Below are 46,961 nucleotides of genomic sequence, written 5' to 3'. Positions count from 1 at the left end.
CGCCATCGTTCGTTGCCGTTCCAATGACGATACCCAGTTCGTTGTAGATGTTTACTGTTGCTCCCGCTGGTACATCTTTTACAACTACTTTATCTGTTGTCGAGTTTGCTATGACTACAACAGGTGGCGCGCTTACTTCTGCCACTGCTGTCGCTGGCGTCTTCGTGCTTTCCAGCTTATTCGGCTCGGTGATCGTCGCATCGATCTCTTGGCCTTCGTTCAGGCCAGTTGGGATGTTTACGGTCACATCGCCCGTACTGCCGCCTTCGTTCGTTGCCGTTCCAATGACGATACCCTGTTCGTTGTAAATGTTTACTGTTGCTCCCGCTGGTACATCTTTTACAACTACTTTATCTGTTGTCGAGTTTGCTATGACTACAACAGGTGGTGCACTTACTTCTGCCACTGCTGTCGCTGGTGTCTTCGTGCTTTCCAGCTTGTTCGTCTCGGTGATCGTCGCATCGATCTCTTGGCCAACTGTCAGACCGCCGCCGCCGATGTTTACCATCACGTCAGCTGTGCTGCCGCCGCTGTTCGTTGCTGTACCAATAACGGTACCCAGTTCGTTATAGATTTTTACCGTTGCACCTGCTGGCACGTCTTCAACAACCACTTGATCTGTTGTCGAATTCGCCGTTATTACTACAGGTGGCGCACTTGCGTCTGCTTGGGCAATAAATTCAACCTTGTCACTCTCCAGCTTCGAAACCTCTGTAATCGTGACGTCAATCGCTTGTGTATGCGTCAGGCCACCGGCAATCGTCACTGGAACAGCCGCTGCACTTGCACCGCTGTTAGTGGCAGTTCCGATTACAGCCCCCAGCTTGTCATACACCTTAACTGTTGCCCCTGCTGGAACATTAGGCACATTGACCACATCGGTCGTTGCATTTGCAACCACATTCGCGGGTGGCGCGCTTTTCGCTGGCGGCTTGGGAATCGTAATATCCAAAGTCGTATAGATACCGCCTGGCCCTACGGCCTTAACCGTCGTCGTTATTTCGTTCTCAGTCGGATTAATAACGGTAACGAAAGCTTCACCGTTAGCGTCCGTAATAACCGTTCCCGGCTGTACGATAGCACCATTCGTTGCCGTTACCGTAATCGGAATACCGCTTTGAACCGTTCCGTTTACAGCTGTCAACGTTACCTTAACGGTTCCATCCGGCTGCAATTGGCTAGCTATCAAATAATCCGTAGGAGCCTGTCCATAGTTGTTGTTCACAACATCAATCGGACCATACTCATTATTGAAATACCAGGATTCAATATTATGAGTTTGATATGCGCCGCCAGTAGCAGCCGTAAACCCAACATAAACCTCGTCCTTGCCCAAAGTGTTTCTCAAATTCAGGCCTGTTACTTCCAATTCTGCACTTGCAGGTCGTACATTCGTCGAGCTGAGACGCACCTGAATCGTTCCTGTCGTGCCGTTGTAATCAACCCATGCATGTACAGGAGCACCGTTGTCAGGGTTGAAATCCGGTGATGCGACACTTTTGACATGACTGGCATTAGAATGATAGTTATCACCATTTACTACCAGTGCAATGTGATTGTTATTGGGATCGTTTTTGCTCGTTGCATTATCTTCGGGCGGGGAGTTCTTCCATGTATCAAACTCGATCCCCACACTTGGCGTAATGCCCGCGAAGCCGAGCCCGGAGCCGCTTGATCCCGCACTGCTGGATTGTGTCTGAACAACGAACACAAATCCGTCAGCACCTTTATCGTTACCGCCGCTTCCTTGGAAACCGCCTTTATTAGGCATGCTAAAAGTAAAATAAGTACTGAAGGAGCTGTTGTTCTTCAATGATACTTGCTTATTGTTGAACGCAGATCCTCCTTGATTCGCAGAAGCAGGCGTCAGCTGCAGCTTATTGCCAGTAATTGACGCCGAACCGTTCATCTTTAATCTTCCATCGTTTACGAATTGAGTATAGTAGAACGATATATAATTCGTTCCTGAAGCCTTTACTTCCGGCATCGGCGTCAAACCACTAAACAACAGCGTGAAAATAGCCAATAAACACCAAAACCGTCGCGCTCTCAGATTGTTCATATCTTCGACTCCTTTACTTTCGAGCTGGCAGACGACCATTCCCGATCGTTTTCCCGATCGTTGCCCCGCCCGTTTCTTCGTTGATCTTCTTAACGATAATAAGTCCGAATTTTCCCCTCAATAATAACCTTTTCTTCTTGCCCTGCAGTAATAGTCGTATCGTTCTCTCTCTCTAATCTAGCAGCCTGTTACAGCCATCTTCGAACTATCCTACTTACGAACTACATCTCTCTATCCCCCTGTCGAATCTTGTTGAGAACATTTTACAGGACAGCGCTCACCAAATACTGACCAACTCACTGCTGCGATGAAAATAACACATCTTGCTTCAATTGCTTCGTGATGGCCACTTGCTATATATTTAAAGGCGGCTTCCCTGCTAGGAAAGCCGCCTCGCTTTACATTGGATTACTATTGGCCAACTGCCACCGCTGATACCACTCTACTGTTTCTTTACCTGGACTAACATCGGCTTCCCGCTTCAGAACCCCTACCATATGCCTATATTGTAGTTCCACAGAATCATAATCCTTCAACCGGTCATAGATACTCATCAGAGCCAGATGCCCCTCCTCCAAAAGCGGCTCGTGCTGAACTGCCCGATGATAAATCGCCAATGCCTCATGATCCTTGCCGTTGCGGTCATAATATTGACCGAGACTTCCAGCCAGCTCCAGCCACATTCGCTTGAGCCGATTCCGTTCAACCTCAGCCCAGAAGTACTGATCCTCGCCAAAATAATCACCGCGGTATTGATCAAAAACCCGCTGATGCTGGGCAGCATTATACTCTGATATCGGCTCAAGCTGCCGCAATTGCTGATCCCACTCTTCAGCATCGACAATGATCTTCTTCGTTTCCAGTATGTAGCCATAATGAGAAAAGTTGATCATCATAACCTGCTTCAATTCATCACTTTTGCACAAATTCCGAATCCGGTAAATACTGGTCTGCAGGTTAGCTATACCCTTCCGCTCATCCAGGCCAGGCCAGAGCAGCTCCAGCAGAGTATCCTTGCTTACCGTCTGATTCCGATGATGCAGCAGATAAGCAAACAATTCTTTGACCTTCGTTGTGCGCCACTTGATTGTCTCCGGTTCGTTGTCCGCAATTTGCAGTTGCAGTCTGCCCATGCAATGGAACCGCACTGTTGATTGGGCAGCAGGACGAAGCTGGGATTGAATTCGTTTACGCAGCCGCCTCACCGTCTCCAGCAAACGCTCCTCGGTAACGGGCTTCAGCATGTAGTCGAGCGCTTCCAGACCGAACGCATCGAACGCATATTTTCGATAGGCCGACACAAAGACAATTTCTGTACTGGGGGTGATCTCACGAATTAGAGCAGCGGCTTCTATGCCATCCATACCGGGCATTTGGATGTCGAGAAAGACAATATCAGGCCGGGCTAAGGCAATCTCTTCAATCGCCCTCTCTACGTTCAGGAACGCGCCGATCACATCGCAATCCTCTATGGCGCTCACCATCTTCTCCAGCCGGGTCAATGCCAGCCGTTCATCATCCACTAGAATCACTCTCATCACATGCACCACCTCAGTCAACCGTTATATGTCAGAATAACAGCAATCCAGCAAATGAAGCACTTACAAACAAATATATCCAACGCGCAAGATACCTATTATATATGAAAGAAAATAATCTATCTACCTTACATATTAATGTAACCTATACTAATTTTCAATTTTCAATTGAAAGAATACATAATAAAAAAAACGCTAGTGCACATTCTAAACACAAAGAATGGATTCTCCGCAACTATCCGAAGAATCCATCCTACGTTCATACGATCAATGTATCGTACTGCCGCTCATTTTTTGCTGCTCTAATTCACTTTGCAAATCGACGAGCGCCTTCCTCTGCTCCTGTTCTATCTTCCCCAATCCGTCCAATACGAGTTGAAGACTCGCCTGTATTCCTTCAGGCCGTTCATTCATTGTGTCAAAGCTGCCGAGCAGCCGATCCAAATGCTCACCTAAATACTGAATCGAGTCTTCTACGCTTTCAGTTAATGCTGCAAGCGAGGACAGGTTCAAGAACGGTGCTGCGTCTACCAAGAAGTCTCTGAAGAAAAGGTAGGTGTATTTCCACTTTCTTATCCGGTAAATAACAAAGTTGTACAGCTCCACATGATACTCCTCTTGCTCAAATGCATCCTCAAGCACTTCGCGGAAAGGCTGGAAAGACGCAATGCCGCTATAGAACACTCTTTCCTTGTTCACATGCTCGAATGGCTCAGAAGAAATGTAGTACTGTACATGCTGCTCCAGAAGCTCCAGTGCCAGCTGCTGCAGCGGAATAGGCTGGAATCGCTCATAGCTTATATCCATGGCGATGTTTTGCGCATTCGCATGTTTGAGCGGAAAACGTTTCAAAAATTCCAAACTGCCGGGTCCCGCAACCGAGCGCTGTATGGCGACTTCAGGAATCATTCCAAAGAAGTTATAGGTGCTGTCATAAACCTTGTAGCCGCGATCCGTGTGATCAACCAGCAAAAACATGTGCGAGTGATGAATGTCGATTTCACTGCCAGACATAATATGAAGCTCGCCATCCATTAAATTTCTTCCAAATTGATCCTCATCCATCAAATAATCATGTGTATAGGTCAAATAATACGTTGTGCCGACGCCAATCGGCAATTTGCCTTCACGCATCCGTTCCTCGCACCAAGCCAGAACCTCCTCGGGCGAATCAAAGAATATCGGCCTGCCTTCAATACCGAGCCTGCTGGTCAGGTCAAATTCCGGAGTATCCTCAACGGCAAGCGGCAGTCGATCTTCCATTCGCCTAGACAGCGGAACGCTGAACGTGATCGTACCTAATCCTCTTCCAGCGGGCAGGAAGCCTCTAGGAATGAGATAATCCGTCTCATGATGCAATTTTGTGTATAGCGCTCCCAGCAAGCATGGATAGTAATAAGGGATATCTTCCACATTGTCATCGAATTGGACGTTATATCTTCTTGTATTCTCAGTGGAAGTCTCCATCGCGCACGCTGCTTCGGATTCAGCGGCAACCTCGGTTCCCGCTGCGGCATCGCTCTGGAGCTGGCCTCCACCGGCTTGCACAATTTCACGGATCGTTCTGAATTGCAGCATATCTCTCAATCCGATCGCAACTTTGTACTCGCTGGCTTTTGCCACGACCTGAACGGCCTTAAGCGAATCTCCGCCCAATTCGTAAAAATCATCCGCTACGCCAATCCGCTCCAAGCCCAGCACTTCCTGCCAAATCTGCGCCAATCTCTCCTCTTGCGTATTCGTCGGCGCTTCATAGGAATCGCTCATTCCGATATGGTCCTGCGGACCGGGCAATGCGCTGCGGTTGATCTTCCCGTTCGCCGTTATCGGCATCGCCGACAGCGGGACGAAATAGGATGGAATCATATAGTCCGGAAGCACGCTGGCCAGATAGCCCTTCAACTCTCCGTAAGGCAAATCACCGATCGAAGTATAATAGGCGCACAATGCCTTGCTTCCGCTTGCATCCGTCCAATCTGTAACGAGCACTTCGCGAACGCGCGGATGCTTCAATAGCTGCGCTTGGATATCTCCCAGCTCGATCCGGTATCCGCGAATTTTGACTTGATGGTCGCTGCGTCCAAGAAATTCCATGACGCCGTCTGGCATCCATCTAGCCAAGTCTCCCGTTCTGTACATCTTTGCACCGGCGGCCTCCCCCTCCCGATAGGGATCAGCAATAAACCGCTCCTCTGTTATCCGTTGATCCGTATATCCCGACGCCAGACATTCTCCCCCGATAAACAAATCTCCAGGAACAAACGGAGGACAAGGCTGAAGATTAGAATCCAGCACATAGTACCTGGCATTTTGGATCGGCGTTCCGTACGGAATACTGACCCAATGCTCCTCTACCTTGCGAATCGGATAATAATTCGACCAGACTGTCGCTTCTGTCGCTCCGCCAAGAGCCACAACTTGCACGTTCGGAAAATGCTTCGCCAGAACATCAGGCAATGTCAGAGGAATCCAGTCGCCGCTCAGGAATACAAGGCGAAGATTGAGATTCGGCGGCATGCCGTCACTGTTGATCTCCATTAATGTAGCAAGTTGCTGCAGAGCTGCCGGAGCAGAATCCCAGAACGTAATCGGCTCTTGGCGAACAATTTCCAGCAGACGTTCGCGATGGGCAAGCTCAACCTCTGAAGCAATTCGAATCGAACCGCCTGAAGCCAGCGTGCCAAAAATATCATAGACCGAGAGATCGAAGCAAAGCGAGGTGACAAACAGCAGCCGATCCTGCGCACCGACGCCGAAAGTCCGATTCACCCATTCGATAAGATTGATGACTGGACGATGGCGAACAACTACGCCCTTAGGCGTTCCGGTTGTACCCGAAGTAAAAATGACATAGGCCTCATGCTCCGAGGTCAGCTCAGTGCGAGGTGCCTGATTGGAATGCCGGTCGATATGAGCCAGTGTCCAGCTTCTTTTGCGAGAGCGCGCGATCCGCTCTTCTTCAGTAATGGAAGCTTCTCCCTGTCCGATATCCGTCCCCTTGCGCACGATTACATCATAGCGGTACGCCAGCTCATTCTTAAAGCCTTCCACTCTGTGCATAATGTCTGTATGCCCGATATCCGGAATACGGCACTGCAAATCACCGAAGAAGTCTTCATCGCAATACAAGTCCTGGTCGGACTGCGCTCCGGTGTATGCCGCCATCCCTTGCTGCTTTCTATATTCCAGGAGACTATCTCGAAACATCTCTTTCCGGCGCAAATCCATGACGTCAGCGATAATCAGCGCTCCGCCAGGCTTGAGACAGCGAATCGCTTCCCGAACAACCTCCTCGAAATAAAAGTATCCCGGGAAAAATTGCGCCGTGCTTGCAATCATAATGAGATCAAAGCTGTTAGCATCCAGCTCGCCTATTCCAAGAGCGTACCCCTCCAGCCATTCCGAATTCGCGAGCCCAAGCTCTGCCGATCTCGTACGATTCAGCTCCAGCATCCGCCGTGATGGATCCATTCCAACAAACCGCTTCACCATTGGTGCGATACTAGAAGCAATCAGCCCGGAACCGCAGCCGATCTCAAGCACGCTAGACTGGCTGGAAATATGGGGTTTGGCCAATTCCACGACACGGTCGCGATATTCGTCCACCTCCGCTTCGGAAAAGGGCAAGCCGCTGTAGCTGCTAATAAACCCGCCCGCCGTAACACGATCGACGGACTCCTCAGCGACGCGATCCCACAAATTTCCGAACCTCTCCACGTCCACTTGTTCCGCAGGCGGCTGAAGTGACATTACGTCCATGTAGACAATATCCTGCAAATGCTCGATTTTCCAAATCAACTCTTGAAAAGGCTGCATGACCGCGGCTTTGGTGACCATGGATCGAATAGGAAGACTTCTTAGAATCGTTTCGATTCTGGCTTTCGGGAATCCTGGTTCGATTGGCACATATGCGGCGCCTGCTTTTAGAATCCCTAACACGCCAATGATGATCTCTACGGATCGATCCAGCAGGACTGCAGTATATGAGCCTGGACCGATACCTTGATTGATAAGCAGACCGGCAAGCCGGTTCGCTCTCTCATTCAATTCCCCGTATGTCATCTCTACGCCTTCCGAGCAAACCGCAATATGATGAGGAGCAAGCAGCGCTTGTCTTTCGATTAGCGCAGGAATAGTCAGCTCGCTTGAATAGGCTGCATCGGTATCATTGAACGCACGGATCAGCCTCTCCCCCTCCTCCTTCGGAAGGAGGAGCGCATCGCCTATAGGTTTGTCAGGAGAGGCTAGATATTGCTCCAACGAGAGCATGAAGCTTCGGGCGTAGATCTCCATCGCTTCTGGAGCAAACAATCGTCCATTATAGTGAAACTTCACAATCATGCCATCAGACAGGTCCTCTGCTACAATAACGACCTCATGCCTTCCTTCGCACAACAAACGAATGTCAGCATCATCATGAAGGCCGGACATTGCAATGGCGAGCGGCGTCGATAACGTCTCATCCTTCTGCAATCCCAACTGCTCGATAATCTCGTGCAATCCGATATATTGATATCTGTACCCGTCGGTTACCGTTTGCTTGACTCGTTCAAGCATTTCCCTGAAAGTCGCTTCTAGCGGAACATCATTCCGAACGATGATCGATCTTCCAAGTACGTCTTCAGCAGAAACCGGAAGCACGGGAATTGTCACCGCAATATCCGATTGTCCTCCATTCAGCTTCGCCAGCCATGCTTGAAATCCGGCGAGCAAAGCCATATAGAGAGCAACCTTTTTTCCTTTGCCGATCTGCTGCAACCGACTCGACAGATGCCGTGGAAACTCATGTGTGTAGACCGCTTGTTCAAAAGCAGCCGATTTCGGATACTGGACCGGCAAACCCGACCGGGGAATTTCACCGGACAAGTGACTCAGCCAGTAGCGCCTCCCTATAAAAATTTGCTCCCTAGTCAACATCACTAACGGATCAACCCCTTCCTCTTCGTTATTGGAATGCTAGGCCCTAAGCCTCAATAAGCAATTCCGCCATGAGCAATACGGCGCTATTAAAACGCTTTCACAAAAACCGTTTTTCACACCATCTTCCAATGGACAGACGTTACTATTTTAATTATATTTTGGTCTAAAAACCTAGTCAATGATCATTTTATTATTGATGCAGGCTAGTTTTTAATAAACCGATGCTATTTTCAAAGAAATAAGAACATTTTCACTTTTGGCATGACTTATTTCGTAATTTAATTACTTTATTTTACATTTATTCTCTTATAGATAAATTCAACCAAGTATTGCAGGAAAACAACGGAACAGAAATGGCAGGAGTTCGCTTATCTGTTTGATCGCTATGTTCGGCATGTTGATGTCGTTCACGCAACACGCCTTTTGCTCCGCATAAGAAAAAGAAGCCTTGCAGCGCAAGACTTCTTGAATGTAATAGATAGGATGCGGTCGAGAGGACTCGAACCTCCACGTCATTGCTGACACTAGAACCTGAATCTAGCGCGTCTGCCAATTCCGCCACGACCGCGTATCCGTTGGGCATTTGCAAAAGTGATCCCCAACACAGTAATTAAGATTATATCGCGTATATTTGCAAATGTCAACGATATTCTTTTGCAAGTATACGACCATCCTCAATCCTAATCTGTTTCTGAGCCAAATCGCCAAGGGCAACAGTTCAAACAATTGAACCCACTCTTCCTGTTTTTTGGAAACCTTTTATTATTAACTATGAATAATGTCATTGGAGTGAAGAGATATTAATTGTGGTTAGAATAACCCAATTTGAGGAGGATACCGAAAAATGAACCAGAGCCTGACCAATCAAATTAACCAGTGTGAACAAATTATCCAGCAATTGATCAACCAAACGAATCAAGCAAGCCAAATGTACCAGCAGCTGCTGCAACAGGAGCAGCAAAATGCTGCCCGCTTAGAAGAACTGGCCCAGCGAGAGCATCAAGCGAGCCAAATCATCCAAAATTCCTTGCATGGCCATCAAGTCGCCATTCAACAAATGCAGCAAGTGTCCCAGATTTGCAAGCAGCTTGAGCAAAGCTCACAGCTCAACAGCTTCAACGCATACCAACAGACGAATACGCCCCTTCATCAGTACAGAAGCTTTCAATAAGAACGATGCAGCCTCCGAGTTTAGCAACTGGAGGCTTTTTCTTAGTGCACGCTTCCGTAACCCTCCGTTCACCATTGCAGCGACCATTCCTGCGAATACGCGAAAATGCAATTTTCTCATGCCCCATGCTGAGGATCAAATGCCTGCCGTACAGCAGGAATTTTTCCCATTCCGCCATACTAAGGAGCGAATGCCTGCCAAAGTGCAGGAATTTCGCCGGATTCTGCCTCCAGCGACCCATTTCGCCTCATATTCCTGCGCTATCGCAGGTATTCTGCCATTTACGATTATTTTGAGCAAAATCCCTGCACTTTCGCAGGCTTCCTTCTCTACCTGCCAAGTTCATCGCTGTTGGTTGTGGGGGTCGCTGGTTTTCGTTTGATACACCGGGCATCCCCATGAATTATGAATGGCCGTAAAGTGTGCCGGATCATCCCACAGTCTGGCATACAGGAGACAATCACCCTTAGTCACACGCCTCTTTTGCAATAATTTGGATGTTTGTCTATCCAGAACAGGTCATAATGTCCACTCTGGTTTTTATGAACAGACATACATTGAACAAATTACAAAGGAGGAATCCAATTGAATTGTTCTCATGCAAAAAAGCAGTGCAAAAAGAAAACGATCCTTGTTTGTCCTTCCAAAAATAAAGCAAAAAGACGTAAAGTCATTAAAAAAATAGTGCGTGTTTCCTGTCCTCCACCAGAAGTTAATGTTACCGCTCCAACAGTGACCGGTCCTCTGGGCCCGCAAGGGCCTCAAGGTATAGCTGGGCCTGCAGGTCCTATAGGGCCGCAGGGGATTCAAGGGCTGCAAGGGGTTCCGGGACCGCAAGGCCCACAAGGGCCTGCTGGCGGAATATCATCTTTTGTTTTCCTTTGCAGCTCGGAAGAACAGAACCTCGATCCGGCACCTGCACCCGGTGGGCAGGGAGAAGCTGTCGCATTTGATATTGCTAACTCCGTTGTTATAGGCTCTGCGTTATCCTTTACAGGACCAACGAATATAAACATTCTACAAACAGGTTTTTACAATATTAGCTGGGAGGTATTCCCTACCCCTGGAGACAATGCATTTGCATTATTTTTTGATCCGGATGCCGCCGGGGCGCTGCCTGCAGCAATCGTTCCTTGCAGCAACTATGGCGCAGGCTCGGGAAATCAACCTTACCAAGGTCAAGTTGTCACTCAACTGACAGCCGGAGGAATTCTAACACTGAATCGAAATGATAATATGGGTAATCTAGTTATTCAGAACACAATTGGCGGAGGAACTCCGACGGTTAGCGCCTCTATCGTGATAGAGAAACTAGCCTAGCCAACAGCCGCTTTATATAGATGGGGCTATCCCATAAAATGCAAAATAAGAACCTTCATAACCACTATTAAAGTGGAGTTGAAGGTTCTTTTCTACCTCTATTACATACGAAGTGAGAGTTGAAATTTCCACAAAAAATTACTTCCGAGACAACGCCTGTACTGCTTTCAGATTATCAGGCAACATACAACTTATTTTATTGATCCTTCCAGCGCTGAACCGTTAAATTAACGGTCTGCGCACCGCCAGACGGAGTAAGTGTCCGGTTGGCAATATCCGTTCCATTGGCATTGACTTCGACATTCGCCCAAGTGCCGCGGGTCAGCTTGTACTGGACGGCCGTGCCGGCTGGGAGATTCAGTGTAATGGAATATACACCGTCCGTTCCTTTCGTCAACTGGTATGCTGTATCCGCTGTTGTCCATCCATTAAACGAGCCCGTCAAATATACCGGTCCATTCACTGGAGTCGAGGCGGGTACCGTTACACGGAATGTCACGCTATCCGTTCCCGGAGTACCGGAGGTTTTATTGCCATTCACCAAGCTGAAAACTCCTGTGGCGAACGTATAATTATTCCCTCCATTATTATCCCAGTTGTTATTTCCATCATTGAATGCAGCTGTTAAGCCTGTTGCACTGCCAAGCTCGATCGTAATCATTTTATATCCCGGATAGGTGGAATTTTGCAGCTGCACGCCTGGCACTGTCGTCCATGTGGAAGAATTATCGAGCTTATAATGAATGTAAGCGTTCGTGAACGACGTGTTTTTATAGTAAATCGTCGTCTGATTGCCAGCTAATGTCGTTACCGCAGCAGGCGGCGAGCTTTGGGCTGACTTGTTGCCAACCGCATCATACGCCTTTACCGTATAGTTATACAGGGTCGATGCAGACAGCCCTGTATTCGTAAAGGATAATGACGCAGTAGTACCAACCAGCGTTCCGTCGCGGAACACTTCATACCCCGTAACACCCACATTATCCGTTGATGCTGTCCAGGTCACGGTTGCTGATGAAGCAGACGAAGCCGTCGCCGCTACGTTCTGAGGAACCGATGGAGCTTGATTATCCGGTCCGCCGGACACAATATTGCCCGTAGGCGTATAGGTCCAAGTTCCCGTTCCGAAGAAGTAGTTTTGCTGATTGTTACTGTCCCAGGTTCCGCTTCCGTTATTAAAGCAAGCTTCAAGCTGGCTTGCGCTGCCAAGATTGATCGTAATCTTGTTATACCCCGCTACTTCCGACTGCGGAATAGGAACTCCAGGAGACGTCGTCCAAGTTCCACCTGCAGGACGATAGTGGATGTACGGGGTTGCAAACCCTCTCTTGTAGTAGATCGTCACATTGTTGCCGGCAGGGGTCGTCGCTTCCGCCGGAGGCGCGCTGAATACCGAGCGGTTGCCTGCTGCATCGAAGGCTTTCAGCGTATAAGAGTAGGCCGTGCCAGAGAGAAGTCCGGTATCCGCGTATGACGTAGTTGTGGATTGGCCTGCCAGTACGCCATTGCGATAGATTTCATATCCCGTAACCGCAACATTGTCGGTTGCCGCCGTCCAGGTGAGGTTGATCGCTGATGAGGATACTGCGGTCGCCGCTACATTAGAAGGCGCACCTGGCGCTTGCGTGTCTACCGGAGGTGTCGTCGCAGAAGCCGGCGGCGTACTTAACGGCGAACGGTTGCCTGCCGCATCATAAGCTTTGACCGTATAAGAGTACGCTGTATTAGGCGCCAAACCATTATCCGTGAATGATGTGCCTGTTGATGTACCGGCCAAGGTTCCGTTACGGAATACTTCATAGCCGGTAACTGCGATGTTATCCGTAGAAGCCGTCCACGTCACCTGGATGCTGCTGGAGCTAAGTGCGGCAGCATTTACATTCGCGGGTACAGAGGGTGCTATTGTATCGGTAAGTTCTTTGGCATAAATTTTGGCGGCGTTCGCACCGATGCCGACCGTAATTTGTTTTCCCGTAACTCCGCCGGATTGCACCGTAATGCTATCCGACGTATTCAGCTGATTCACTAATATCGTTCCGACGGTGAGCGAGCTCTCGGCCCGCAGCGGAATGGTCACGTTCTGCGTACCGCTCGAAGCGTTGCTGAATACCGACACGACTTCTTGCCCCGTATTCGCCCCGCTCTCCACACGCCTTGAGAAAGCGTACAAATTTTGAGCCGCCCACATTTCACGCTGCTTGCCCTTGCGGAGCGCTTCGTATTTGCTGCGAATTTGATTCAGCTTGGCGACATGCTGATACGTATTCGTGTTCTCGTCAAAGTAATTTTGAATAACGCTGCCGTTCGAATCCCGCTTCACCATCGACCAGCGATTCCATGTATCCTGAATACTGTCATTGATGAGCTGTCCATGGCCATTGCCCTTGTTCTGCTCCGTACCTTGGAAGACAACCGGCAAGCCGCGTGCAGTAAAGATAAAGGACAGCGCGTTCTGCAGCTTCGGCACACTTCCCCCGGCTTCTGTCAAGAAGCGGTTGCGGTCATGATTGTCGATGAAGGTAACAAGGTGATTCTCATTGCCGTTGTAACGATAATCCTGGGCGAAAGCATCCTTGACATTCGTTTCGAAGGATTGCCCTTGTGCGAAGCTTCTAACGATATTGAAAAATAGCGGGAAATCCAGCATCCCCCATTCTTTATTCGCCCCTACCCAGCGCGAGACAAATTCAGCATTGCCGTCAAAATTCTCCCCGAACGTATTGACGCCAAGATAATTTTGCAGAGCGCCAATATCTGTCGGCTTCATGAGCTTCGCAGCGTCAACCCGGGCACCATCCGCTCCCGTATAATCGAACCAGCCCTTAATGGAATCAAAAATCGCCTGCTTCGCAGCGGGAACGTCAAAATCAATATCGTCGAGTCCCCCCAAATCATGATCCTCCATGTAATCCTGGGCCCATTGCGTATAGTTTCCGTCTGTCAACGTCCAGTTGATGTCACCGTTATGATGATACCAGGACGGGGTGTTGAAGGGAGCTGCAGGCTGCAGGCTCGGGATATCATAGAAGGCTTGCGTGCCAAGCATATAATCCCCCACATGGTTAGGCACAACATCAATGATAACCTTTATTCCGAGCGCATGTGCGGAATCGACCAGTTCCTTGAGCTTTTCCTTCGTTCCGAAATAAGGATTGGCCTTGTTCGGGTCCTTTACGTTATACCCGTGATAAGCTGTATTTCTGCCCGTGCCATTGTTGTCACGGCTCGTCACCTGCGGCTCGGCAACAGGTGAAATCCAGATCGCGGTGTAACCCATATTTTTGATATAGCCTAACTTGTCAATAATTCCTTGCCAGTCCCCGCCCTTCATGTAGCGGAAGTCTTCCTCTGACGTTTCACCGTAGCGAATCGCTGAACCCGTGGCGTTGTTTGTGGAATCCCCATCGTGAAAGCGGTCAACCATAATCTGATAAATGCTGTCGTTCTCATCCACAGTCCCAATACTCGCGGCTTGCAATGTAGTTGGAGCAGCAACAAACAGGATTGCAGTTACAGTTAAAGAAAGAGCAGCCAAGCACAACAAAGACAGCCATTTTTTTAACACAAAAAATCCCTCCATTTTTTTGATAAAAGCGCTTTCAAAAAATATGGTTTCTTGTGCCGCCTCTAAGATGAAGTGGTTCCTTGCGTCGTACAAACGTGCTTCCGCGAAAAGTTGATCAGATTATACAACGTACAACGAATGTTGTATGAATCTATCTTGAAATTAGCATGTATTAAAAAATAATGTCAATGCCTTCCATAAAATTAGAGTCTGTAGTCCTGAATATTTTCGATTATCGCCGTCGAATTATATCGAAATAATAGGTATTCTCATTACCGTTATACCTGCTGCCCTTTTGCAGGTACAATAAAAATGTCTCTGCGAATCCGTTGTGCCGGACTCGCAGAGACATTGTATTTTGACTGGTAATTGCCTATGACTTTGTTACCGCCCCATGTCATCATCGGCTTCTTGCAACCCGCTGTAGGCGATGTTCTCGTGCACATCAGTACTTTGGTCGTCCACCCACGATTGCGGATTGCGAGCCCGAATAATCTCCGCCAACATGTTGATCCGTTGCTGTAATGCCCGGCAAATGGCTTCACATCGGGCTTCATCGACAAAGAGCGAACCGTTAAAGATAGCCCTTACCTCCTCCTCAATGCCTTGCAGCGCGGACAAGTCAAGCCAATCAAAGGACGTAACCAGCTTGATCTGCTCATTGTGATCCTGCTTGAATGGCTTGCAGGTCAATTTGCCGTCCGCTCGAATGAGCGCTTGCGGCTTGGCAAACCATAGCGATGACCCGCTATCGTAAATAGGTGCTGGCCCAATCCACTCCAAGGTTTCCGCACGAACGCTTCACAGGGAGAAAATCAAAAATTCCCAATTATAGCGCCCATACTGGGTGTGCAATCAGCAAAAGAGAGGCGAGGATTGATCCCCCTCTCTTTCCGTTAATCCAATCATGGTTGCATCAAAGGCACCTGTCTGCAGAGGAAACCAAAGCATAAACCGACAGTGATGCCAGCAACCACATAGTCGACCGTCTCGCCTGACACGCAAATTATCTTTAACATAGCCATTAGTATAAATACTTTTTCATATTTTCAAAAATAACAGAATAAGCGTTTGGCCACATATGAAGGCCTTCCACAGTAAACTCTGCTTTCAAATTCCCCTCAGCATCTGTCAAACCTTCATTAACGAGGCTGTGTTATTCCCCCTTATACATTGAAAAAGATGCTTCCAGTCCCACTTTTTAGTTTTTAGTGGTTTTGGAAGCATCCCTTCACATCATTCAGGACTGACTCATTAGTTATTGGACTTTTCGGACAGCCCCTTCGTACTCATAGACTTACTGTATCGTTACTTCATCTACATAAATCTTCGCCTGACCGATTGAACCGGAAGGTGTCGCAACCTGAATTCCAAATGCCTGCATGAAATTTCGCGTTGCGAGGCTGCCAATATCCAGCGTAATGGTCATAAAGCCTTTCTCATCAACCGGAGATGAAGCTGTTCCCGGATCCGAGATCGTCCAGCCCTCCCATGCCTCGCCGCTTTGCGAGAACAAATAGACATTTACGCCTTCCAAAGATGTTTCCTCATCAACCGGTACGACTTTCACTTTGGCCGTAATCGTGGAAGCGCCGGACAAGTCCATTTGTCCCATGCTGCGGATCTGGAACTGTCCCCCGCTGCTAACCAGGCTGAAATCCGCTGTGATTGAATGACTGCCCTCCGCATATACAGCGTCTGTAACTGTAACATCCGTAGCTAAGGCGGTATTATACTGATTATCGCTGTCCCTATTTACGGCAAAGCCCTGAAGTGTCTGATCTTCAAAACTGTAGACCACGGAAGAGAACGGTTCCCCAGCTCCGGAAGGGGTGAGCTTGACGTAATCGATGTTGTAATAGCCCCAGCCGCTATTGATCAGAATCGTATTCGAACCTTGAACCAGACTGACAGGAATCGCTTCTCTCTCTGTGAAAAAGCCTGAAGAGACAAGGTTTAAATCTACTTCGCTGCCACTGTTGATGACCAGTTGGGTTTTCTTGTCGCCATACGGCGAGCTGTATCCTAGCACCAAGTCATAATTCCCTGCCGTTTCAGCATCATAGGCAAGTGTAATGGAGCCGTCGCTTTTGAAGGCTACGTACCCGTCCCCGGAATATCCGCCGATCGAAGTCTCAACCGCTGTTGTTCCGGTTAAGGTCCCGCTTTCGGCCTCAATCATGTTGTTCGGATTTGTCCCGGTAACGGCAACGGCCTTGACATATTCAATCCCGTAATAACCCCAGCCTTTGGCAACACTTATAACATTTGCGCCAGCCTCAAGCTGCTGCTTGCCCAGTGAGTACTCGGCCACTTTGCCTTGGGTATCCGGGATCGTAATTTCCGAGTACACACCTCCATTTATACTTACAGATGTGCGCTTCGAACCGAATGGAATATAGTAGCCAAAGCTCAGTTCATACTCACCGCTGCTCGGAACATTCAGTGTGAAATCGGCCGTTCCGTCTTCTCCGTCAAACCAGATGTATCCATCTCCGGCATATTCGGTGTCAGGGCTGACAGGAGCCTTCTTGAGACTTGCTCCGGCACCCGTCAAGGCGGCGTCCTGGGCATATGCCATAATGCTGTCCATCTGCCCCTCACCATCTACGAACGTTGATCCTACTTCTGTGAAATACTCATTCGGCATAACAAGAGTAGCTGTGGAGGAAAGAGGGTCCGCAATCGCCTGGATATCCCCGATCCATTTGTCGAACGTCTTGCCTGCCTTGGCAGGTGCCTTGATGGTTAGCTCTTCGCCAGGCGTATGAAAACCGGATCCACTTCCGCCAAATACGGACAAATACGACACCTTGTCGGTTCTGAAAGGAGTGGCGGGCAAACCATCTTTATTATATAGATTTCCTATTGGCGAGTCATTCCAGTTGTATTTCACCATAATGGGGTCACTGACCTGCTCCGAAGAAACGACAACCGTGTCACCAACGATTTGTGCATCCGCCCAGTAATAGACGCCATCTGCACCTGCAATCGCGAACCCTTTAAGCCCGTTCAAATCTTCTGTTACCGGTACCAAATCCACCTTGACTCCTGCCATTAATCCCGATCCTGCATGATCAAAGGAAAGAATCAGTTGATCTCCTGATTTCTCCATAGACCGATAGATAGGCCCGGAGTATTCTATCGGTTTATTATAGAATTTGCCCAGCACACTAATCGCGGCGCGTTCACCAACATCTTGTTTGTTGGTTGGATGAATGTCTCCCGGCGTACCTACATCTGTCGTTATAACCAGACTCGTATGCGGATCGTTCAGCACAGTCTGAAGCTGCGCATCTCGAACAACCGGCAGACCGGGATTGCTATCGGATTGTGCAGGATTGTCAACGCTTTGAAGTGTACCGAATGCCGCAATCTGAACAATTGTAAACGGTAATTGATCATCACCAAATGTTTGCCGCCAATCCTTGATTAACGTAGGAAGCGCTTTGTAATAACGAAACTCGCCCCAATTGCTTTCGCCTTGATACCATAGTACGCCCTTCAACTTATAAGGGGCTAGTGGTGCAATCATCCCGTTATAAAGCGCTGTTGGAGATGTTGCTGTTTCTACGTTCGCCGCTCCGCTCTTAATATCCAGAGCAGCCTGAGCCAAAGAAGGCATGGACTCAAGCGTTTCATAGCTGGTCCAGTTCTCGATCTTCGTTCCGCCTACCGCAGAGAAAATAATTCCGACTGGAACACCTGTTTCCTCTGTCAGCTTCTTCGCGAAAAAATAACCTACTGCTGTAAGCTCAGGCACCGTATTCGGCGAAGCCACTTGCCATTGCTTCTGGCTTCTGATCATCGGAACCGGGTACCGGCTGGTCAACTGCGGAACGGTAAAGAACCGGATGTTCGGGTTATTCGCATTGCTGATTTCCGTTGCCGCGTTGGTAACCTGGGACACCGGAAATGCCATATTTGATTGACCGGATGCCAGATACACATCACCGAATAGAACATCCGTGAGCGTAATCGTCTCCGCTGCGCCCGTCACGATTATCGTATGAGGGTCGCCTGTTTGATTGACCCCTATCGACACTTTCCAATTTCCGTTAGAATCGGCCGTTCCCGTAAAAGCGGCCTCATCGAGCTTGACGCTTATCGCAGTTCCGGGCTCCGCCCAGCCCCAGATCGCCACTTCCTTGTCTCGCTGCAAAACCATGTTGCTGCTGAACATCGGATTGACGAGCGGCTTCCCGATATATTCAGGCAGCGCGGTATATTTCAGAATCGCGCTTACAGCATCGAATTCCGCTGTGGAGCCGATTTGACGCACATATGCTTTCCATTCATATTCTCCTGCTTCAGGGGCTGTCCATACATAGGAATGGGTTTTACTGTAGTTGTTCAAATACTCCCATTCGCCGCCTGCCTTTCTTGCCAGGAACCGGTATTCAGCCGAATTGTCAGCGAACGCATAAAGCGTTGCCGGAATATCAACTGCTCCCGAAGCTCCTCCTGCCGACTTCAAATTCACGGAGGTCACTGGCCCGTCTCCGCCGGTCAGTTGAATATAGTCGATATCCATCCAGCCCCAACTGGTCGCAATTCCGACCGTATTGGCGCCCGCTTTAAAATCATATTGTCCCAATACGGCATCCTTCCAGACGCCCGCTTCCGTAAAGTTATAATTAGCAATGGTCGTACCGTTCAGGCTGACTGTATTCACTTTGCTTCCGCCTATCGTTTTGTAGCGGATGACAACCATATACGTTCCGGCGTGCTCCAGATCGACCGGAATCTGCAGGGTGTCCCCTGAACTCTTGAAGCCTGTTACATAGCCTGTACCGGAAAAGCCGCCGCCCTCTGTGGACACGGTTGCTCCTCCGCTTAACGTGCCGCTCTCCGCTTCATATTTGACGGTATTCGGATTCTCGGGAACGACGCCGTCACGCGAAATTCGCACCTCATCGAGATAAGCCGCGGCATTGCCCGATCCGCTAAAGCTCTCGAACTTCACGCCTATCGCCTGCACCTGGCTTAAATCGGAAATTCCCGCAAGGGGCAGGGACAAGGTCGTAAACGCAGTTGAGTTCACATCATACAACCCGCTGTCCGTCCAGGTCCAGTTGGAACCCGTCTTGATGTACAGGCGAGCCTTCGCCGTTCCATTGGAAAGCTTCACCTTCGCGCTTAGCGTATCAACGGCGCTCAAATCCAAAGAAACATACTTCGTCAGCTCGAAATCCGCTCCAGCAAGGGAGAAGGCCGCGCGCAGCGCCTGGGCTCCTTCGGCTGAAGCCTCGGAAGTTACAGTCGAAGGCTCTGCGCCGGCATTATTCGTCTCGACGGCCCACCCCTCTGTATCCGTTTCAAATCCGTACAGAAGCTGAGGCTCGGCAGCCGTACCGCCGGAGCCGCTGCCTGGAACTCCGCCCGTTCCGTCATTGAACGCCTGGATGTCATCGAAATACAAGGTACCGGTTGTGCCTTCCGCCGCTGCATCCTTGTTCACATAGATGGAGAACGTCTGGATATCCTTCAGGTACTGCTTCGTAATCACTTGACCCGCATTGCCGGTATCCCAAGGAGCAGGCTTGAACTCACTGAATGGAATCGCAATCTCGCCTGCCGTCTTTCCGGCCAAGGACGGATAGGCTTCGAAGGAAATGCCGCTCATCTTGATTTGGATAACCAGCTTCTGGTTGCTGCCGTCCGGCTCATACCAGAATTTCAGCTGATTGGCTTCGGACCAGTCGGCATTGTCCATATTCTTCGATTGTCCGGTATATCCCTGAACACCCACGTTGTACGCGAACTTCAGACCATACTGGCCGCTGTTCCTATGTTCCGCATCAAGAGAGATTGTGCTCAAATCCCCTCCTGGACTATATGCATTGTCAAGCAGTTCATTGTTGCCGCTGTAATTATCGAACGTATCTACTACCAAGGTATTCGAATTGGGCAGTGTATCATTGACATATACTTGAATCGTTTGGTTAATGACGCTTCCATCCTTCGCATACGACTTGACCGTAATGGTCGTGCTCAGACCGGAAAGCGCGGCTCCCGGCGTCCAGGATGCTGTGTAATAGAAGCCACTGCTGTCGGCCGTCATCGGGCGTTCAACAGTATCGCTGCCGATCAGATAGACTACTTTCTCAGTATTCTGATGCAACACGCGAGCCCGAATAAGAGAAGCGCTTGCAGTCAGAATGGTTTCATTATTGATTGGCGTCGCGATATGCAGATAGGGTTTCTCATCGGCCGCCTTCACATCTTTCGCGTAACTGCCGGCTGCCTTTACTTTATTGATGAAGGAAGTATAAGGGTCATCGTAGTACTTTACAAAATCCGGCAGCAGTTCATGATCCCCAAGTCCGTTTAACCCATTCTTGTAGGGAACGAAGAAATTATCTGTGCCAAAATTGGCCCAGGTCAGCATATAAGCCATCTTCTTGGCATCCGGATCGGATTTTAGAGCATCCAGCAGTTTGTTAAAAAAGTGAAGATCATTGGTTCCGGACGGCCGCAGATTGGAGTAGCCGAATTCCGTCATGGCCGCTACCTTGCCTTTGGAATCAGCCAGCCTGGAGACCAGCTTGGCATCCTGTACAGAGCCGATGAACCAGCCTTCCGCATTACCGTTGTAGTAATTGTCAAAGCCCAGAATATCCACATATTCATCTCCCGGGTAAGTCTCGAGATAGGTGGCTTCTGAATTGTTGAACGAACTGTTCGGCGAGAAGGCATACAGGAAATTGCGGACATCCTTGACATCCCGCAGATACTCTACGGTGTACCGGTACAGCTCAATGTACTGCTCCTTGGTTCTGTAAGGGGCTCCCCACCAGAACCAGCCTCCGTTCTGCTCGTGGAACGGACGGAAGATGACGGGAATCGGTTTACCTTTATCATCCTTCAGGTTATTCGCAAAGTCCGCAATCATATCCAGGAACTGATTGTACGCCTCATGCTTGTCCCCGCCTGGAAGGATGTGGGACACAACTTTTCCCTTGGTGTCATTGAAGCTGCCTCCTGTGACGAAATTCGGCATATGGGCGCTTAGGGTTAGTACTCCGCCTTCGTCATATGCCTTCTTCATCACAGCGATCAGATTATCCCGATTCTGCTGCTTGGCGTTCAGACCTACGCCCGGCTTCTCTTTCCCCTCCAGACTCAGCGTGTCCCAGCCGAATAATCCCGGTAGTTCGCCGACCGCATTCAACACATCGGATTGCGTGCCGTCCTTGGCTGTGATGGAGAATCCCTCTGTTGTAGCATGCTGATGACCAAACAATACCTGTTTTCCCCGGACTTCATTCAGGTATTGAAACAACGATCTGGTTTCCGCCGTAGCATTCCTGTCTACCAGATCAATCGTTTTTTCGGCTGGATTGTCTGGATTATCTGAGTTGCCTGGGTTGCCTGAGTTGCCTGGATTTCCTGGGTTGCCTGGGTTGCCAGAACCGCCAGAACCACTTGATCCGCTTGTTCCGTTCCCTGTCGTACCCACAACCTCTAACTTATCTTGTTTAAGAACATAACTCGTATTTTGGGTGAGCAATTGTCCGTTAACCGTCACACCATCAGCTAACACGGTAATTTCAGAGATCGTATCTGCTCCCTGAATGTTCGTCCCAGCTCCGCCGTTGTTAATCGTCAAATGATTCACTGCGGAGCCGCCATTGAATACTAGAATCGCAGGAGAATTCACTGTAATATTCTCAACGTGCGACTTCTTAGACAATACGATACGAATTTTGCCTTCAGGACGCTGAACCACAAGCTCTCCTAAAGTAGTCTGATTCACATGAATAGAGTTCTCGCCACCGCCAGCTACGTATGTCGCGCCCTTGATGTGCGAATTCTCCAGCGTTGCGTCACCGTCTCCTATCCCGGCAGACAGATACAGATTGCCTGAAATATCTGAATCCTTCAGCGTTACTCCATTTGTACTGATAACGGCATGATTACTGATCTTTCCACCATTATAAACACCTTCAGAGGCGTACAACTCGGAAACTAAGGTGTCAAATACCTTAACCACCTCTGCTCTGGAAATGGATTTAGCCGGCTTAAACGATCCGTCGGGATAACCTTTCACAATACCGCTTAGAGCAGCAATGGCTTCACGTGCGTATGGACGAATGGCATTATAATCAGAAAAAGTTTGGGATGCCCCGTCTCCCTGGGACTTCAAATAAAACGCTTTCATAATTAGCGTTACTGCATCCTGTCTGGACACAGATGTAGTTGCCTTGGCCAGATTGCCGGGGTACCCTTCGTAGTATCCGGCTTCTTTGGCTATTGACAGCGCGTTGCTGTACCAGGCATCTTGGGGTACATCGGCAAATGATTGCCCGGCAACCCGGGTATACCCAAAGATTCGATTGATCATCGTTGCGAGTTCTGCTCTTGTTACCTGCTGATTTGGACGAAAAGAACCATCTTCGTACCCTTTCACCATCCCAAGATGAGTCCACTTGTCGATGCTGGACTGGGCCCAATGCTGAGATTGCGCAGTCTGGTTAACAGAAACCGCAGAAGAAGCTCCCGTCAAGGAATCGGCACTCACGATACCTTGTAAGATTGTTGAGAACACCAATATCATGATCAGAAAAAAAATCGTACCCTTTTTTACCGATTTCATTTTATCCCTCCAGAAATAAGAATGTAGTCTTACTGTTACTATTACTGATGAATAATAATAACTGCTTGAACAGCACCTCCCTTAAAGTGAAACCAGGTTCAGGATAAATCTTATGGATTGGATTTAGCGGCTTTGCCCAGTTGCTTGTCCGTTATTGCCGGTGTTAGCTCCCGTAATAGTAGCCTCATTCTTATTCATTTTGTTTTCTCACTTTCTAATCCCTTTCATTATTAAGTTATCGATAAATTACAAAACCATACTATACTGAATGCGCTTACATGTCAATATTTCATTAATGATTTTTATTTTATTAACTTTCTTATTCATTAATTATTACTTTATATTTAAGTTATTGTTAACTTGTTCACTTGTTAAGTATTCCAGAAAGAAGTAAATCAGAATGGTAATCAGTAAATGAAAGCAGCTTTCGCTTCCACTCGGCAAGCTGGCCTTATTCCGTTACCGTCATAAATCATCGGCAATATTCATAAAAAAATAACCCCTCGAATTATTTCGAAGAGTTTGTTTGTAATTTTGCGCATTTTATTTGTTACTTTTACATTGGGGGAACACAACTGAGTTGAGCTTGCGAAAACCGGTACATCAGTCACCGTTTCATTTCGATAAAATTTTCGAATTTTCGTGTCTCGTCATTCAAATTTATGGCTTAAAATAACAAAAAACCTTCAGAATATCTGAAGGCCATCGTTTTAAGTATGATGCGGTCGAGAGGACTCGAACCTCCACGTCATTGCTGACACTAGAACCTGAATCTAGCGCGTCTGCCAATTCCGCCACGACCGCAAAATGTAAGGGTTGGATTCGCAATCAGTAGTACCATCGCTGAATCACGTTTATTATCTTATCACCGGGGCATGGCTAAGTCAAGGAGTGGCGCCGAAGTTCTAATTTTCAAACAATAAGACCATTAAAAGAGCCTCTTCAGCGCAGTCCCGATTGTTCATCAAGCAGCGCCAACAGAGGCTGTATTATTGTTATTCGAACAGATCTCCCAATACGTCGAACATCGTTTTCTTCTTCTTATAAGGATGACCATATTTGTTGTAATGAATTTCATGGCTATGCTTGGAATGACTGCCATAGCCCTGCTGCTGGCTTCCGTACTGTCCATTAGGCGGCGGTACTTGACCGTACCCGCCTTGCGGAGGTGGAACCTGCCCATAGCCTTGCCCTTGGGCTGGCTGTGAATTGCCGTACACACCCGGCTGACCCGGCTGGAACGGAGGATTGACATAGCCGCCGGAGGAGCCTTGCTGTCCATAGCCCTGCCCCTGTATTGGCGCTTGTCCCGGATTCGGCATGCCGCCCTGAGGAGCCGGAGCCCCGTTCACGCGCTGATTGAGCTGGTCATAATCACTCTGCAGCTCACGGATTCCCTGCAGGAGCTTGTCCAGCTCGCCGCGATCAAGCCAAACCCCCTTGCAATCCGGGCAAACATCGATCATAACACCATTCTTCTCCACTTCTCTCATTCGTACGCTTTCACATATCGGACATTTCATTACGAGGGCCTCCATTCAATGGCAGCGCTGCTGCGCCAAATGATATTTTGCACAATTATTTGTACGGTGTCAGCCGAGCTATTGTTTCAATTATGTATCGGACAGATCCTTATCCAGCACATTGCTTCTTGGCTGGGATGCCGGTTCGAACAAGTAGCCTCGGCTAACCTTGACGACCCTGCGGTTCGCTTTGCGAATGACTACACTCTCTGCATCCCACGCTACGACAATCCCGATGATATCATTGGACTCGAGCGCATCCCGCACGACTCTTACCTGGCTCCCGGCTACACGGAATTCGTCCAGCTGCCCTTCCGTTATCATGTTCAACCGCCTCTTTCCATACACAAAGTTCAGCCTGCATATACAAAGGACCTCAATGCAGATGCAGCATTCATTGAGGTCCTAACCGGCACATATTCAGCTGTTAGCTTACTTGCTCCTTGGAATCAGTGGTCTCATACCATTCATCCAACACACGGGATGACATCACACGGCTCGTAATGTACTCTGCCTGCTTGGTTGAGAAATGCTCCTGCCAGCCAATCTCCAGCTCGTTGCAGAGCTTGACAATCGTCAGCAATTCAGACCAGGCGACATACCGTTTATACCAGAAAAATTGCGGATGCTCGATCATATACGGATACAAGTCATCGAACTCGGTATGCTTACAATCGAGCGCACGCTCGAAGTGAATTTTGGCATCGGACAGTTTCGTTTGCAGAAAATCTGTAGAAGAAAGTTTCCCCATCTTAATGTGCCTCCCCTCGGTCACTTACAAACATTATAAGACAAATTTTGAATGTCGAAAAGGTGCTGATTCTGGAATAAGATGTAGAATTTTATTCGAACGTAATGTTGCCGCCTTCCAAGGAAGAAATTTTTACAAGCGATTCCACGATAATGCCCTGCTCGCGAATCGTTCTGGCGCCTGCCTGGAATGATTTCTCAACTACTATGCCAAGGCCTGCCAACTTTGCCCCCGAGCGTTCGATAATTTTAATAAGTCCTCGTGCTGCATCACCGTTGGCAATAATATCATCGATGAACAGCACCTTGTCCTCTGGCGTCAGGAACTGGCGGGAAACCATAATATCCGTAACAATTCCCTTCGTAAAGGATGGCACGCGCTCGCAAAGCGCATCCGGATCAGCGATCAACGTTTTTTTGCGGCGGGCGAATACAAGCGGCACACCAAGTGCAAGTGCAGTTGTAAATGCTGCCGGAATGCCGGATGATTCCACCGTAATGACCTTGGTAATCTCATGCTCGGCGAACCTGCGGGCGAATTCATTGCCCATCTCCATCATAAGCTTGGGATCAACCTGATGATTAATAAGTGCGTCGAGTTTCAACACATCATTGTTAATGACGGAAGCATCCCGCAATATGCGTTCTTTTAACAATTCCACCCTATTTCCTCCAAACGAAAAGCTTTTTCCGTTAACGTACCATAAGGTAGTGCCGGTTCGCAACCTAAGACTTATTAATACAATAAATTCCAAGCGAAACGTTTGCAACTTTTTTCCATGGGCTGCGTCTAATTAAGTAATGGTTACGCAAAAGTCACAGCAATGCCAACTAGCAGGAGGTGTCATGACCGAATGAAACAAGCAACTGCAAGTATAGCGGCTCGTTCAGCCGCAATCGCCCTATTTACGATCATCATCGCAGGCTGTCAGACGGAAACCGACTTAACTGTTCAGGCAGGCAATTCAGGAGTTAGCCAATCAGGCGTCGCCAAGACGACCGACAGTCCACAAAAAATTTATAATAACAATCCGGATGCCAACCATACGAATCCGGTCGTTAATACAATTGTAGAGGACGGTATATCCGACGCGCCTACTGCCCGGACGGAGTCATCCGCAGCCAAGAATAATCCCCCAGCTGTGAAGACCGAGAAGACCGAGAACAAATGGGATTCCAGCAAGCCGCAGCTTCACGGGATTGGAATAGGCGATCAGCTGGCAGCAGCGGAACGCAAGCTCGGCAAGCCCATCGACAAGTACTCCTTCGAGGATGAGAGCGAGACATTGACTGTTCATGAATATAAAGGCTTCTCCGTCGGGTACGGCAAAGACAAAGTCGTGCGGTTCATCGAAGTATTCGATAGCGAGACCGTCACTGACTTGAACGGGCTTCGTATCGGCGATGATGAGAGTGCGGCTATCAAGGCGCTTGGCAAGCCGGATACACATACGACAACCGTTCTGTCCTACAAGGCGGCTGGAGCGCTGCTCAAGCTGGACATGGATCCTGAGCGCAATGAGATTATTTCCATCAAGCTTTTCTCCCAGACCGCCCCGGCATAAGACAGACAGCTTGTCTACTATTATGGGTATGCGCACAGGAACCTCCTATTCCACTGTCCTGCAGTGAGATTGGAGGTTTATTTGTTGTCATGCCTGTCCTCCATCGGACATACCTTCTATAAGAGGCAAGTCCGAAAGGCAGGTCAATTCCGATGAAAAGATTCGTTAAAGTGCTGCAGATCGCATCTACGTATATGGGTACGATTGTTGGCGCTGGTTTCGCGACCGGCCAAGAGATTTTGCAATTTTTCACCCGTTTTGGCTATTTGGGCGCTCTGACCATCCTTCTGGCAACGGCATTGTTTATTTGGCTTGGCTCCAAGATGATGCTCATCGCATGCGACATATCAGCCAGATCGTATGAGGATGTGAACAAAGCGCTGTTCGGCCCGCGCAATGGGCGATGGGTCAGCCATTTTATGCTGATCGTCCTGTTCGGCGTCAACGCGGTTATGCTTGCTGGCGCTGGCTCGATTTTTTCCGAGCATTGGAATATGTCCTATCAGCTTGGACTGATCATTACGATTATCGCCTGCTTCTTCCTTGTCCGCAAAGGAATGGGCGCAATTCTGGCCGTCAATTCAATCGTCGTTCCGATCATGCTGTTATTCACCATCGTTATTATTATCGATACTGTCAGAACGCCTGGCGCGAACAGATGGATGATGCTCGAAAGCGATTATTCGCTGTTTGCCATATGGGCTTCGCCATTCCTGTATGCGGCATTCAACCTGTCGATGTCACAAGCCGTACTCGTCCCGCTCGGCGCCCAGATCGGCGACCGCAAGACGATCATCTGGGGCTCATGGGTTGGCGGCATCGGCATCGGCTTCATGCTGCTTGCCAGCCATATTGCCTTGTCCGTCTACATGCCCGGCATTCAGCAATTCGCCATTCCGATGGGCGGCATCGCCCGCGAAGTCGGCTACGGCGTACAGATTTTTTATGTATTTCTTATTTTTTCGGAAATTTTCACTACGCTGATTGCTGATGTATACGGGCTTTCCCTGCAGCTGGAGGAACGATTCTCCCTGTCGCGCACATCGCTCACGATTATTGTGCTGCTGCTCTGCTACTTCGCCAGCCAAATCGGCTTTGGCCCGCTGCTGTCCACCCTTTATCCGCTGTTCGGCATTATTAGCCTTGGCTGGCTCATTCTGCTTATCCGGCATAAGCCGCCTCTGGGACGGTGAATGGCCCGCATATTCAGTCCAGACTGCAAAGACCCGCGCCCGGAAGTTTCTCCAGCAATAAATCACGTATATGCTCATGACAGGTAAGCAGCACAAGCTGGCGCCGCTGGGCAAGTTCGGCAAGCACCTCCATCACCGCTTCCAGGCGCGGCCGGTCGAAATTCACGAAGAGATCATCCAGAATCATCGGCAAATTAGCAGAAGCTGCCGCTTCGTCCGCCAAGGCGAAGCGCATAGCCAGATAGAGCTGTTCAGCAGCTCCTCTGCTAAGAAACTTGCTGTCCACAGTCGCTCCATGGGCCAGCTCAAGCCTTATCATCCCCTCGCCCTCTGGAACCGCAATCCGTATATATTTGCCCCCGGACATGATTGCCATGAATCGCGAAGCTTCACGAAGCACTGCGGGCTGCCGCTGCTCTTCCATTATCCGCTTCGTCCGGCGTATCATCGTCATGCTGTAAGACAGCACCGCGTAGCGTGATATAAGCTGCTCCAGCGCCGCTGATGTTTGCTCCCGTTCGGCAACGAGCCGCTGGCGGTCACTCTGCTGCAGCATCGCTTCCAGCGCTTGCCGCTGGCGGCCGATCGTTTCGATCCAGCCCGTCCTGGTTTCCTCCGCCTGCATCAAATGCTGCCGCGCTTCCTCCCGCATCTGCTCCAAACCCGCATAGTCAATCTCCCCATACCATGCCTCCAGCTGGATGCGCTGCTGCTCCGTCATTCCAGCGGTTAATTCGGCATCAAGCCTGTAGCATTCCGTTTGGATCGCATGCAGCCGCTCGGATTCCGCTATTGCATCCAGCCAGCCCGATTCATCACTGACCCCGGCTTGCCCGAACCACTCCAGACGCTGCTGCTCCAATCGGATCCAGGCCGCATTCAATTCGTCAATGCGCATCGCATGCTCATCGATGCGTGCTTGCAGCTCATTGCCTCGCTGCCTTGCTTCCGCGCTTTTGCGGGCTTCGGCTTGCAGCAGACGAAGCGATACCGCTTCGTCAGGGCCCGCCGCGCCTGAGACGTACGCGAACGCTGCGCACAGCTTGCCTGCGGCCGCTTCGAAGACTGCCAGCTGGGACGCAATCGCAGCCAGCTTGTCCGCGATCCGGTCACGCGCCTGCAGACGCTGCATGCCCTGCTCCGCCAGGTCGAACGTCTCCAGCGCCGCTTCTGGAGAGAGGGTTGCCGGCAGCAAGCGCGCATTCAACCAATCGCGCCACCGCGCCGCAGCTGTCTCGGCGCTGGCCGCGGCAGCAGCAGCGGCGGCAAGCGCCGCTTCCTGCTGCGCACGCAGCCTTGACAGCGTGCGCGATTGCTCTTGGCGCCGCTCGGCGACACGCTCGGTGGCGTGCAGCGCGTCCAGCCGCGCATCGATTGCTGCGCTCAGCTGCTCCCGCGAAGCGGCTGGGGCACTGGAATGCGCCTGTCGGGCGCTTTCCGGTGCGGCAGTGCGATGCAAGCGGCCGGGCTCATCGGCCGCTATGGCGTGCTCCTGCGCCGCCCGCCGGAGGGCAGCGGCTGCGGCTGGAGCTTGCTCGCTCGCGGCGGGGAGGGCAGCAGCCTCCCTTGCTGCTGCCGCTTCTCGCGCGTGGACGCGAGCGGGATCGTTGTGCGGCGCCGTTGCCGCGCCGCTGCCTTGTTGGGCGGCGGCAGCTGTGCGGCCGCCCACGGCTTGAGGCAGCGGCCCGGCATTCGCCGCTGCCCCGGCACTTGCCAGCAGCGCGGCAAGCGCAGCCTCCGGCTCGCGCACGAGCGCGCCGAGCGCAGCCGCAACGCGGCGCTCTGCGGCGGCTAGCCGCGCTTTTGCAGCGGCGGCATGCCCCGCCGCCGCTGCTGCGCCTGTGGCGCCGCTGGCTCCGCGCCGCGGCGCATGGGCGCGTCGGCGGCCGCGTGCAGCGCCGCTCGGCCGCGCAGGGCGCGCTGCACGCGCACGCAGCAGCGCAGCTGCCGCCAGCGCGAGCGCGGCAGTGCCTGCGGCGGCTGCTGCGGCCCCCCAGCCGCCTGCCAGAAGCCCAGCGGCCGCCGCCGCAAGTGCTACGGCGGCCGCCCACAGCACCGCTCCGCTTCGTCCCTCCAGGACGTCTTCTTCGCTCTCGCCGAACCCCTCATGCTGGGAGCGCACCTGCTCCAGCTCCCATTCCCGCCATGCGTCCTCGAATGCGCGAGCCGCATGGCGCAGCTCATTCGCCGTTGCAGGCAGCAGCACGATCCCTATTCTCTCGTCTGCCCCTTTCTCGCCGATAATTGAAGACACCGAGCCTTCATAGGCGGCGAGCTGTAGCCTTGTCTCCTGAATCCCGTCCTCCAATGCGCGCAGTTCGGCTGCAATCCGCTCCTGTTCTCTGCTGGCATCCCCAAGCGAAGATCGGGCTTGGCGTATCGCCTCCCGTTCCGCTACAGTGACATTCAGAGCGCCTAACTCGGCTTCCCCCCAATTCGGGGCGATCCGGGAAAGCAGCCTGCCTAGCGACTCGCGCTGCTCCCTAAGCTCAGCCTCCAGATCCCGCTTCTGGAATCGGAGCGCCTGTATATTCTCGGCAGATAACAGCAGCGCTTCAATTTCCGCAGCCGCAGCGAGCAATCCTTCATCGAGCGCCAATGAAGCAAGTGCTTGCTCGTCCCGCGCCAAAAGCAGCCTGAACCGTTCCCGTTCTTCCAGCAGCCGATCCCGCTCCGCAGCATGGGCTTCCCAGCGGCTGCGGGCATCTTGTGAGACATGCCCCTTTAACCGCAAATCGGCTTTCTCACGCAGCAAAGCCGCACGCTCCACCCACAATGGCCGAAGCTCGCAAGCCCGTGCCAGCAGCGAATAGCGCTCGCGAAGCGCGGGCAGCTCCTCCTCTGTCACTCTCAAGCTTGTCTCGGCCTGAAGCAGCGCATCCGTCCGTTCATTGTACCCGGATATGCCGTCCTCCAATTGACGGAGTGCGGCCTCCGTCTGCTCCAATGCTTTGATCAGCTTGTTCATCTGCTGATTGACCCCTCTGGGCCGGAACAGCTCGTCCATCTGACCACCGAGAAGCTTCTCCGTTCTGGCAATCGCTCCGCCACCGCTCCATCCGGCATGATAAAGCTGTTTGCCCAGCTCATCGCCCTCCAGCATTCCGATCGCCTGAAGCTCTGTCAACGTAATGGCAAACAGTTCGCGGAATACCCGTTCATTGACACCGCCCAGGTAAAGCCGTTCCCACACTGCCTGCGTCAGCACCTCACTCGATATTCCGCCTAGCCTGCCTGCTCCAAGCGGGTCTCCTGCAAGCCTCCCGCTTGCATCTCCGTTCCGATCATCACCAGCAGTGCCGCCAACAGCCCTTATCGTCACCTTGCCAGCAGCGCTGGCATAGCGTTCTACGACATATTCAATGCCGGAATCATCACGAAAAAACAACCGTCCGCCGTGGCGGCCGCCTGCTGCAGGCTCCAGTCGATCCACCGGATTCGCCCTTGAAGCGAAGCCGTACAGCATCGTTCGAATAAAGGCTTGGGTTGTGCTTTTGCCTGCTTCGTTCGGTCCATATATAACTGTAACCGGAGCGTCCAGATCCAACCGCGTATCATACAGCTTGCCGAAGCCGTCCGCATGCAGCCCGATCCATCTCATATTAACCCTCCCCTCTCGTTGAAGGCTCGCGCAGCACCGTCATTTCCTTGTCATCCTCCGTTAACAGAGCGGCGGCTAATTCACGCGCTTGTAACAGCCACTTGCTCGTGTCGACGTCCATACGCTCGCGGATATGCTTGCGCAATCGCGGATTGGCCAGCAGCGGCGCCAAAGCCTCCTCCTCCAGACTCAACCGCTCCTCCCCATCACCCTCAAGCGCCATGCTTAAACGCAGCAGCTCTCCGGCGAAGCTATCCTCGCGGGCCAGCGCGTCAATATCAAGCTCGGCGCCAGTCTCGGCATCAATCGTATGAATCCAGCACCAGGGTCGCTCCTGCTCTTCTTGCGTGCCAAGCGCCGTCTCCTGTCCTCTTCCCGCAGCTCCATAAATGCCGTCGTCACGAGTCTCCCCTAAAGGCTCGTTATCGTTCAGCCTCTCTCGCAACCCTTCCCGCAGCTGTCCCAGAAAGGCAGCGTCAACAAGCCTCTTATGCATGACTCCCCGTCCGACCAGCTTAATGCTGAGCATGACCGGACGGCCTCCGCTTCTTGCCCTCATGAGCACAGCCGCTTCCCGTTCGATCGCATCGAGCAAGGCTTGCTCTGTAAGAAATCCTGCAATAGAAACCTCCATCTCCTCCCAGCGGATCGTATCAAGCGCCGCGAAGGTTAGCGTAGTTTCCCTTGTATCGGATACATCGACGATATAGCAGCCCTTCGCTCCACGCTCGCGGGAATGCCTGCCCTGCGTATTGCCTGCATAGACAATATGCGGATAAGTATGGAGCACTCTGCGGTTATGTACATGCCCGAGCGCCCAGTATTGGAACCCGGCTCCCGCAAGCTGTGCCAGCGAGCAAGGCGCATAGGGATCATGAGCGCCGTCTCCATCCACATTGCCGTGCAGCATTGCGATATGATAGGGCCCGTCCGATCTCGGCTTGTAACGGGAAGCCAGGTTCTCCGTTACCGCCCTCGCACCATAGGATATGCCGTATATGTATGCAGCCACTTCCCCATTCTTCCCGTAAGCGGGCACGCATTCGACATCCTGTGAGCCAAAGATCTTCACAGAATCCGGCCATGCCAGTTTCGCTCTCGCTCCTGCAAGATGATCATGATTCCCATGAATGACAAACAGCTGCACACCAGCGGCATGCAGCTTCCTCCATTCCCGTTGAAGCGCCAGCTGCGCACGCAGCGAACGATCAGCGGAATCATATAAATCACCGGCTATAATAACAAAATCCGCCTTGCTGGCAATCGCCGTCTCCGTCAATCGGCGAACCGCCGCAAACGTTGAAGACATCAGTGCGTCACGAACATGCGGCGGAGCCTCCGATAGGCCCCGAAACGGACTGTCTACATGCAGGTCAGCCGCATGAATGAAGCGAAATCCAGCTCCCATGTCGTATTCCTCCTGTTATTAAGCCGCCGCATTACGCCTTAACCTCCGTGTATACCTGCTTCAGCTGAGAGATAACGCGGCTCAGCGAGTATACCTTCTTCGCCTTGTTCCATGCCGCTCTCGCCAAATTGTAGCGATAGGTTGGATCTGTTACAACGGTCTCCAGCGCGTCGCACAGCGCAGCCGGATTCTCCGGCGGCACCAGCAGCCCATTTACACCGTTGTCAATCTGCTCCGATATCCCCCCGACATCGGTGCCAACAAGCGCAAGCCAGCACAGCGCCGCTTCCGCGAACACCGAACCGAATGCCTCCGCTCTGGAAGGCAGCACGAAGATATCAAAGAAGGGCATGAATTCTTCCGGATGCAGCATATACCCGTAAAAAATGATGTCATCATACAGATCCAGCGAGACTGCAAGCTGCTCCAGCTCTGTGCGGATCGGCCCGTCTCCAATGATATGGAGGACGAACGCATGCCCGCGGCGCTTAAGCTCGGCACATGCATGCAGCAGCACATCAAGCCCCTTGGCAGGCACGAGACGGCAAACCGTAATTAGCTGAATCACTTCATTCTCGTGGGAAATCGGCTTGAACCGCTTCTCGTCGAAGCCGTTCGGTATTACCGTAACCGCTTGAGGCTGCTCCATATAAGGGGTCAAATAATGCCGGAATGACTCCGATACCGTCAAGATACGGTCACATGCCTCTTCCATCTCTCTATAGAGCGAGGTTAGAAAACGATGCTCCTGGCCGCCTTCGGAAATTTTCGCATTCAGAATCAATTCCCGCTCATAGCTGGAATGAATCGTCATCACAAGCGGCGTATCGGGAAACAGCCGCTTCATCACAAGCGCGGGGATGGGATGATGCGCATGAATCAGATCATAGGACTTTCCCGTCCCCATTCGCAGCTTGGTCCACCATATATAATCGCGGAATGTTTGCAAATATTTATCGATGACCGCATTTCCCTCGAACTCTTGGACATCAAAGGTATGAAAGGCCATATCCTCCTGTCCCTTGCCTCTTACACGCTTGGGAAGGGAGAACAATTCCATCGGCCATCCTATTTTATTGAATCGCTCTTGTATATACGGAATCATAGAAGAGACGCCACCTGGCTGTTCCGGCGGGAAAAACAACGCTTGTAATATATTCAAAGCACGGCCTCCTAAAGCATTCTCGTAACGAATGCGGCTTGGTAACGTTAACCTTTTCCACTTGCCAGAAACATGATATACTAGAACATATGTTTCTGTAAAGCGACACTGTCCGTTCAATGAAACTGGCAATCTACTACTCATAGGTGGTCGAAACATGACAATTGTACAATGGCTGGCCGGTCCGACCGGACAAATATTCGCATCCGCTTCCGTAATTACGATCCTTGTACTTATGCTGTTTATGTCAATCCGGCTGTACAAGAGCTATCGCAGAAACAAACTCTACCGTTTGCTTATCATCGTGCTGCCCATTGTCATCGTGCAGCAGGGAGCGCTTGTAAGTACTGCATTCCCGGGATTGTCCCGTTCTCCGTACTTGCACCTGTTTTATTCCATAGCGGCGCTGCTTACCTTTATTATTATAAACTTTGTATTCATGAAATTGTATACTCAGCCCTCAACAAGATTGAAGGGCATGCCGTTTCTTATTATGGCTGTCGGCGTCTTCGCTGTCGCCGGCGGGCAGCTCTGGTTCATGCCGGAATTGCTTCAGCAGCCTGCCGGGAGCGACGGCTTGCCGCTGCTTGCCCTTGATTTCTACGGATTAGTACTCAATTTCGCGATTCTGTTGAACCTGCGCGGAATGGATCAGCGCTTCAGCTACTCCGCCAGTCTCGTAGTCTATTTTGTCTATCAGTTGTCCGATTTGACTGACGCTTACGTCTTTCACGGCCAGGTGCCGATGCTTGTCATTCTCAGCCACCTGCTCCCGCTTATCTATTATACGCTGCTGTTCCTGCTCCTGTTCGAGTGGGTCATTGAACGGCTGCTTACTACCTTTCAATCATCGATTACGGATGGATTGACCAGCCTGTACAACCGTCGGCATTTCCACAAGAAGGCCGAGAGCATGCTGCGCGAATACAAGCGAATCGCTATTATCTTCTGTGATATCGACAACTTCAAGAAGCTTAATGATACGCAGGGCCACCACAAAGCCGACGGCGTGCTCAAGCAGGTGGCCGAGATTATGAAAGAAGAGACGGCCGGAATCGGCGCCGCCGGCAGGTATGGCGGCGAGGAGCTGCTTGCCCTCATTGCTGCCCCGGGCATCAAGCCGGAGGAAGTAGCCGAGACGATACGGAGGCGCGTTGAGCATGAGACGATGGTCACGATCAGTGTAGGCGTCAGCGCATCACGCGAAGGGATTTCCGTTGAAGAGATCGTCAAGCAGGCCGACGAGGCCATGTACATGTCCAAGACAACGGGCAAGAACAAGGTTTCCCTTCATCCGGCCATGCAGCGAAGCCGCAGCCGCTCCAGCGATAATGCCAAGCGCAATGCGCCAGCCTAATGGCATCCGCCCATCCGCATGATGCGCATCATGCGCTGTACAGCGAAACAACGCCCCTCAGCGAGCGGTGCTTCGCTGCATGACGGCGTTCGGTCCGGCAATATCGTCTTTCTGCCGCAACGAAAGAGGGTTGTTCCTGACGGCCGTATACAGGCCATTGGAACAACCCTCTCTTGTTAGCTTTTATAAGTGATGGGATCCTTCATGCCAGCTTGCTCAAAGCCCTTCAACCGCAATCGGCAGCTCTCGCATTCACCGCATGCCTCCTCTTCGCCATTATAGCAGGAGGTTGTCAGACTATACGGCACATCCATCCGGATGCCCTCGCGGATAATTTGTGCTTTTGTCAGCATAATTAAAGGTGTCTCAATGGCAATTGGCTTGCCTTCAACCCCGACCTTGGTCGCCAGGGCCACTACTTCTTCCACCTTGGCAATGAATTCAGGACGGCAGTCCGGATAACCGCTGTAATCCAGCGCATTAACGCCTATGTAGATCGCTTCTGCGCCGACCGTTTCCGCGAACGAGGTCGCGATCGACAAGAACAACAGGTTCCTCCCCGGCACATACGTAACCGGAATCTCGCCTTCCTGTCCAGCCTCCTCACTTCCAGTACGAGGCACCGCGATGGAATCATCCGTCAAGGCACTGCCGCCAAAATCACGCAGAAATCCCAGAGAAATAATCCTGAATCGTTCCTGAACCCCATAATGCTGTGCGACGCTGCGTGCATGATTCAATTCGATGCGATGCCGCTGTCCATAGTCGAACGTAATCGGATAAAGCTCGTAACCCGCTTCCTTGGCAAATCCCATGCAGGTTGTGCTGTCTAGTCCGCCGCTCAGAATAACGACCGCTTTTTTTGATTCTACTCTCATTCTCCCTGCTCCTGTCTATACGCCCCGCTTAGCCGGGTCCCATATGATTTTGTGCAGCTGCATATTCAGCTTGACACCCGATAAGCCGCTCGCCAGCATCTTCTCTACAAGCCTCGCCGGAGGCATTGTCTCCCATACAGGGCTGAACATCGGAAGCGCGGCTGTTGGATACTGTCTCAGCGTCTCCACCGCCGCTTCGAAATCACGATCAGTCGCAATAACGAATTTCACTTCATCCTGCGGGCGCAGCACTGCGAAGTTGCTATGGATCATCGCTGCGTTCTCTCCCGAGTCGGGCAGCTTGTAGTCCATAATGTACCGCGCCTTGCGGGATGAGACCCGTGCCAGGAACGGAGCAAGCTCTATCGCGCCATTGGTCTCCACATGCACATCGACAATACGATCTATACCGCACAGCGCCTCCAGCAATGCGGCGGAGCGGTTCCCATATAAAAGCGGCTCTCCGCCCGTCATACATATATGGGCTGCCCCATACTTCTCCTCTACTTGCCCCACAATATCGCCGATTGACATCGTAAACTCCGACTTTGCCGGCGGGTAGCTGTACTTCGTATCGCACCAGACACAACGAAGATTGCAGCCGAACAAACGCACAAAAACGGTCGGAAAACCGGCACGCGTGCCTTCGCCTTCGACCGTTTCGAATATTTCAACCATAGGAAGAACAATCGACAGCGGATCCCGTGTGTCTTCTGCCTGCTGGATGCCCCTCACCCCGTCATCCGGGAATGACAGCCCGTCACTCATTCTCATCCGCCTCCATCAACGCCCGAGTGACAGCCGCATAGCTGGTTGGCGTTTCCCAGAGACGAATTTCTTCAAGCCGTATATTGGGATGAAGCCCCTCTTCCCGCAAAGCGCAATCGAGCTGCTCATACATCCAGACGACCATGTTCTCCGCCGTCGTATTCATAGGCGGCAGCACCTCGTTCAAGTAACGATGGTCCAGCTTATCGATGATCCGCTCCTTCGCAAGCCTCTTCATATCAGCAAAATCAATCGTTAATCCTCTAGCATCCATCTTCCCTGACAGAATCGTTTGGAGCTTATAGGTATGTCCATGCAAGCTCTTGCATTTGCCCTCATATAAATGCAGATGATGCGCGCTGTCAAATGTAAACTCTTTGGAAACGAGCACCCGCCGGTTATGGTAACGGAGCTGATGTTCTTCAATATCCTCACCGAGCTGTTGAATCTTTCTCGGAATCTCGTATGTCACGTTTCACACCTCGCCCTTTACAATATGCTTATTATAGCATGGGCGGTAAGCCCCTACAATTAGCGGGCAATTAATCCCACAGCCCTCTCTATCTGCCGCGCGTCCGTTACAGCTTGCCGTTAATAAGCTGGCGGCGCGTGTTATTTTGATCCCGCAGCCTTGCATGTCCCGTATATTCCAGCGCATCTTGAATACGTTCAATATTGAAATTCGTGATCGGCCCTGGCAGCTTATCCAGCGCAAAAAAACCGTAGCGGTCAATCTCATCCCCATCAGGCACCGGAATGCCAGACCAGCTCCCGGCTATAAAAACATAATAATAAGCGTGCCGATGCGGCAAATAATACATTCCGCTAAGCTGCAACTGATCCACAGTCAAGCCGATTTCCTCACTGCTCTCCCGTGCAGCAGCTTCCCATGCAGCCTCGCCTGTATCTATGCGTCCCCCTGGGAGCGACCATTTGCAGCCGTCATACGTTTGCCTGAGCAGCAGCACTTCACGCTTCTCGTTCAGAATGACACAGCCCGCAGCACTAATTCCGTAATTATCCACCAGATGCAGCCTCCACTCGCTTTATGACGCTATAATGAATCCGTCTATATTGTAGATGATCCGCAGAAGCTTGCCTACTATTAATCTGTTGTTCGCAACTTTGCCGCATCCCCGCCCGTCAGAACATTAACGGATAAAGGAGGAATGGTATGAGATTGATACATGCAGCAGTCCTCTTCCTGCTCGTATGCTCCCTTGCAGCATGCGCTTCAGTGAATAATACACCAACTGCCAAGCCGCCGCAGTCACCGCCGCTAGCAGCAAGCCCGGATAAGCTACCGCCGGCAATCACATTGGATGAGGTTCCCGTAGAGTAAGCCAAGCAGCCAGCAGCTCTCATTGCAGCGCAAAAAGGGAGTCTACCGGGACATTATATGCCCCATTAGACTCCCTTTTGTTCAATTCAGGCTTGTTCTCATGTTGCGCCGCTTGTTTATCGTCAATATTAATCCGACCGTCACACAATGGAGCAGCAGTTGATTGTTGCCGTAGCTTAGGAATGGAAAAGCAATTCCCACATATGGAGCTAGCCCGAGAACCATCAGTATTGGTATTATAAATTGCACTCCCAGCATCGTCAGCAGCAGAATGAGCAGCAGCTTTCCGTAGTCATCACGCTGTTTGCTGATAAGCTGGATTACTTTCACGATGAATAGCAAAGCCATTGCAGCGATTCCTATGCCTGCGCCCCATCCGAAGCAGTAGATAAAATAGACAAAGGCGGAATCGCTGTGATGAAAAGGCAGCCGCTCATTAAACGCACCTAAACCATGGCCGCTCCAACCGGCTGAACGAAATGTCTCCATAGTTTGAATGACGTAATAATCCGCGCCCTGAGGATCATTCAAGGTCATAAACGATGTCAGTCTCTCCAGCCAATAAGGTGAGCTGCGAATACCTTCGAAAGCAATGAGTGCAAAGACCCCCGCGATAATGATCCAAAACTGCTTCATGGTGCGCCTTGTCAGCCACAAATGAATAAAGAAACCGGCTGTGTAGACAGCGCCTACGGCCATGCTCTCGCACATATGGAATAGAGCAAGCGGAATGAGCAGCCGATAGGCGACTCCGAAGATGTCTTGTTTAACGTTCCTGGCAGGCGGCATTCCCGGCAGGGCGAGGAGAAGGAGGAACATCCCGATCATGGCCGTATCCAATTGAAAACTTCCAATCGAGAGATATCTGGTTGCCCCATTAATTTCAATCCCAGTAGCAGCGGTAACCGCCATTAACGCCAATGCGATAGCAAACAGCCAATGCGAGTAAGATTTCAGCTTGCGGTAGTCGCAAAACCATAGAGCGGTAATAGCCCCAATACCCAAGACACTGAATAAGACCGACTTCCCTACAAAATCATAGCCGTTACCCGACTGCGGCCAGCCAGCTTGAGCCGAGTAAACCGCGAAAATTCCCATCGCCATGAACAGCAGCAATATGCCTGCCAGGCTCCAGTCCATCAATGGACGATGCACGCGATGCAGTCCGCTGCCAACAACATCAGCTGCTCCCATATCAGCTATCGCGAGCGCTATCGACTCCTCCTTTTCAATCCCCCTGCTTGTATAGTCCATGATCCTGTCAGCGAGGTGATCTACCAGTTCGGCCTTAATATCACTGTGCTGCTCCTTCGCCCTCACGTAACGGCAAACCTCCGCCAGAAACCGCTGCACCAATGGATGTGAATGAAGCTCCTTCATGCGTGCCCCTCCCCGATAACACGTTCCAATGCACCTCTGAACAGATTCCACTCCTGCTTCTTTTCCTTTAATTGGCCTCTTCCGGCGTCTGTAATTGTGTAATATTTGCGCTTGCGTCCCTCATGCTCGCTCCAAGAAGCCTCTACCCATCGCTCGGCTTCAAGCATATGCAAAATAGGGTATAGCGTACCCTCCTTCAAGCTGAATACGCCCTCCGACTGACACTCAATTTCTTTGATCATCTCGTAGCCATACATTTCCTTACGATCCAGCAGGGTCAGAATCATGATAACCGTACTGCCCTTCAATAGCTCCTTATTAACCTTCATGCGTCACCTTCCCCTATACCTAGTAAATCTATACATAGATTTACTAGGTATTATAATTCAAAAAAAGCCTCTCCGCAACTTCCTCTTGACGGGAGGCACTGTGAGGTGCGAATGGGGGTTACTAGGAACCTGTTCTTGATGATGCAGACATAGCCGGAGGATGGCATGCAAATAGACTATATGTCTGTGCTGGATCTGCTGAGGAGACTGTAGTACTTTATTTTGCGATAGGTTGTGTAGAATCGGTAGAAATCAATAAGAATCTATACAAAAAACCAGGGATTTACAATTAGAGTTTCTCCTTTGATTGGTTGTTTGATTTCTATAGGCTTCAATCGAAATCGCGTCTACTGGCTTCGCTACTGGATTGGACGATTGGACATGCCAAAAAGCCTGCGAAAGGGCAGGAAATAAGGTTAAAAGAAGCACTGGGCAATTGAATGCCTGCTAATCTGCAGGCATATGAGGCGAAACTGGCCGATGGGGGACAAATACGATGAAATGCCTGCGCTCTTGCAGGAATTTCAACATCATGCAGGCCAAAACGAGAGAAAACCTGCTGTTTTGCAGGCATACTTGCGGTTTCTGGATTTGTTTCTGGATTTGTTTCTGGATCTGTTTCTGGATCTGTTTCTGGATCTGTTGCTGGATCTGTTGCTGGGTCTGTTTCTAGAGATGTCTCTCGATCTGTCTCTCGATCTGTTTCTCGAGCTCTCCGGAGCTGTTCCCATAGCCATACCCGCGTAGTCGCAGCCGTCCGTAGAATCGCCCATGAGTTATAGAGACATCGACAACCTGAAAAAACTATCCACTATGCATGGTTTTCCAGGTTCTGTACGTTCCATTGACGTCGATCTCCAGCGCATTCAGCTGCATGCCGTAGGCACAGCCGCCGTCAATCGCTATTTTACCATTGCCGAACCAAATCTCTGCGCTGTTATGAATATCCATCGCTTTCGTATGGCCGAAAACAACTGTCTTCTCAACGACCGTCGGATGCCGGTAGAAGTTGTCCTTAATGTACATAAAATCATGTGGGGGCTGATCCTTCCATTGACGGAATGCAGGGTTTAAACCAGCATGAACATAAATATGCCCTGCATCCTCATCGTACAGGGGCAGATTCGCCAAGAAATCAATATGATGCGAATATTTCTCCATGATGGCAGTCCGCGCCTGCGCCAGCATCTCCTTACCCACATCCGCCTCCTCGCAATCCAGCCCCAAGTAGCTGATAACCGTCGATTGTCCGCCATGCGCCAAAAACTTGTCCATCGTATCCGAATCCCCTGATCGGATGAGATCTACAAGCCTTTGATCATGATTGCCTCGCAAAGCGACTGCGCCGTGCTCGCTTACGAGAGTGCGAACCTCTTCAACAACCTCCTTGCTCGCCGGCCCGCGGTCCACGTAGTCCCCGATCAGGATTAACTTGTCGCTTGAAGGGTGATAGCCCGCAAGGTTCAATAAGGATTGAAACTGTTCATAGCAGCCATGGATATCGCTAATAACTAATGTCCGCTCCATCATGCGAATTCACCTCTCCTTGGAAATTCTGATGTTTGACACGTTCTTTCAGGACAGCGGTCATCCGCATGACGGTGGCTGCGGCCACAATAACTATACCTCCAGCACGCCTCTTAATATCGTAACCGCTTGGCCCGCCATCAGAACACGGTCTCCCTCGACCCGCAGCTGAAGCACGCCTCCGCGTGATGACGCCTGATAAGCAAGCAGCTCCTCCTTGCGCAGTCTTCCCTGCCAATAAGGCGCCAGCGCACAGTGCGCTGATCCTGTGACAGGATCTTCATTCACTCCTACGGCCGGGAAGAAGGCTCTCGAGACAAAATCATAGCCCGCATCTGTATTCCGCTCCGCGCGGCTGGTAACGATGACGCCCCGCGTCTCCACCTGTCCCAGCAGCATATAATCAGGCTTCAGCGTCCGTACTGTCTCTTCACTATCCACTTCCACCAAATAATCCATCCGGTTGCGTCCAACATATCTCGGAATCAAGCCAAGCGCCTGTATAAGCTCCTCCGGCGCAACAGCAGGCGAGACCGGCTCTGCAGGGAAGTTTAACTGTACGCCGCCCGCAACCTTGTCCGCTGTAAGCAGTCCGCTCCGCGTATGAAAGCGTGCTTGCTGCCCCGCCTCCAAATGCCCGCTTTCCCACAAATAATGGGCGCTTGCCAGCGTAGCATGTCCACACAGATCAACCTCTGCTTGCGGTGTAAACCACCTGAGGGTATAGCTGCCATCCTCTTGACGCATCAGAAATGCCGTCTCCGAGAGATTCATCTCGGCAGCGATGTTCTGCATCCAGCCTTCCTCCGCCCCCTCCTCCAGCAGGCATACCGCTGCTGGATTGCCACGGAACGGCTGGGAAGTAAAGGCATCCACCACAGCAAGTGCAATCGTCATCCTCATATCACCCTTTATTCCATTTTCATGTTGCAAGCGACTCCGCGCCCTCATAAGAGAGGCCAGCAGCAAAGGCGGCAGCAATAATCAATCATAGCAGCATTGCCTCCAGCTCCATCAAATGCGCAATGACAGCGGCCGGTTCATGAGCGGTAAGCGGCTCCTTTCCGGTGGGGTTGAGCCAGACCGCAGATATTCCCGCCTCAATAGCTCCGACGATATCAGCAGGCCAGGAGTCGCCGATGAACAGAGCCTCTTCAGCCGTGCATCCCATACGGTTCAGGGCAAGCATGAAGATCTCGCGATTGGGCTTGGAGATGCCGACATCGCCGGAGACAATGATGCCAGCCTCAGGGAACAGCTCCCTCAGACCAAGCCCGTCAAGCTTCTCTCTTGCCGTATCATGCGCGCCATTCGATATGACCCCTAGCGAATAACAGCAGGCCAGCCTTTCAAGCAGGCCCTTTATGTCCGTATCGCACTTGAGCAGCGACAAGCTGTTGCTGATGAACAGCCTTGTGAACGATTCCGATTGCTCTTCCGTCAACTCTTGTCCGAATTGCTGCAATGTATCCTTCAGCCGCAAATGACGGTATTGTTGAAAGGTCAGTTCACCGCGCGCCAGCCCTTCCCAGCGCAGCTCGCTATAGTGGTTGAAGGTTCGGCAAGCCGCTCCTTGCTCCAGCCGGCAAGTCAGGCCATGTCCCGCGAAGGTGATCGAGACCGCCTCCTCCCAATTGGCACTGAAATCATACAGCGTGTCATCAATATCAAACAACAGAAGCTTAATGCCTTCCAGCTTCAAGCCGCCCCCTCCTCACAAACAGCGATAATAGCAGGCCATAGCAAAGATGCCCCAACATCCACAGCAGCAGAGCCCGCCCATCATTCGTAGACGGAACCCGGTCTGAAACGAGTGTCAGCGGAATCCATGTCAGAGCCGCAAGCAAGCCTAGCACGACTCCTGTCAGCATTGGCTGTCTGAGCCTGCTTTCAACCATCCATACATATAGAATGCCCAGCGGGAGGGATACAGCGAGATGAAGTGCAAACTCCGCTGTTTCCGGCAATCGCCGGGGCATGAATGGGACAAAATCAATATTGAGCAGCAGCGTGTAGACCCTTTCCTCCGTCACAATCTGCAGCCACTTGAGCAGCAGACCCAGGCCAATTCCTGCCCCTAGACCTGCAATTGCTCCCCGCAGCAGCAAGGATGGCCAGCCCATGCGTTCATCTCCACCAGCCCTCTTCATAGCAGACCGCTTCGCCTGCTGATCGCCCCGGCAGAATGGGCGGTCAGGTTGAAGCCTGGGGCTTCTATCATGTCAGTTCTCACGAACGTGCTTATGGTCAATGCGCTCACCTCTTGCCTTTCTCCGGTTCACAATGATAATCCCCAGGCTCACCAGCATAAGAGCAAGCAATACGGCCGCGTGAAGCTGCTCGGATAGCAGCAGCGAGGATTGCACGACGCCAAATACCGGGATGAGGAACAGATACATCGAAACGCTGCCAACCCGGTTATATTTCATCACATTATTCCACAGCATGAAACCAAGCGCGGATACAACCGCCAGATGCAGCAGGATGAATGAGGATTGCCAATTGAACACAAATGGTGACCAACCCGTCTTCCATACCGAGATCGCACATAGAACGATTCCGCCCATCACCATCTGGTAGCCGTTAATATAGGAGACGCTGAAGGCTCCCGCAGCTCGCCTGGACAATAGATTGGCGCAGGCATTGGTGAAGGCGGAGGCCAGCAGCAGCAGCTCACCTGTGGAGAACAATATACTGTTGTCGCCATGATGCTTGTATAATCCCAGTACAATCAGCCCCGTGAAGCCGACCAGCAGTCCAAGTGCTGTTGAGCCTGTTAAACGGTCATCGCGATAAAAAAAATGAGCGAGCAATATTTGGAAGAACGAAATCGCTCCCGCAATTACCGCTCCCACCATTCCCGCGCTCATTGACATGCCCATATAGAAGAACGTATACTGCAGTACGGTCTGCAGCAGCGCAATACCGCCCACCAGCCCTGCGCTGCCCCGCTGATATCCCAGCCGCTCCCGCCTTATAATCATAAACAATAAAATGAGCAGTCCCGCCAAGGTGAAGCGATAACCGGCGAAAAGCAGCTGCTCGTATGTTTCATTAGCGTGAATATCGAGCGCTTCGTAGCTTAATTTAATAAAAGGATACGCACTGCCCCACAACAGGGTTGCTCCAACTGAAGCAGCCATGATGCCCAAGGGGTGTGTATAAAATTTTGCTGCAGTCATAACATTCGCTTTCTCCTGTTCCTGCTTCCTACATATCTACAGCCTGACGGTCAGAGGCCTGAATCGGAATGAGCAGCTCAACCGGCTCCTCCTCCAGATGCTCGTCAATATAAAATATTTCTAATGAAACGGCATTGTCCTGCTTGATGAGCTTGTGTTCATTCATCCATGCGAACAACTGCTCATAGCCTTCGCCAATCCGTTTGTTGGTACAGGTTACCATCGCATAATGATGCTCCGGAATAATGAACTGAACCATACCTGGCGGAACTTGATCCATATGGGCAACCTCGTAACATGCCCAATAGGTTGCAAAGGCCTCATTACCGAAGTAAGGGCTGTGCAATGCCGTGGATTTCACTTCTCCATTCAACTCATGCTTTCTTGAGAGAAACTCGCTTTGCAAACGAATAGCTTCATCTGGAAACGTCGAATATGGACCGCAGTAACTGATACCGACCAGGTTGAGGGCTGGTTTCGTAACCACTGTGCAATTATTCATCGCGAATGACCTCCCACTAAGTTTGGCGAAGCGAAAAGCACACAAACATGGGCTTGACTTCATTTTATTCCCTTTTTCAGTGTATCATGTTCTTCTCTTTGTTTGATATCTTTTTTATTTCTTAATATTTAACACATCCTGCTCAAATTAAAAACCCGCGATTGCTCGCGGGCTCTATAGCTCTATTGTATATTCCCGGGAGCTTCCAGCCCCATGGATGCCCCCGCGCTAAATGCTAAAGCCCGGATGTGTGGCAAATGCATTATCGATAACCAGGTTGCCCCGTTGGCGGGCACGCTGCTTCATAGCAGAGGTGGTGCGGGCCCCGGCGGCATAGAACCACCATAAGTAGAGCGCCCCGTACATCCATGCACCCTCATAACCCCAGCTTGAATCTGCGCCGCTTTTGCCGCCTCCGAATACGGAGCCTGCCGGGAAATTGGCGTTGTGGCTCTTGCCTCCCATGTGACGCGCTTCGTGGATAAGCGTTTCCGCTCGGCCCGGCACATCCTTGGAATAGAAGAAGCCCAAATAGACCTCGACCCGATCATCGACGAAAATGCCGGAATACGCTCTTGCAATCGCGCTGCCATCTCCGCATAGGGAACGCAGGTCGTCGATATTGTTCCGCACATATCGTCTGCCCCAGTTCAGAATTGGCGCATCCCAGCTTTCATTCGAAAAGTCTTCTGCGGAATAAGTGAGCAGATAACAAGCATTAAAGGCGCGCGCAAGCGGTTTATCCGTATTGCAAGGGTCCTCCCAGCCGAAGCCGTCGTCCCAGTAATCCTTGTTCCCGCTGAAGCCGTACGTATTCCAGAAATAATCGATATAGGCCTGGTTGCATATAATTGAGCCGTACAAGTTATCCCCACTTGCATTCTTGTCAGGTACTGTGTAGCTGCAGCTTGCCATAAAACGCCTCCTAATGGTTGTAAGTAGCCCCTACTTCCTGAGTATCGTATCAACGCTTCTCTAAGTATTATCGCTTGCCGTCAAGATCCGGAGGAGGCAGCTCATCTTTGTCCCGGTTCACGATATGCAGACCGCCCTGCGCTTGCGGAACCCTTCGTACATCGGTACGCTGAATGTCAAGAATCCGATGATCCTCCTCAGGCAGCGACTTGAGCAGAATTTCGCGGGCATCCTTGCCTCCGTATGTCAGAAACCCTTGTATGGCTGCCCGTTTGATAGAGAAATTGTCGCTAGACGCGTGCTTGAGCAGAATCTCTCTCGCCCGTTCATCCCCTATAGCTGCGAGCTGCGTAATGCCTTCAATTGCCGTCGTACGGATAATAACTTCTTCTCCAACCGTGCTG

At 51.0% G+C, this 46,961-nt stretch carries 33 protein-coding genes, 2 tRNA genes and 1 pseudogene (1 of these 36 only partly in view); 7 read left to right on the top strand and 29 right to left on the bottom strand.

The window, feature by feature from the left end; all coding sequences use genetic code 11:
- The 4 genes from K0T92_RS19950 to K0T92_RS19935 all read right to left on the bottom strand — a co-directional run.
- Positions 1-2,062, bottom strand: a 2,062-nt coding sequence (locus K0T92_RS19950) for an L-type lectin-domain containing protein (RefSeq protein ID WP_219874240.1), incomplete at its 3' end; no start/stop codon positions are given.
- A 398-nt stretch (positions 2,063-2,460) separates the two neighbouring features.
- A complete protein-coding gene (locus tag K0T92_RS19945; protein ID WP_219874239.1) occupies positions 2,461-3,600 on the bottom strand; it encodes a response regulator in 1,140 nt (379 codons plus the stop codon).
- Between the two features lie 267 nt (positions 3,601-3,867).
- Positions 3,868-8,517, bottom strand: coding sequence for a non-ribosomal peptide synthetase (locus K0T92_RS19940; RefSeq protein ID WP_246628302.1), 4,650 nt, complete (start codon positions 8,515-8,517; stop codon positions 3,868-3,870).
- 487 nt (positions 8,518-9,004) lie between these two features.
- A tRNA-Leu gene (locus K0T92_RS19935) sits at positions 9,005-9,088 on the bottom strand.
- 276 nt (positions 9,089-9,364) lie between these two features.
- Here K0T92_RS19935 and K0T92_RS19930 point away from each other — a divergent pair.
- Together K0T92_RS19930 and K0T92_RS25335 are read left to right on the top strand one after the other, a co-directional pair.
- Positions 9,365-9,691 (top strand): hypothetical protein, encoded by a 327-nt coding sequence (locus tag K0T92_RS19930; protein ID WP_219874237.1) that lies wholly within the window; start codon positions 9,365-9,367, stop codon positions 9,689-9,691.
- 585 nt (positions 9,692-10,276) lie between these two features.
- Complete coding sequence (locus K0T92_RS25335) at positions 10,277-11,011, top strand: collagen-like protein (protein ID WP_219874236.1); 735 nt, start codon at positions 10,277-10,279, stop codon at positions 11,009-11,011.
- A gap of 196 nt (positions 11,012-11,207) precedes the next feature.
- On the opposite strand, the gene K0T92_RS19920 is transcribed toward K0T92_RS25335, so the two are convergent.
- The 8 genes and pseudogenes from K0T92_RS19920 to K0T92_RS19885 all read right to left on the bottom strand — a co-directional run bounded on the left by K0T92_RS19920 (position 11,208) and on the right by K0T92_RS19885 (position 26,110).
- On the bottom strand, positions 11,208-14,591 hold the full coding sequence (locus tag K0T92_RS19920) for an alpha-amylase family glycosyl hydrolase (RefSeq protein ID WP_219874235.1): 3,384 nt from the start codon (positions 14,589-14,591) through the stop codon (positions 11,208-11,210).
- A gap of 369 nt (positions 14,592-14,960) precedes the next feature.
- Positions 14,961-15,359, bottom strand: a complete 399-nt coding sequence (locus K0T92_RS19915; protein WP_246628294.1) for a hypothetical protein — start codon at positions 15,357-15,359, stop codon at positions 14,961-14,963.
- 514 nt (positions 15,360-15,873) lie between these two features.
- Positions 15,874-23,175, bottom strand: a complete 7,302-nt coding sequence (locus K0T92_RS19910; RefSeq protein ID WP_219874234.1) for a CBM35 domain-containing protein — start codon at positions 23,173-23,175, stop codon at positions 15,874-15,876.
- Between the two features lie 720 nt (positions 23,176-23,895).
- A tRNA-Leu gene (locus K0T92_RS19905) sits at positions 23,896-23,979 on the bottom strand.
- A gap of 560 nt (positions 23,980-24,539) precedes the next feature.
- Positions 24,540-24,698, bottom strand: a pseudogene (locus tag K0T92_RS25130) (TFIIB-type zinc ribbon-containing protein); the annotation flags it as partial.
- A gap of 90 nt (positions 24,699-24,788) precedes the next feature.
- Complete coding sequence (locus tag K0T92_RS19895; protein ID WP_219874232.1) at positions 24,789-25,022, bottom strand: hypothetical protein; 234 nt, start codon at positions 25,020-25,022, stop codon at positions 24,789-24,791.
- A gap of 103 nt (positions 25,023-25,125) precedes the next feature.
- Entirely contained in the window at positions 25,126-25,449 is a 324-nt protein-coding gene (locus tag K0T92_RS19890; RefSeq protein ID WP_219874231.1) for a hypothetical protein, read from the bottom strand.
- 91 nt (positions 25,450-25,540) lie between these two features.
- Positions 25,541-26,110, bottom strand: a complete 570-nt coding sequence (locus K0T92_RS19885) for a xanthine phosphoribosyltransferase (RefSeq protein WP_219874230.1) — start codon at positions 26,108-26,110, stop codon at positions 25,541-25,543.
- Between the two features lie 192 nt (positions 26,111-26,302).
- Between K0T92_RS19885 and K0T92_RS19880 the strand changes: the two genes are divergently transcribed.
- The gene (locus K0T92_RS19880; RefSeq protein WP_219874229.1) at positions 26,303-27,013 is read left to right on the top strand and encodes a hypothetical protein; all 711 of its coding nucleotides are present in this window, start codon (positions 26,303-26,305) and stop codon (positions 27,011-27,013) included.
- A gap of 152 nt (positions 27,014-27,165) precedes the next feature.
- Positions 27,166-28,206, top strand: coding sequence for a YkvI family membrane protein (locus tag K0T92_RS19875; RefSeq protein WP_219874228.1), 1,041 nt, complete (start codon positions 27,166-27,168; stop codon positions 28,204-28,206).
- A 13-nt stretch (positions 28,207-28,219) separates the two neighbouring features.
- On the opposite strand, the gene K0T92_RS19870 is transcribed toward K0T92_RS19875, so the two are convergent.
- The 3 genes from K0T92_RS19870 to K0T92_RS19860 are packed head-to-tail and all read right to left on the bottom strand — an operon-like array spanning position 28,220 to position 34,377.
- A complete protein-coding gene (locus K0T92_RS19870; RefSeq protein WP_219874227.1) occupies positions 28,220-31,807 on the bottom strand; it encodes an AAA family ATPase in 3,588 nt (1,195 codons plus the stop codon).
- A gap of 1 nt (position 31,808) precedes the next feature.
- Positions 31,809-33,215 (bottom strand): metallophosphoesterase family protein, encoded by a 1,407-nt coding sequence (locus K0T92_RS19865; RefSeq protein WP_219874226.1) that lies wholly within the window; start codon positions 33,213-33,215, stop codon positions 31,809-31,811.
- A gap of 31 nt (positions 33,216-33,246) precedes the next feature.
- Positions 33,247-34,377, bottom strand: a complete 1,131-nt coding sequence (locus K0T92_RS19860; protein ID WP_219874225.1) for a glycosyltransferase family 4 protein — start codon at positions 34,375-34,377, stop codon at positions 33,247-33,249.
- Between the two features lie 157 nt (positions 34,378-34,534).
- Here K0T92_RS19860 and K0T92_RS19855 point away from each other — a divergent pair, with 157 nt between their 5' ends.
- Positions 34,535-35,734, top strand: coding sequence for a GGDEF domain-containing protein (locus K0T92_RS19855; RefSeq protein WP_219874224.1), 1,200 nt, complete (start codon positions 34,535-34,537; stop codon positions 35,732-35,734).
- Between the two features lie 176 nt (positions 35,735-35,910).
- On the opposite strand, the gene queC is transcribed toward K0T92_RS19855, so the two are convergent.
- From queC to K0T92_RS19835, 4 genes are all read right to left on the bottom strand, one after another.
- The gene (gene queC, locus K0T92_RS19850) at positions 35,911-36,612 is read right to left on the bottom strand and encodes a 7-cyano-7-deazaguanine synthase QueC (protein ID WP_219874223.1); all 702 of its coding nucleotides are present in this window, start codon (positions 36,610-36,612) and stop codon (positions 35,911-35,913) included.
- A 15-nt stretch (positions 36,613-36,627) separates the two neighbouring features.
- Positions 36,628-37,290 carry a 7-carboxy-7-deazaguanine synthase QueE gene (locus tag K0T92_RS19845; RefSeq protein WP_425517670.1) on the bottom strand — a complete coding sequence of 221 codons (663 nt, stop codon included), beginning with the start codon at positions 37,288-37,290 and terminating at the stop codon, positions 36,628-36,630.
- A gap of 82 nt (positions 37,291-37,372) precedes the next feature.
- A complete protein-coding gene (queD, locus tag K0T92_RS19840; protein ID WP_219874221.1) occupies positions 37,373-37,852 on the bottom strand; it encodes a 6-carboxytetrahydropterin synthase QueD in 480 nt (159 codons plus the stop codon).
- A 106-nt stretch (positions 37,853-37,958) separates the two neighbouring features.
- The gene (locus tag K0T92_RS19835) at positions 37,959-38,405 is read right to left on the bottom strand and encodes an NUDIX hydrolase (RefSeq protein WP_219874220.1); all 447 of its coding nucleotides are present in this window, start codon (positions 38,403-38,405) and stop codon (positions 37,959-37,961) included.
- 149 nt (positions 38,406-38,554) lie between these two features.
- On the opposite strand from K0T92_RS19835, the gene K0T92_RS19830 reads away from it, so the two are divergent.
- On the top strand, positions 38,555-38,722 hold the full coding sequence (locus K0T92_RS19830) for a hypothetical protein (protein ID WP_219874219.1): 168 nt from the start codon (positions 38,555-38,557) through the stop codon (positions 38,720-38,722).
- Between the two features lie 81 nt (positions 38,723-38,803).
- Here K0T92_RS19830 and K0T92_RS19825 read toward each other — a convergent pair whose 3' ends face one another.
- Together K0T92_RS19825 and K0T92_RS19820 are read right to left on the bottom strand one after the other, a co-directional pair.
- Positions 38,804-40,102, bottom strand: coding sequence for an FtsW/RodA/SpoVE family cell cycle protein (locus K0T92_RS19825; RefSeq protein WP_219874218.1), 1,299 nt, complete (start codon positions 40,100-40,102; stop codon positions 38,804-38,806).
- Positions 40,099-40,431, bottom strand: coding sequence for a PadR family transcriptional regulator (locus K0T92_RS19820; RefSeq protein ID WP_219874217.1), 333 nt, complete (start codon positions 40,429-40,431; stop codon positions 40,099-40,101). Before K0T92_RS19820 ends, K0T92_RS19825 begins: the two co-directional genes overlap by 4 nt.
- Positions 40,432-40,911: 480 nt before the next feature.
- Between K0T92_RS19820 and K0T92_RS19815 the strand changes: the two genes are divergently transcribed.
- On the top strand, positions 40,912-41,178 hold the full coding sequence (locus K0T92_RS19815) for a hypothetical protein (RefSeq protein ID WP_219874216.1): 267 nt from the start codon (positions 40,912-40,914) through the stop codon (positions 41,176-41,178).
- 57 nt (positions 41,179-41,235) lie between these two features.
- Here K0T92_RS19815 and K0T92_RS19810 read toward each other — a convergent pair whose 3' ends face one another.
- The 8 genes from K0T92_RS19810 to K0T92_RS19775 all read right to left on the bottom strand — a co-directional run.
- On the bottom strand, positions 41,236-41,961 hold the full coding sequence (locus K0T92_RS19810; protein WP_343223750.1) for a metallophosphoesterase family protein: 726 nt from the start codon (positions 41,959-41,961) through the stop codon (positions 41,236-41,238).
- A 90-nt stretch (positions 41,962-42,051) separates the two neighbouring features.
- Positions 42,052-42,855 (bottom strand): PhzF family phenazine biosynthesis protein, encoded by an 804-nt coding sequence (locus tag K0T92_RS19805; protein WP_219874215.1) that lies wholly within the window; start codon positions 42,853-42,855, stop codon positions 42,052-42,054.
- A gap of 91 nt (positions 42,856-42,946) precedes the next feature.
- Positions 42,947-43,660: an HAD family hydrolase gene (locus tag K0T92_RS19800; protein ID WP_219874214.1), complete on the bottom strand. Its 714-nt coding sequence runs from the start codon at positions 43,658-43,660 to the stop codon at positions 42,947-42,949.
- A complete protein-coding gene (locus K0T92_RS19795; protein ID WP_246628293.1) occupies positions 43,641-44,081 on the bottom strand; it encodes a hypothetical protein in 441 nt (146 codons plus the stop codon). Before K0T92_RS19795 ends, K0T92_RS19800 begins: the two co-directional genes overlap by 20 nt.
- 99 nt (positions 44,082-44,180) lie before the next feature.
- Positions 44,181-45,140, bottom strand: coding sequence for a DMT family transporter (locus K0T92_RS19790; RefSeq protein WP_219874212.1), 960 nt, complete (start codon positions 45,138-45,140; stop codon positions 44,181-44,183).
- A 28-nt stretch (positions 45,141-45,168) separates the two neighbouring features.
- Positions 45,169-45,642, bottom strand: a complete 474-nt coding sequence (locus tag K0T92_RS19785) for a GyrI-like domain-containing protein (RefSeq protein WP_219874211.1) — start codon at positions 45,640-45,642, stop codon at positions 45,169-45,171.
- Between the two features lie 228 nt (positions 45,643-45,870).
- The gene (locus K0T92_RS19780; RefSeq protein WP_219874210.1) at positions 45,871-46,557 is read right to left on the bottom strand and encodes a hypothetical protein; all 687 of its coding nucleotides are present in this window, start codon (positions 46,555-46,557) and stop codon (positions 45,871-45,873) included.
- Between the two features lie 67 nt (positions 46,558-46,624).
- On the bottom strand, positions 46,625-46,961 hold the final stretch of the coding sequence (locus K0T92_RS19775) for a HEAT repeat domain-containing protein (RefSeq protein WP_219874209.1). It continues 386 nt past the right edge of the window; the window shows 337 of its 723 coding nt (coding positions 387-723); its start codon lies off the right edge, out of view — the gene reads right to left on this strand; it ends in the stop codon at positions 46,625-46,627.

The sequence above is a fragment of the Paenibacillus oenotherae genome (assembly GCF_019443105.1).
Taxonomy (GTDB): domain Bacteria; phylum Bacillota; class Bacilli; order Paenibacillales; family Paenibacillaceae; genus Paenibacillus_Z; species Paenibacillus_Z oenotherae.
Note: the sequence above shows the minus strand (reverse complement) of the source record. Positions and strands in the feature narration are given on the sequence as shown.

Excerpts from the sequence above, each read along its gene's own strand:
- queC (WP_219874223.1), bottom strand. The coding sequence starts at position 36,612 with ATGAGAGTAGAATCAAAAAAAGCGGTCGTTATTCTGAGCGGCGGACTA.
- K0T92_RS19875 (WP_219874228.1), top strand. The coding sequence starts at position 27,166 with ATGAAAAGATTCGTTAAAGTGCTGCAGATCGCATCTACGTATATGGGT.
- K0T92_RS19780 (WP_219874210.1), bottom strand. The coding sequence starts at position 46,557 with ATGGCAAGCTGCAGCTACACAGTACCTGACAAGAATGCAAGTGGGGAT.
- K0T92_RS19895 (WP_219874232.1), bottom strand. The coding sequence starts at position 25,022 with ATGATAACGGAAGGGCAGCTGGACGAATTCCGTGTAGCCGGGAGCCAG.
- K0T92_RS19810 (WP_343223750.1), bottom strand. The coding sequence starts at position 41,961 with ATGATGGAGCGGACATTAGTTATTAGCGATATCCATGGCTGCTATGAA.
- K0T92_RS19930 (WP_219874237.1), top strand. The coding sequence starts at position 9,365 with ATGAACCAGAGCCTGACCAATCAAATTAACCAGTGTGAACAAATTATC.
- K0T92_RS19945 (WP_219874239.1), bottom strand. The coding sequence starts at position 3,600 with ATGAGAGTGATTCTAGTGGATGATGAACGGCTGGCATTGACCCGGCTG.
- K0T92_RS19805 (WP_219874215.1), bottom strand. The coding sequence starts at position 42,855 with ATGACGATTGCACTTGCTGTGGTGGATGCCTTTACTTCCCAGCCGTTC.
- K0T92_RS19790 (WP_219874212.1), bottom strand. The coding sequence starts at position 45,140 with ATGACTGCAGCAAAATTTTATACACACCCCTTGGGCATCATGGCTGCT.
- K0T92_RS19815 (WP_219874216.1), top strand. The coding sequence starts at position 40,912 with ATGGGGGACAAATACGATGAAATGCCTGCGCTCTTGCAGGAATTTCAA.
- K0T92_RS19855 (WP_219874224.1), top strand. The coding sequence starts at position 34,535 with ATGACAATTGTACAATGGCTGGCCGGTCCGACCGGACAAATATTCGCA.
- K0T92_RS19795 (WP_246628293.1), bottom strand. The coding sequence starts at position 44,081 with ATGGGCTGGCCATCCTTGCTGCTGCGGGGAGCAATTGCAGGTCTAGGG.
- K0T92_RS19820 (WP_219874217.1), bottom strand. The coding sequence starts at position 40,431 with ATGAAGGTTAATAAGGAGCTATTGAAGGGCAGTACGGTTATCATGATT.
- K0T92_RS19870 (WP_219874227.1), bottom strand. The coding sequence starts at position 31,807 with ATGAGATGGATCGGGCTGCATGCGGACGGCTTCGGCAAGCTGTATGAT.
- K0T92_RS19880 (WP_219874229.1), top strand. The coding sequence starts at position 26,303 with ATGAAACAAGCAACTGCAAGTATAGCGGCTCGTTCAGCCGCAATCGCC.
- K0T92_RS19845 (WP_425517670.1), bottom strand. The coding sequence starts at position 37,290 with ATGGTTGAAATATTCGAAACGGTCGAAGGCGAAGGCACGCGTGCCGGT.
- K0T92_RS19920 (WP_219874235.1), bottom strand. The coding sequence starts at position 14,591 with ATGGAGGGATTTTTTGTGTTAAAAAAATGGCTGTCTTTGTTGTGCTTG.
- K0T92_RS19910 (WP_219874234.1), bottom strand. The coding sequence starts at position 23,175 with ATGAAATCGGTAAAAAAGGGTACGATTTTTTTTCTGATCATGATATTG.
- K0T92_RS19785 (WP_219874211.1), bottom strand. The coding sequence starts at position 45,642 with ATGAATAATTGCACAGTGGTTACGAAACCAGCCCTCAACCTGGTCGGT.
- K0T92_RS19865 (WP_219874226.1), bottom strand. The coding sequence starts at position 33,215 with ATGGGAGCTGGATTTCGCTTCATTCATGCGGCTGACCTGCATGTAGAC.
- K0T92_RS19890 (WP_219874231.1), bottom strand. The coding sequence starts at position 25,449 with ATGGGGAAACTTTCTTCTACAGATTTTCTGCAAACGAAACTGTCCGAT.
- K0T92_RS19940 (WP_246628302.1), bottom strand. The coding sequence starts at position 8,517 with ATGTTGACTAGGGAGCAAATTTTTATAGGGAGGCGCTACTGGCTGAGT.
- K0T92_RS19830 (WP_219874219.1), top strand. The coding sequence starts at position 38,555 with ATGAGATTGATACATGCAGCAGTCCTCTTCCTGCTCGTATGCTCCCTT.
- K0T92_RS19825 (WP_219874218.1), bottom strand. The coding sequence starts at position 40,102 with ATGAAGGAGCTTCATTCACATCCATTGGTGCAGCGGTTTCTGGCGGAG.